Below are 57,671 nucleotides of genomic sequence, written 5' to 3'. Positions count from 1 at the left end.
TCGGAACCCCGCGCCAAGATTGCGGCGTCGGCACCGACGAGCAGGAACTGCGCGCCGTCCTCGGCGTAGGAGTCGGCACGGTCGGGATCGAAGGCGTTGACTCCGAACGGCTTTCCGGTGGATGCGATCGCCGCGAACCCATCGTTCACGGCGGCTACGACATCGGGGTGGTTCTGCTGTCCGAGTAGTCCCATCGAGGCGGACAGATCGCTGGGTCCGAGGAAGGCGCCGTCGATCCCCGGCGTTCCCGCGATAGTCGCTGCGTTGGATACCCCTTCGGCCGTCTCGATCTGGACGAACACGGACACGTGATCGGCTCCGTTCGCCAGATAACCCTCGACCCGATTCCAGCGCGCAGAACGTGCCAGCGCACTGCCGACACCGCGCCGCCCCACTGGCGGGTACTGGGCGGCGGCGGCCACCTCGCGTGCTTGCTCGGCCGTCGAGATCATCGGGACCAGGATGTTCTGAGCACCCAGGTCCAAGACTTGCTTGATGATCACCGCGTCGGCGACGGGTACTCGCACCACCGGGGTCACGGGGTAGCCAGAAATCGCGTAGAGCTGTGCGAGAACGGATTCGAGACCGTTGGGGGCGTGCTCCATGTCGATGAGCACCCAGTCCAGGCCCGAGCCGGCCATGATCTCGGCGGCCACCGGTGAACCTGTGGTGATCCAGCCGCCGTACAGCGGCCGATCCGCCTCCGCCAACGCATCCCGAAAAGTCTTGTTCAGTCGAAGCGGCATGAGATCGTCCCCATCGGTCCGTAGTCGGCGAGCACGCTGTCGCCCTTCTGCACCCACATCGGGCGGGTGAACGAGCCGGCCAACACGATTTCACCCGCTTCGAGGCGATCGTCGTGCTGAGACAACTTGTTGGCCAACCACGCCACCCCCATCGCTGGGTGATTCAACACGGCGGCGGCAACCCCGGACTCCTCGATCGTCTCGTTGCGGTAGAGCAGCGCCGATATCCACCGCATGTCCACCGCCGTTGGGTCGGTCGGGTTGCCGCCGTACACGAGCCCACCCAGTGCCGAGTTGTCGCTGATCGTGTCGACGATTGTGCGTCCGTCCATCTCGATCCGCGAACTCAGAATTTCGAGAGCGGGTACGACGTACTCCGTTGCTTTCAGAACGTCGAAGATCGTTGCGTGGGGACCCGACAGTGGGCTGCCGAGGACGAAGGCGAGCTCGACTTCGATGCGCACGTTGGAAAAGCGTCCGTGCTCGATCACCGAGCCGTTGTCGAAGACCTGATCGTCGAAGATCGCGCCGTAGTCGGGCTCGGTGATGCCGGTCGCGACCTGCATCACCTTGCTCGTCAGACCGATCTTGCGTCCGACCAGGCGTCGACCTGACTCCACCTTGCGTTTGCGCCACTCGTTCTGCACCGCGTAGGAATCCTCGAATGTCATCTCGGGATAGCGTGCGGTCAGTCGCGGGATCATCGTCCGCGTTCGTTCCGCCTCTTCGAGCTGGTCTGCGATCGCGGTAACGGTGTTCGGGTCGAGCATGGATTCTCCTGTGCCGTCGAGGAATGAGTTGTCACTACAGCTGTGCGCCGAGCTTGAACTCGCCCTTCTTCCAATCCGGCATCTCGTCCGTGTCCTCTTTGCGGGTGTACGAGAATCCGTCCGCACCGATGGTGACGGCCATTTCGGAATCGTCGGTTCGTGCGATCACGGGCTTGGGGTTGCCGTCGAGGTCCAGGACGATCGATGCGTCCGTGTACCAGCTGGGGACGACGGGAGTGCCCCACCAATCGCGCCGCTGATTGTCGTGCACGTCCCAGGTGACGACCGGGTTGTCGGGATCGCCGGTGTAGTAGTCCTGGGTGTAGATCTCTATGCGATGGCCGTCGGGGTCACGCAGGTAGAGGTAGAAGGCGTTCGAGACGCCGTGGCGTCCGGGTCCACGCTCGATGTGGTCGGACATCCGAAGTGAGCCGAGTTTGTCGCAGATGGCGATGATGTTGTGCTTCTCGTGCGTGGCGAAGGCGACGTGGTGCATCCGTGGTCCGTCGCCCCCGGTCATTGCGGTGTCGTGCACTGTGGACTTACGTCGCATCCAGGCTGCGAATGTCGTGCCGGCTTCGTCCTGAATGTCCTCGGTGACGCGAAAACCGAGGTCTTCCATGTAGGCCACGGCGCGGGGGACGTCGGGAGTCACCTGGTTGAAGTGATCCAGTCGGACGAGCGCACCGGGGGTATAGAGGTGGTAGTGCCAGGCGAGGCGCTCGACATGCTCGACGTCGTAGAAGAACTCGTACGGGAAACCGAGGGGATCTTCGACTCGCACCGAATCACCGATTCCCTTGTTGTACCCGTTGGGGTTCCGCTCTACACGACAGCCGAGTTCGGTGTAGAACGCGACGGCCTTGTCGAGATCCTGCGGGCTGCGTACACGGTAGGAGAACGCTGCTACCCCGGCGACCGGCCCCTTGCGCAGTACTAGGTTGTGATGAATGAACTCCTCGAAGGATCGTAGGTAGACGGCATTCTCGTCTTCCTTGGTCACCACGAGGTCGAGTACGTCGACGTAGAACTTGCGCGAGCGCTCGAGGTCGGTGACAACCAATTCCATGTAGGCGCAACGCAGTACGTCCGGGGGAGTGGCCTGCGGGGTGGGGACCGGGTCGGCCGAGCGGACGCGGCTGCTGCGTGTCACGACGGGCTCGGGGGCATCGGGGGTGATGGTCATGTCATGGTCCTTGTCGAAAGATGAAGGGAGTCAGTGCTTGTCGGAATCTTTTTTGCCGAAGGTCGGGTTGTGTACCTCGCCGAGCGTGATGTGCACGGCCTGCTGCTGGGTGTAGAAGTCGATGGAGCGGTAGCCGCCCTCGTGCCCGAGCCCCGAAGCCTTGACGCCACCGAACGGGGTGCGTAGGTCGCGCACGTTGTTGGAGTTGAGCCACACCATGCCGGCATCGATGGCCTGGGCGAAGTTGTGCGAGCGCTTGAGGTCGTTGGTCCAGACATAGGCTGCGAGACCGTATTTGACACCGTTCGCCAGTTCGAGAGCTTCGTCGTCGGTGTCGAACGGGGTGATCGCCACGACCGGTCCGAAGATCTCTTCCTGGAAGATGCGGGCGTCGGGTGCGACATCGGCGAACACCGTCGGGGTCACGAAGTTGCCCTGATCGAAGCCTTCGGCCCGGCCGCCGCCCGCAACCAGGCGCGCTTCGGTCTTACCGATCTCGATGTAGCTCATCACCTTGTCGTAGTGCTCCGGGTGCACCAGCGCACCGACCTCGGTCGCGGGATCGTGCGGGTAGCCAACCTTAACCCGCTTCGCTTGTGCTGCATAGCGTTCGACGAACTCGTCGTAGATGGACCGTTCGACGAGAATGCGACTTCCCGCGGTGCAGCGTTCGCCGTTGAGAGAGAACACACCGAAAATCGTGGCGTCCACAGCGGCCTCGAGATCGGCATCTGCGAACACGATGGCCGGGCTCTTGCCGCCCAGTTCCATCGACAGACCCTTGAGGAAGGGCGCGGCGTTGCCGAAAATGAGCTGACCCGTGCTGGATTCACCGGTGAACGAAATCAAGGGAACGTCGGGATGCTTGACCAAAGCGTCGCCCGCGTCCTCACCGAGACCGTTGACAAGGTTGAACACACCCTCCGGCAGGCCGGCTTCCTCGAAGATGCCCGCCCACAACGATGCCGACAGGGGAGTGAACTCGGCGGGCTTGAGAACAACGGTGTTCCCAGTGGCCAACGCGGGGCCCAGCTTCCACGATTCGAGCATGAACGGGGTGTTCCACGGGGTGATCAGCCCGGCGACCCCGATAGGCGTGCGGTTGACGTAGTTGATCTGCCGCCCTGGCACCTTGTAGGTGTCGTCGGACTGCGCCACGATGAGGTCGGCGAAGAAACGGAAGTTCTCGGCGGCGCGGCGAGCCTGACCCAGAGCCTGGGTGATGGGGAGGCCGGAGTCGAAGGATTCGAGTTCGGCCAGCCGTGCGTCGCGTGATTCGACGATGTCGGCGATGCGGTGCAGGATGCGTGAGCGTTCGCGCGGGAGCATCCTCGGCCAGGGGCCGTCCTCGAACGCGGTCTTGGCGGCCTCGACAGCTCGGTCGACATCGGCTTTCTTGCCGGCGGCGGCCTGCAGGTAGACCTCATTGGACACCGGGTCGAGAACGTCGAAAGTGTCGCCGTCGATCGAATCGACGAACGCACCGCCGATGTAGTGCTGGATCTTGCTGGGAAGGTCGGTGGGGACGTGGCGTTGTGCCTGTTCGGCGACAGTGTTCGTCATGAATGCTCCAATGTCGGGACCGGTTGTCCGATCTGATTCAGTAGGCCGGTAGGCCGATGGTTTCGTCAGGGTGCTCGTGGACCAGGTAAGCGTCGAGCGTTGCGGATCGGTGTCGTCGAGCGGCCTTTTCGATTTCGCCTAGGGGCGCACCGATTTCGATGAGCCGCACGATGTTTTCGTGTTCGTGCACCGACTCACGTGCGCGACCGGGAACGAACGCGAATGTCGATGCACGCAAGTGCCCGAGGCGGCCCCACTCGGCTTCGACGAGTGTCAGCATTCGCGGGTTTACACACTTCGAGAACAGGATCTCGTGGAATTGCTTGTTCAGCGACGTGAACAGATGGGGATCGAAGTCATCGAGAGACTCGATCATGCGTTCGTTCACCACCCGGGCACGGCGTATGTCGTCTTCGGACAGTCGACGCGCGGACATGGCCGTGGCTGCGCCCTCGAGAATGCTCAAACTCTGCATGCTGTAGCGATATTGAGTGTCGTCCACCATCGACACGTGGGCTCCGACGTTCCGCTCGAACGTCACCAGCCCTTCCGCTTCGAGCTGTCGGATCGCCTCACGAACCGGAACGACACTCATGTCGAGATCCTTCGCGATCGAGCCGAGTACGAGGCGGTAGCCGGGCGTGTATTCCTGCCGCGCTATCCGGTCCTTGATGTAGTGGTAGGCGGCCTGCGATTTGCTCTGTGTCACTGGGAAACTCCCTGATCCATACGCCACTGCTCGTACTTGCGCTTCCATTCCGCATTCGGTGGGAAGAGCCCGTCGAGTGGATGTCCGGCCGCGACCTGGTCGGCAACCCACGCGTCCTGCTCTTCCTGAGCGAGCGCCTCGTCGACCACTTCCTCGGCCAACGCCGGCGGAATCACGATCACCCCGTCGCTGTCGCCGACGATGACGTCACCGGGCTGCACCGTCGCTCCACCGCAGGCGACGGTCAGGTCGAAATCCCAGGGGACGTGTCGGCGGCCCAATACTGCGGGGTGGGCGGTCGCGGCGAACACAGGGAGACCGATCTCGGCTACGGCGTCGCGATCGCGAACTCCTCCGTCGGTCACGACGCCGACGGCGCCGCGGGATCGGGCCCGCAGGGCGAGGATGTCGCCCAGAGTGCCGGAGCCGAGTTCTCCGCGGGCCTCGATGACGATGATCTCGCCGTCGTTCACCGCGTCGAACACTCGTTTCTGTGCGTTGTATCCACCGCCGTGGCTGACGAACAGATCTTCTCGATTGGGTACGAACCGCAGAGTCCGGGCCGTTCCGACGATCTTGTCGCTGGGAGTCAATGCGCGAACACCCTCGATCGACACGTTGTTCAGTCCACGTTTGCGGAGCTGGGCCGACAGTCCCGCCACCGGCACCCGGGCGAGCTTGTCTCGCAGTTCTACGCTCAATCCTGTTCGAGGCAGGGTGATTCCGGCTGCTTCGGCCGATCCCCACGCGTCTTCGCGCTGAGTATCGTCCGCGGCCGGCAGCGAGCCGAGTGAGCCGTCGAAGGCGACGTCGCCCTGAGTGACGGTGGTGACGAGGCGACCGGATGTGGCCTTCTCGTCGATTGCGCTCACCTCGACCTCGACGACGTCGCCGGGAACAACGACCGAGGAGCCGGCGGGTGTGCCGGTGAGGATGACGTCGCCGGGTTCGAGGGTGAAATGCTGCGACAAGTCGGCTATCAGTTGGGGCAGCGTGAAGATGAGGCCGGCCGTGGTGTCGTCCTGCGCGACGGTTCCGTTGACCCACGTGCGTATTCGCAGGGCGGCTGGGTCGACCGACCGGGCGTCGATGACGTTGGGTCCGAGTGGGGTGTAGCCGTCTCCGCCCTTGGAACGGACGTTGGATCCCTTGTCGTTGGCGCGCAGATCGTAGAGGCCGAAGTCGTTGGCAGCCGTGATGCCCGAGATGTGACTCCAGGCGTTCTCTGCCGATATCCAGCGCGCTGTCGCCCCGATGATCAGGGCGATTTCGCCCTCGAAAGCGAGAAGTTCGGTGCCTGCGGGCCGCTCGACGGTCTCGCCTGTGAATCCCACGGAACTCGACGGCTTGAGGAAGTAGGACGGATGAGCCGGGCGGCGACCCCGCTGATCTGCTCGCGATGCGTAGCTCAGGTGCACCGCGATGATCTTCCCGGGCCTGGTCAGTGAGCTGCTCGACTCGATGACGGCAGCATCGCGGCTCTCGGTCTTCATGTTCCTCCTCGATAGCGACCCTTGCATCATATCTCAGATCGTATACGATAAGTGATGCAGATCGCAATGAGTCCCTGAAGTGCTCCGAAGCACTCGAGCCCGTATGAGAATCGGAGAAGGTCCCGCAATGCAATTTCACCACCATGGTTATGTCTCCGGTGACCCACGTGTCCAGCAAGCCTCGGGCATCGGTATCGACCGGCCGGACGAGCTTCCCGAGTACGTCGATGTGCTCATCGTCGGCACCGGACCGGCTGGAATGATCACGGCCGCACAGCTTTCCCAGTTTCCCGGTGTGACAACGCGAATCGTCGAGCGGCGTGCAGGACGGCTCGCTATCGGACAGGCCGACGGGATTCAGGCTCGTAGCGTCGAGACCTTCCAGGCGTTCGGGTTCGCAGATCGCATCACGGCCGAGGCCTACCGGATCACCGAAATGGCCTTCTGGAAGCCCGATCCCGAGGACGCATCGAAGATCGTGCGCACCGCGCGTACACCCGACGACGCGACCGGAATCAGTGAGTTCCCGCACTTGATCGTCAACCAGGCCCGTGTGTTGGACTACTTCGCCGAGGTCATGGCTCTGTCGCCCACTCGGATGACGCCGGATTTCGGCTACGAATTCTGCACGCTGGAGATCGGGGAGGGCGACCACCCCGTCACGGTCACGCTCGGACACACCGGCGGCAGTCGAGTGGGACAGAAGCGAACAATCCATGCCAAGTATGTCGTCGGCTCCGACGGTGCACGCAGCGCTGTACGCGACACGATCGGATGCACGCCGATCGGAGACAAAGCCTTCCATGCCTGGGGTGTGATGGACGTTCTCGCCGTCACCGACTTTCCCGACATTCGTCTCAAGTGCGCCATCCAGTCCGGCTCGGGCGGCAGCATCCTGCACATCCCACGCGAGGGTGGCCACCTGTTCCGCATGTACGTCGATCTCGGTGAAGTAGCCGAGGACGACAACGGCAAGGTACGAACGACCAGCATCGATCAGATCGTCGCGCAGGCCAACGAGATTCTGCATCCCTACACCCTGGAGGTGAAAAACGTTGCCTGGCACAGTGTCTACGAGGTCGGTCACCGCGTGACCGATCGCTTCGACGACGTGCCGGCCGATCAGGTCGGGATGCGCATCCCGCACGTCTTCATCACCGGCGATGCCTGCCACACCCACAGTGCCAAAGCGGGGCAGGGAATGAACGTGTCCATGCAGGACGGGTTCAATCTCGGCTGGAAACTCGGGCATGTGCTCGAAGGCCGCGCGCCCGAGAGCCTGCTCGCGACCTATACCGCCGAACGTCAGGTCATTGCGCAGAATCTGATCGACTTCGACAAGCAGTGGTCGGCCATGATGGCGAAGCGCCCGGAGGACTTCGACAATCCATCCGAACTCGAGGAGTTCTACGTCAAAACCGGAGAATTTCCGGCAGGCTTCATGACCGAGTATCGGCCGTCGATGATCATCGGTGACACCACCCACCAGAATGTGGCCATAGGATTCCCGGTGGGCAAGCGTTTCAAGTCGGCACCGGTGGTGCGAGTGTGCGACGCCAATCCGACACATCTCGGTCACCACCACCGTGCGGATGGGCGCTGGCGAATCTACGTTTTCGCCGACGCGGCAGCCGCCGGCCTTCATTCGAACAGCGTCGTGTTGAACGAATTGTCCTCGTGGCTCCGCGAATCGCCCGAGTCGCCGATTGTGCAGTTCACCCCGCAGGGGACCGACGTCGACAGTTCCTTCGACGTCAAAGTGATCTATCAGCAGGGCCACGTCTCGGTCGACATCGGCGCGGTGGATCCCGTTTTCCTCCCCATCAGAGGTCCGTTCGGACTCGTCGATTACGAGAAGGTCTTCGCAACCGATCCGCATATCGACATTTTCACCGAGCGCGGAATCGACCGCGACGGCGCAGTCGTGGTGGTCCGTCCCGATCAGTATGTGGCCCAGGTCCTTCCACTCAGCGCAACCGACGAGTTGGCGACGTTTTTCGCCGGCAACATGCTGTCGCGCGGCGTCGTCTGATGCGGCACCGGCAGTGACAGGGTTGTGCAAATGTCGGATTCGTCGCCCACGATGTTCTCGACCTCCGCTACAGCACAATCACAGAACGCAGGACTTCGCCGGCCTTCATCTGGTCGAAGGCGTACTCGATCCGATCCAGTGTGATCCGCTCGGTGACGAACTTGTCGAGCGGCATTCGACCTTGCTGGTATAGGTCCACCAGCATGGGAAAGTCGCGTTCGGGCAAGCAGTCTCCGTACCACGACGATGTGAGTGATCCACCGCGCGAAAAGAAGTCGATCAACGGCATCTCGAGCGTCATATCCGGCGTCGGAACCCCGACGAGAACCACCGTTCCGGCCAGATCTCGCGCATAGAAGGCTTGCTTCCATGTCTCCGGGCGTCCGACCGCGTCGATGACGACGTCGGCTCCGAAGCCGTCGGTCAGCTCCTGCACCGCCGTGACGGCGTCGACCCGAGAGGCGTCGATCGTGTGAGTCGCCCCGAGTTCGGTTGCCCAGGCCAGCTTCTTCTCGTCACGGTCCACCGCGATTATTTTGGTGGCTCCAGCGAGTCGCGCACCGACGATCGCGGCATTGCCGACGCCTCCGCACCCGATGACGGCGACGCTGTCTCCGCGGGAGACACCTCCGGTGTTGACCGCGGCACCGAGCCCCGCCATGACGCCGCACCCGAGAAGCCCGACGACGGCCGGATCGGAGTCGGGATCGACTTTGGTGCACTGTAACTCGTGCACAAGGGTCTTCTCGGCGAATGCTCCGATTCCCAAGGCCGGAGTCAGCTCGGTGCCGTCGACGAGTGTCATCTTCCGCGATGCGTTGAAGGTGTCGAAGCAGTGCCACGGCCTGCCTCGCTTGCACGCTCGGCACGCACCACAGACTGCACGCCAGTTGAGTACTACGAAGTCGCCCACTGCCACGTGGGTCACGTTCTCGCCGACGGTCTCCACGACGGCCGCGGCCTCGTGGCCGAGTAGAAAGGGGTATTCGTTGTTGATACCGCCGTCCCGATAAGCCAGGTCGGTATGGCACACACCGCACGCCAGAACCTTCACCACGACATCTCGTGGTCCCGGATCCGGTACGTCGACGATTTCGATCGAGGTGGCTTTGCCCGGAGCCGTGGCTACTACGCCACGTACCTGTTGTCCCACAGTAGATCCCTTCGTAGGTGTCGTGAGTGTCGAAATGGACTGCAGTCAGACCTGAGGGGATCGGGCTTGCTTACGCATCTGCTCGACCCGCACCGGAGCTCGGCGCGAATCGAAAATTGTTGCGCCGACCTCCTGTTCGGCCTGGTTCTCGATCCCGAGTGCGATGCCTGTTCGGTCGCGCAGCACAACCGTGGCCGCGATGGCCAGGAGGAACATGGCGATGAGATAGACCCCGACGGCGTAGATGCTTCCGGTAGCGCCGACGAGCGCGGTGGCGATGGTCGGTGCGAACGCACCGCCGATGACCGCACCCAATGCGTAGGAGATTGCGATGCCGGAAAAGCGGACCGAGGCCGGAAATATCTCCGAGTACCAGGCAGCCTGCGGCCCGTACGACATTCCGAGTCCGAAGGTGAACAGTGCAAGTCCGAGGAACAGCAGCCAGATATTTCCGGAGTTCACGAAGAAGAACATTGGAAACACCGTCACCACAAGGCCGGCGTATCCGATCAGGTAGGTGCGCTTGCGGCCGATGCGGTCCGAGGCGTATCCGGACAGATAGATGAAGATCGCCCAGAGAGCTGCCGATGCCGTGATGGCAAGTAGCACTGGAGTGCGTCCGAGGCCGACAGGTCCGTCGGGCTTGGTCGCGTAGCTGGTGATGAACCCACCCGTGGTCATGTATCCGGCGGCGTTGTTGCCCGCGAAGACCAGAGCGGCAAGGATCACCAGCAGCCAGTGCTTACGGAACAGCTCGACGAGGGGCAGTTTGGTCTGTTGCCTGCGATCCGCGATCTCGCTGAAGACCGGGCTCTCGTCGATCGACCTACGAATGAAATAGCCCACGCCGATCAGGACGAAGCTGAGGAGGAACGGAATTCGCCAGCCCCATTCGACGAACTCGTCTCCGGGAGAAATCACGCCGGTCATCAGAGCAGTCATGCCGGCGGCCAGCAGCATGCCCAGTGGGACACCGAGTTGGGGGAACGCACCTGCGCGGCCTCGTCGGTTGTCGGGGGCGTGCTCGACCGCCATGAGAACGGCACCGCCCCATTCACCACCGGCGGATATACCTTGGACGATGCGAAGTACGAGCAAGAGGATCGGCGCGAGGATGCCGGCTGTCTCGTACGTGGGCAGCAATCCGATCAGGCTGGTTGCTCCTCCCATCAGCAGAAGGGTGAGAACGAGCATCGCTCGGCGACCGATCCGATCACCGAAATGTCCGGCAAGTACCGCGCCGAACGGGCGAAACACGAAGCTGATACCGACCGTTGCGAACGACAACAGAAGGCCGAGTTCGGTTCCTGCAGGTGCGAAGAACACCTGCGAGAACACCAGTCCCGCAGCGGTACTGTAGATGAAGAAGTCGTACCATTCGATCGTCGTTCCGACGACCGTTGCCATCGCGACGCGGCGCTGAGTGGCCGCCCGCGTAGGGGAGTGTGAAGTGCTCATGTCGAGTTTCTCCGATGTTCGGTCGAGAATTCCAAGGGGCGAGTAATGCGACGAGACCGCGGCCCGAAGGCCGGGCAGAGATCCGTACAACGGCGCGGTGTCACCGACAGGAGGCAGCCACTACCTGCGGGACGGTTCGGCAACCGTGGCGCGATAGGTCGTCATGCCGAGGTCTTCCTCGAGGGGGCCGAATCCGGTTGTGCAGCAAACCTCTTCAGGTTGAAGGTGGGGTCGTCGAGAAGGATCGGATCGGGCGACCGCGCAGAAGCGAGCAGAGCCCGCGCAGCAATGTGGTCGGCAGGACGGTTGATGGACTCCACCGCAGCGAGACGGCCGTTTCGGTAGCAGCAGACGGAGAATCGTCCGGTCGTCGGGTCGCCGCAGAGAACCGCGGTGTCGTCGGGAAGACGAACTCCGGCGATCTGGAGCTTCAGCGCGCCTTGATGGCTCCAGAACCAGGGCACTTCTGCACCGCAGTTATCGTCACCGAGTATCACTGCGGCAACACGTCTGCCGTGGTCGGTTGCGTTCTGCACCGATTCGAGGCGAACACGGGTACCGGTGTGGAGGCTGGGATAGTTCGCGCAGTCACCGATCGCGTACACGGCGGGGTCGTTCGTGCGGAGGAAATCGTCGACGACAATCCCGTTGGCCACGGGGAGATCTGCTGCGGCAGCCAGTGCGGTGCGGGGTATCGCACCGATACCGACGATCACGAGATCCGCCTCGTAGTGCTCTCCGGTCTCGGTCTCTGCGCCGACCACTCGTCCCTCGCGTCCGGTGAAAAACGAGACCACCTCTTCCGTGTGCACGTGCGTGCCGGCTTGTCGGTGTACTGCTGTCACGTGATCGGACGTGTATCGCGATACCGCGCGTGACAACGGCCGGTCCGTTGCTTCGAGGACAGTGACATTCGCTCCCTGCGCCCGGGCGGCGGCCGCCACCTCGAGCCCTACGAAGCCCGCGCCGACCACGAGAACATTTCGTGCCTCGTGCAATTCGCGTCGCAATGCGTCGGCATCGGCGAGCGTACGCAGGGTATGAATTCCTGCCAGCTCGCTTCCCGTGATGTCGAGCGACCGGTTTGCCGCGCCCGTTGCCAGGATCAGAGAGTCGTAGGGCAGAACGTCACCGTCATCGAGGCGCACGGTGCGGGCGGTGCGGTCCACCGATGCGGCGCTCACACCTGTGCGCAGAACGATTCGTTGTTCGGTGAAGAACCTCTCGGCTCTCAAGGGAAGTGGGTCGATCGAGCCGCCGGACGTCAAGTGGCCCTTGGACAGCGGCGGCCGCTGATACGGCAGTACCGGCTCGTCGCCGATGACTGTCAGTGTCCCGATGTGGCCACGGGCGCGCAGGGAGTCTGCAGCCTGGATGCCGGCTTGACCGCTTCCGACGATGACTACCCGAGCGCCCTTCGCGTCGTCAGATCTGTTGTGCGGGAACATCGACTTCGATTTCTTCGAGGCCACCTGCGGTGCCACTGTCGAACGTGATTTGGCAGCCGAGTCTGCTGCGCCGTTCGTCTCGGGGTGCGGCAACGCACTCGAGCATTTCTTCCTCGTCCTCACTGATCGCACCGAGAGCATCGAGGTACGGCTCGCGTACGTACACGTGGCAGGTGGCGCACATGGCCTGTCCGCCGCATTCACCCACGATGCCCGGTACGCCGTTCTGTACTGCTGCGCGCATCACGTTCGAGTCTGCGTCCGCATCGACGGTGTCGGTCGCGTTGTCGGTGTGGTGAAAAATTACCTTGGGCATCGGTACTCCTCCGTAGTAAGGGCGGTGTTTTTCAGGACCATTGCACCGGCAGGGCGGTCACGCCTCGGAATACCCAGCCGCCCAACGTCTCCGGGCGCTGCGGATCGAGGCGCAGATCCGAGAATTCGCGGAAGAGTGCGGGCAGCGCGACCCCCACCACCGATGCTCGTGCCACCCAGGCACCGGCGCAGAAGTGCTGACCTCCGCCGAAGGCGAGGTGTGGCTTCTTGGGTCGGTCGATGTCGTAGGACTCGGGGTCGACGAATACCTCGGCGTCGCGGTTTGCGGCACCGATGACCACTCCGAGGCGTGCCCCGCTCGGTAGCGCCATGCCGGCGAGCTCCGTGTCGGTGGTGACCTCGCGTGGATACATGCTGATCGGTGCCACCCATCGAATCGATTCCTCGAAGGCGTCGGACCAACGGTCGTTCGCCACCACGTCTGCACGCTGGGCAGGGTGCGAGAGGAGGGCCCACACTGTTGTGGCGATCGCGTCCCGTGGTTCGTTCAGGCCTCCACCGATGGCCATCTTGAGGTTTGCGCGAATCGACTCGAGCGGCATCGAAGTGCCGGCCAATTGACCGAGCAGGCTGGCGTCGGGATCGGCGCGTAGAACGGCCAGCATCTCGTCGACCGCCGCGTCCACTTCGTTCGAGGATCGAGCCGCGTGTGCCCAGACAGATGGGTCGTCGGCATAATTGCCGGTCCCGTCGATCAGTGTCTGTGACCAGCGCTGCAGGTCGGCCTGAGTCGCGTTGCGGAAACCGAGAACCTCGCGAAGGTTCTCCGCCGCGAACGGTGCTGCGAATTCCTTCACCAGGTCTGCGCCGCTCCCCGCATCGCGAAGCCGATCGAGGTACGTTGCGGCGTTGCGAGCGAATGCGGCATTCCAATGTTCCTTGATTGCTTTGGGTCGCAATGTTCCACCCAGGGAACGGCGCTCGGTGTCGTGCTCGGGGTTGTCCTTGCGAAGCATGCTGTGGCCCATCGACCGCTTCATCAACGACCCCGCTTCGTCAGCGGAGAAGCGGGCAGGATCGAGTTCGATCGTGTGGCACGCGTCGTACCCGATCACCAGGTACCGGTTCACCGCCGGAACCCAGTGGATGGGCGCACTTTGTCTCAGTGTGCGGTAGATGGGATACGGGTCGGCGTACAGGTCCGGGATCGTGACCCAGTCTGCTGTTGGGATATCAAGGCTTGCAGCCACTTTCGCGGTCATTGTCGATTCGCCTTCCGTGATGAGTCGATTCGACGAGTATGACCTGCACCACATCAACAGGTAAACTTCAAAATACTTTGGAACAAGCGAAGGAAAAGTTCTTTATGTCGACCTACACGCTCAGGCAACTCGAATACTTCGTCGCGGTCGCCGATGCCGGCTCGATTTCTGGTGCAGCGTCGGCTCTGCACGTCACGCCGACCGCTGTCGCGTCCGCGATGACGGACCTCGAACGAGTGCTACGCACCCAACTCATGGTGCGCCGCAAGGCACACGGAATCACGCTGACACCCACGGGCGCATATCTGCGGGAGCGTGCTCGAACGTTGGTTCACTCCGCCGACGAGCTGGAACTGGCAGCAGCAAGTGGTGGATCCGAGCTTGCCGGTCCTCTCGTGCTCGGCTGCTACGCCACGATCGCACCGACGGCGATCCCCCCGGTGATGGAGTGGATCACCGCGACACATCCGAAAGTCGATCTCACGGTCATCACGGGTAGTCAGGGTGAACTCCCTCAGCAACTGCTGGACGGGTCGCTCGATCTGGCTATCGGGTACGACATAGCTCTCCCGCCCGGTCTGGAATCGGTCCTGCTCTACCGGACACCGGCATACGTCCTGCTCCCTGACGGGCATCCTCTGACCGCGCACCAGGTGGTGCCTCTCGAAGCGCTGGCCCGAGAACCGCAGATTCTGCTCGATCTTCCCCCGGCGGCAGAGCACACCCTCCTCTTGTTCGAGCGGGCAGGAATCACTCCGCGGATCACTCAGCGCACCTGCGACTTCGAGCTCACGCGGTCGCTCGTGGCGCGGGGATTCGGCTTCGCCATTCTCATCCAGCGTCCCGCGATCGACAACACCTACGAGGGGCTTCCTGTGGCGGTCCGCGAGATCACCCCTGCCAACCCCAGTAGCGGCGTACGGATGATGTGGCCGCGCGGAGTCCAGCTTTCGGACAGGGCGTCCGCGGTTGTCGCGTTTGCGACCGAGCACGCACATGATCTCGACCCGCGAACCAGACGACGGAGACTCGGTCTCGGCTGAACGGCCGATCTGTCGACGGTGATGATTCGGTAACGCGAAGTTCACAGCGCCGGCGATGATTCGTAATGCAGCCGGCGGATTCTTCTTTCAACGGTCGTAGAACCACGATCTATTGGACGGAGAGGAGGTGCAGTGTGAAGCCAGGACCTTGATCTCTGACCGGAGTGTCGGACCCGTCCGGCGGGCCGCTACCGTGGACTCATGCCCAAGCTGGTCGACCACGACGAACGCAGGCGAGCAATTGCCGCTGCCACGTGGCGTCTGATCGCGGCAAAAGGGATAGACGCGGCGAATATGCGTGACATCGCCACCGAGGCTGGCTATACCAACGGCGCACTCAGCCACTATTTCTCGGGCAAAGACGAGATCCTCAGAACGTCGTACGAGCTCGTGTTCGAGGCGACGAACGCTCGTATCGACGCACGGATGCGTGACGCACGAGGTCTCGCCGCGCTTCGAATCTTCTGTCGCGAAATCATGCCGACGACGCAGGAGACCCTGCTCGAAGCACGTATCGCGATCTCGTTGTTTCAGCGTGCGATGTACGACGAACACATGGATGACATCAATCGTCGGGTACTGGGTCTGTGGCGTGACCAGATGGCCGGGTATCTCGAGGACGCGCGCGCGGTGGGCGAGTTGGGCGATATCGACGTGGCGATCGTCGTCGAACAATTGCTCAGCATGATGATGGGCGTTCAAATTCTGGGTGTTCTGACGCCCTCCGTCAGTTCGGCGAAGTCACAGCTCACGATGCTGGACAACTTCCTCGCACTGCTGCGTTCCTAGCGCCCGCGCTCACTGGGCTCGATGCCGGTGACTCCCGATCATCCCTCGAATGTGATCTGTACAGCCGCTGTCTGCGGGTGTAGCGTCCGTCACATCTTTTTTCCAACGAACGTAGAACCAACCTACTTTTAGGACTGTTCATGCCGACTCTTTCTCCCACAAGAATCGATCACCCTCTGGACTTGGCCACCGCCGAGGAGATCGCAGACGTACGCGCCGTCCTCGATGACGCTGGTCTACTGGGCGAGCACACCCGCTTCGTCTACGTCGGTCTCGAGGAGCCGCTCAAGTCCGAGCTGTACCCCACTGCGACGGCTATCGACCGCCGCTTTCGAGCCTTGCTGCACGATGTGTCCACGCCCAATGCCGTCGACGTCGTCGTGTCGGTCACCGAGCGAACGGTCGTGTCGTCGGTAACGCTCGACGCAATTCGTGACGGCCAGATGCCCGTCCTCGACGAAGAGTTCGGACTCGTCGAAGAGGTATTGCGAACGGACCCCGAATGGCTGGCTGCACTCGAACGCCGTGGTCTCGATGTCGACCACGTCCGGGTCGCTCCCTTGTCTGCCGGCGTGTTCGACTATCCCGGCGAAGAGGGACGAAGAATTCTGCGGGGCTTGGCATTTCGCCAGGACTTCCCGACGGATCATGCGTGGGCGCATCCCATCGACGGCCTGGTCGGGTTCGTCGACGTCATGAACAAGACGGTCGAAAAGGTGCTCGACACCGGAGTGGTGCCGATTCCCGAGGAGTCGGGCAACTTCACCGACCCTGCAGTCACCGGTCCGATGCGCACGACACAGAAGCCGATCGAGATCACCCAGCCGGAGGGGCCGAGTTTCGAGGTCACCGGCAATCTCGTCGAATGGGAGAAGTGGAGTTTCCGCGTCGGGTTCGACGCCCGAGAAGGTCTGGTACTGCACCAAATCGGATTCGACGACAAAGGTGCGACCAGGCCGATCATCCACCGCGCGTCTATCGCGGAAATGGTTGTCCCGTACGGTGATCCATCTCCGGTGCGCTCCTGGCAGAACTACTTCGACACCGGCGAGTATCTCGTCGGCAGGTACGCCAACGCCTTGGAGCTCGGGTGTGACTGCGTCGGCGACATCACGTACTTCGACACCGTGATCGCAGACGAGCTGGGTAATCCGCAGACGTTGCGAAATGCGGTCTGCATGCACGAAGAGGATTTCGGCATCCTGTGGAAGCACACCGACCTGTGGGCCGGCTCGAGCGAGACCAGACGTCAACGCAGACTTGTTATCTCGTTCTTCACTACAATCGGCAACTACGACTACGGCTTCTTCTGGTACCTCTACCTCGACGGCACCATCGAATTCGAGGTCAAAGCAACCGGCATCGTGTTCACCTCGGGTCACCTCGGTGACGACTATCCGTACTCCTCGCAGATCGCTCCTGGTCTCGGTGCTCCGTGCCATCAGCACCTGTTCAGTGCGCGGCTGGACATGATGGTCGACGGTGCCGTGAACTCGGTCGAGGAAGTCGAGACCAGACGTGTTCCGATGGGTCCGGACAACCCGCACGGCAACGCTTTTGCACTGTCCACGACTCCTCTGACGACCGAGGCCGAGGCCGCGCGCTGCGCGAACGGATCCACGGGACGGGTATGGCACATCAGTAACCCCGAATCACTCAACCGGCTCGGTAAGCCGGTCGCATACGTCTTGCATCCGGAAGGTCAGCCATTGTTGCTGGCCGACGACAACTCGTCCATTGCCAAGCGTGCCACCTTCGCAACCAAACACCTGTGGGTCACGCAGTTCGATGCGGCCGAGCGATACGCCTCGGGAGACTTCGTGAATCAGCATTCCGGCGGGGCAGGACTGCCGAGTTATGTGGCCGGTAACCGGGATATTGAGGCACAAGACATCGTCGTGTGGCACACGTTCGGACTGACCCACTTCCCGCGACCCGAGGACTGGCCCATCATGCCGGTCGACTACACCGGCTTCAAACTCAAGCCCGTCGGCTTCTTCGACCGGAATCCGACGCTCGATGTCCCCGCCTCGACCTCGGCGCACTGTGCGCCATCGAGCACCCAGTGCCATTCGACGAACGGAAGCTCCCATGTCTGATACTCGAGAAGGAAAGCTGAAGGGCTCGATCGGCGTTGTCGGCATCGTCTTCCTGGTGATCGCAGCAGCGGCTCCGCTCACCGCGATCGGCGGCGCACTACCCATCATGATCGCAACGGGCAACGGCGCGGGTGCGCCCATGGCCTACATCGTCGCGGCAGTGGTCCTGCTGGTGTTCAGTGTGGGGTATGCGGCGATGAGCAGCCACATGACCGATACCGGCGCGTTCTATGCATACGTCGGAAAAGGCCTGGGCGAGAACGTCGGTCTCGGAGCGGCAGGGCTCGCGCTGCTGACCTACACCGCCATCCAAGCGGGAATCTATGGACTGGCGGCGTCCACGTTGCAGGGGCTCGTCGTCTCCTACGGCGGCCCGGACCTTCCGTGGTGGTTGTGGGCGCTGATGCTCATCGGCATCGTCTCTGTGCTCGGCTACCGAAGTATCGATTTGGGCGCAAAGGTTCTCGGTGTTCTGCTCGTACTGGAAATCGGTATCGTGCTGGCGTTGTCGGTCGCGGTGTTCGCTCAGGGTGGTGCCGACGGTATCGACGTCCAGTCGTTCACTCCGGACGCGTTCCTGTCCGGATCTCCTGGAATCGCCCTGATGTTCGCGATCGCGTCGTTCATCGGATTCGAGGCGACCGCAATCTATGGCGAGGAGGCCAAGGACCCCAAGCGAACGGTGCCGATCGCGACGTACGCCGCCGTCATCGTCATCGGAACCGTGTATGCGGTGTCGAGTTGGGCAGTGGTGCTCGCATTCGGTAGCAACTCCGTCGCCGCCGCGGCCGCCGCGGATCCGGCGGGTCTCACCTTCGCTGCGGCCGCACAATTCCTCGGTTCGACGTGGTCGGACGTCATCCAGATCATGCTCGTGACAAGCCTTTTCGCAGCACTACTTGCCTTCCACAACGCGATCTCACGGTACGTCTTCGCACTGGCGAGACGAGGCGCAGCACCGAAAGCGCTGGCGCGGACACATGCCCGACACGGATCCCCGCATGTGGGCTCGATCTTCCAGACCCTCTCGGCCATCCTGGTGGTCGGTGTATTCGCATTGGCGGGCGCAGACCCGATACTTCAGCTGTTCACCTGGATGTCCGGGCTGGCGACTGTCAGCATTCTGGTGCTGATGATTCTCACCGGAGCTGCGATCTATACATTTTTCGCTCGAAGCCGAGTCGACTCGCGGACGTGGCACACCAAGATCGCCCCCGTACTCGGAACCCTCGGACTCCTCATCGTTCTCGGACTCGTCCTCGACAACTTCACTCTGCTCATCGGAGGTTCGTCCACGATCGCGACGATCCTGCTGCTGATTGTCGTGGGATTCTTCGTCGCAGGTCTGCTCCGGGGTATCTCCACGCGCCGTTCACGATCGACCGAGGTCTCTCGGGCGATCGAACACGAACCCGGTGAGCTGGCCCAGTGAGCGCCGCCGACGCGTTGATGGTTGTCGGCGCTGTCGGCGCATTTTTTCCTCTGGTGACGCAGCGTGCGATGTCACGTTCGATGACGATCGCGCATTGCTCCATGGCCGGGCTGATGGCGGTAATGGTAGCAACCCACGTGCCGCAGTGGATCTACGTTGTAGCCGCCCTCGGACTGCTAGGCCAGGCATTCCACATGGCGGGGTGTAACGCCGGCAATCGAACCAACCGACTGTGCACCGTCGACCTCACCGCTATGGGCACTCTGCTGCTGTCGATGCCGAGCTCGGGCACCTCGGCGGTGTCGTCATCGGGCCACCACCACGCAGCGAGCAGTACGCACCTGCCCTGGGCACCGGCGGTGGTACTCGCATGTTGGCTTGCAGCAGCCACTCTCGTGGCCGCCTCGCATCGTCGTCCATCGAGAGGGGGAGTGGCAATCGGTTCGGTGCTGATGATTCTCGGAATGACACCGATGGCGGTGTGACCGACGGGATCCTGCCGGCAAAGACGACCCTCAGGATTTCCCCTACGTCACCGAATACGAAATCTGCTCAGCGGCAGAGCAGTCCATGGAACAGCGATCCGACCGTCTGTGGATAGCTGGACCGTCGATACCTGACCACTCATGACCGCCGAATGGCTCTCCGCAGACGGCGTGCCGCGAGGAGGCGTTGAGTCAGAGGAAAAGCAATCCAGTATCTTTGCATTTTATTCCGGTACACCCGCTGGCTTCAAAAGTAGTGTAGCCTTACCTAATATTATCCTAGGTAAGAAGCGAGTCTTTGGGGGTCCTGGTCGATGAGTGTGTTGCCGAAAGTTCAACGTCCGAAGAATCGCCGAATGACCACGTTGACAGTGGTGGACAGCGTGCAGATCAGCCCGAGCTTTCGGAGGGTCACGATGGCGGGCGCGGGTCTGGCCGAGCTGGAGTACCTCGGCTTCGATCAGGTTGTTCGTCTCTTTTTTCCCAGGGACGGCCAAGCGCAGTTGACAATGCCGACAGTGTCGAATGACGCGTGGATGGGGCAGTTCCTTCTGCAGTCGAAGTCTCGGCGTCCGTGGGTGCGCAACTACACCATCCGGCGGTTCAGGCCCGGCGACGCCGAGATCGACATCGACTTCGTGGTTCACGAGGGCGGGGGACCGGCATCGGGGTGGGCCGAGCATGCGCGGGCAGGCGATCCGGTGGGAATCTTCGACGAGGGCATCACTTATCTACCGCCGTCGGACGCTCAGTGGCATCTGTTGGCAGGTGACGAGAGTGCTGTTCCAGCAATTTTGTCGATACTCGAATGCGCTCCCGAAGACTTGCGTGCAGAAGTGTTCCTCGAAGTGCCACAGGCGTCCGACATCCCCGAGAAGGTGCTCGCCCCAGAATCTGCACAGATCCACTGGGTTGTTCGTGACGACCCGAGAGAAGTACCCGGGACCGAACTGCTGCGGGAGATGAAGGGTGAGACCTTCGCTCCCGGCAAGTTCTACACCTGGGTTGCCGGTGAACAGAAACTGCCGACAGGGTTGCGTCGACACCTCGTCAACGATTGTGGAATACCCAAGTCGAACATCACCTTCGGAGGCTATTGGCGGCACGGCAAGTCGAGTCCGGGCTGAGGTGTCCCAAGCGCAGGTGCCGATACCGACGAGGAAAGGGTGGGAAGGCTATCGTGGCGGAAGTGACTGATCGGACTGCGCGTCAACTGAAGGTTCTGGTCCCCGACGAGCTCGGGGAGGAGACGTTGTCGCACTCGCCCGGTCTCCAGGCGGTTCGCTACGTGGCTGGTGACCCCTGGCCTGCCGAGCATGCCGACAGTACCGCGGTCGTTGTGGGCCTCGAGAATTGGGCGGAAGTAGGCGCACGGTTCGCCGAGCTCCCGCACCTACGCCTCATCCAGACCCTGAACGCCGGCTACGAGCAGTGGCTGCCCTACCTACCCGACGGTGTGATGCTATCCAACGGCCGCGGTGCCCACGGTGGATCGTGCGCGGAGTGGGCGGTGGCCGCGCTCCTGGCAATCTATCGTGACCTGTCGCTCTTCCGCGAGCAGCAGGAACGCGGCGAGTGGACTCCGACGACTACCGAGACGTTGATCGGAAAACGCGTCCTGGTGCTCGGCGCGGGTGACCTCGCGCTGAGTCTTGCGTCCCGGCTGGCGCCGTTCGAGGTAGACGTCACCCTCTACGGTCGGAGCGCCCGGGCCGGCGTGCTCGCGCTCGACGACATCGACGAGCTGCTGCCGACCGCCGACGCTGTGGTCAACATGCTTCCCGAGAACTCGTCGACTCATCGCCTCGTCGACGGTGATTTTCTGGCTCGATTACGTGACGGCGCGATCGTCGTCAACGCCGGCCGCGGTGGCACCCTCGACACCGATGCATTACTGCAGGAGTTGACGGCCGGCAGGCTTCGTGCAGCGCTCGACGTCACGGACCCCGAGCCGCTGCCCGCCGGACACCCGCTGTGGTCGGCACCGGGCCTTATACTCACCCCCCACATCTCCGGCCTCACGGAAGGCGTGTGGCAGCGGTCCTGGAATATCGCCCGCCACCAACTCGATGTCTACGCACGTGGTGAGCGTCCCACGAACCTGGTCGCCGGCCCCAACTAGCGGTCGGGGACATCCTGTCGCCAGTGTCGCGTCGCGCTCTCGCCGGAGTGGCCTGGGCTGTGCACCAGGAAACGAATCGTGTTGTGTGTTCGAGGCCAGTGTGGCACCCATCACTCCGCAGCTTAACTGCTAACACGTAACACCCGGATGAAATCTTTCGATATCGACGACCACGCTTGACGTTCGCATCGGCCACAAGCCGTCGTACGGCAGCGTCGAGTTCGCCCAACCACGGAGGAATCGACCACAACGATTGATGCCGCTACAGCCACTTCGAGGCCAGATCCGTTCGCGGAGTTCGACATTGCACAGTTCCGCCATGTGTTTGCTGGATGGCTGCGTTCCCTTGGACATTGTCCACGGTCGAGAACACTGTTGAGCAGCAAAGGATCTGGTTACTCCACGCCATGAAAGTGTCGTTCGTAGTGGCCCGAATCCGATCAGATCCCCGTTCTGCATGCGGAGTGTCTTTCCCTTTCTGCATCCTTACCATCGAGACGAAGGCCCCATTTCATGTTCAGTCCAACGAGACCTCTCCGCGTCGCCATCGTCGGTGCCGGACCGGCAGGCATCTACGCCGCCGACGCGCTCATGAAGTCCGACCACAATGTCAGCGGACCGGGCGTGAGCATCGACCTCTTCGAACGGATGCCGGCCCCGTTCGGACTCATCCGCTACGGCGTCGCCCCCGACCACCCCCGCATCAAGGGCATCATCACCGCCCTGCACAAGGTCCTCGACAAGCCCCAGGTACGCCTGCTCGGCAACATCGACTACGGCACCGACATCAACCTCGACGACCTACGCCGCTTCTACGACGCCGTCATCTTCTCCACCGGCGCCAACGCAGACCGCGCCCTGAACATCCCCGGCATCGACCTCGACGGCAGCTACGGCGCCGCCGACTTCGTCTCCTGGTACGACGGCCACCCCGACGTCCCCCGCACCTGGCCCCTCGACGCCGAGAAGGTCGCCGTCCTCGGCGTCGGCAACGTCGCCCTCGACGTCGCACGCGTCCTCGCCAAAACCGGCGACGAACTGCTCCCCACCGAAATCCCCGCCAACGTCTACGAAGGCCTCAAAGCCAACAAAGCACTCGAAGTGCACGTCTTCGGCCGCCGCGGACCCGCCCAAGCCAAGTTCACCCCCCTCGAACTGCGCGAGCTCGATCATTCGCCGAACATCGAAGTCATCGTCGCCCCCGAGGACATCGACTACGACGAAGGCTCCGAGCAGGCCCGCCGCAACTCCAAGCAGGTCGACATGGTCGCCAACACCCTCCAGGACTGGGCCATCCGCGACGTCGGCAACCGCCCGCACAAACTGTTCCTGCACTTCTTCGAAAGCCCCACCGAAATCCTCGGCGAGAACGGCAAAGTCGTCGGACTGCGCACCGAACGCACCGAACTCGACGGCACCGGCAACGTCCGCGGCACCGGCACATACAACGACTGGGACGTCCAAGCGGTCTACCGCGCCGTCGGCTACCTCAGCCAAAACATCAGCGCCCTGCCCTTCGACGAACAAGCAGGCACCATCCCCAACGAAGCCGGACGAGTCGTCGGCCCTGCTGATGGTCATTCCGCAGGCTCCACTCCAGACCCGTCCTCCACCACACCGGTGCCCGCCACCTACGTCACCGGCTGGATCAAACGCGGACCCGTCGGCCTCATCGGACACACCAAAGGCGACGCCAACGAAACCGTCGCCAACCTGCTCGAAGACATGCCGAACTTCACCGGTGCAACCGAACCCGACCTCGACGCGGTGACCTCGTTCCTCGAAGGCAAGCAAGTTCCCTTCACCACCTGGGACGGCTGGTACCGCCTCGACGCACACGAACGCTCCCTCGGCGAAGAAGAAGGCCGCGAACGCGTCAAAGTCGTCGAACGCGAAGACATGCTGGCCGCATCCCGAGCCTCGGGTTACGAAATCGCTTCGCTGGGCACCGCCTGATGCCGACTACGTCTCTGGAGTGCCGACCGTCAAGGGTGCTGTGCCTGCGCCGGAGTCCGGCGCAGGCCTGGAGTCGATGAGCTGAGCGACCGCTTCGGCCGCGTTGCAATGGATCTGTGAATCTCGCTGTCCGATCCATTGCACGCTGCCGAAGCGTGGTCGTTCACCGTGACTCAGTTACCGTCCTGACCACTTCGGTGCCCGTCGACCGAGAAACGCCGCGATTCCTTCATCGAAGTCTGCGGACGCCGCCACCGTGGCTGCCGCTTGCTTCGTGACGACCCACCCGTCGGCATCCGTCGAGGCGGTGAGTGCCTCTATTGCCTCGAGGGTGGATCGGACAGCGACGGGGCCATTGGCGGCGATGACTGCAGCCAACGCGAGCGCAGCGTGTTCGGCGGTGCCGTCGTCGACCACCTCGTTGACCAGCCCGTGTGTGAGAGCACGGTCAGCATCGATGGCGACGCCGGTCAGCAGAAGTTGTCGTGCCACGTTCAGAGGCAGCACCCGAGGAGCGCGAAACAATGCGCCACAGTTGGCGACCAGGCCGTGAGTGACTTCCGGGAGTCCGAACCGGGCGGATCGGCCCGCCACGATCAGGTCGCATGCGAGCGCGATCTCGAAGCCGCCACCGAGAGCGTATCCTTCGACGGCGGCGATGAGAGGCGTGTTCCGGCGTCGGGCAGTGATCCCGTACATGCCGCCGCGTTCCGTTGGGTCACCGGGGCCTGACGCGAGATCGGTTCCAGCGCTGAATATTTCGGCCGTCCCGGTCAACACTCCGCATCGGAGTGAGGGATCGTCGTCCAGCTCGTTCAACGCTGCGTCCAGAGCGGCTGTCATCCCGGCGTCGACGGCGTTCTTTTTCGCGGGCCGATTCATCCTCATCACGAGTACGTCGCCGACCCGCTCAGAGTCGACACGGGGTTGTTCGGTCGTCGTCATCTATCGATCCAATCCACTACTTCGTCGATCTCGGCCCGATTCGTCCTGTAGCTGTTTGCCGGGTGATCGGGATCCGCATATCCGAAGGAGATGCCGCAGACGATCGTTCTGTCCGAATCGAGTTCGAGCTGTTCGCGGACGATGTTCGGGTACACCGCGAGCGCCGCTTGCGCGATGGTCGAGACACCGAAGGCGGTTGCTGCGAGAAGAAAGTTACTGACGTAGGCGCCGCAATCGACGGCCCCGTACGGTCCGAGTGCTTCATCGGTGTGAATGAATGCCACGTGTGGCGCACCGAAGAATCGAAAATTTTGGTGTGCCTGTTCACGCTTACGGTCTATGTCGCTGCGTTGAATGTCGAGAGCGTTGTACAACTGGAAGCCGCTCTCGCGGCGCCGCGACAGGTGCACACCGCGGTACTCACGAGGAAAGGGAATATCCGTTTCCTCGACGATGTCCTGGCTCGCTGCGTTCGTCAATGCTGTACGTAGGCGCTCGGTGCCTGCGCCTTTCGTGATCGCGAGGTGCCAGGACTGGCTGTTACACCACGAGGCGGTGCGCTGCGCCATCGACAGGATCGCGCAGATCGTCTCGTCGGGGACCGGCTGTGACGTGAACGCCCGACAGCTGAAACGGGTTGCGAGCAGCATGTCGAGCGTCTCGGCGTTCGCCACGCCGGTCACCGTCGTACCTGCAGCAGCATGGCGGCCGGTGTCTTCCTCGATGGTCATGGCCGTTCCTTCGTAGATCGTCAGCAGTCCGATTGAAGCGTCCCACCCGCCGAGGTCGGTCATCTGCGGGTGGGACGTGATCTGGGTGGTGCTGCCTGCGGCAGGGTCAGAAGATGGACACGCCGGGCCCCCCGCCGTCCACGGCTATTTTCTGGCCCGTCACGTAGCTCGCGCTGTCGGAGACGAGCCAGCTCACGACCCCCGCGATGTCCTCCGGCGTACACACGCGGCCGAAAGGGAAATCGCGTGAGTTCTCGCCGAGCTCGTCACCCGTGGTCGCCCTGACCAGTCGGCGACCCATGTCGGTGTCCACCAGGCCGGGGGCCACGATGTTGGCCCGAATGCCGTGCCGTCTCTCCTCGCGGGCGAGGGTCATCACGGCTGTCTCCATGGCCGCTTTGGCCATGGTGTACGGCGCGGCACCTGCGGGTGTGGTCGCAACGGTGTTGCTCGAGATCATCACGATGTCGCCGCGTCCGCCGGCACGTAGATCAGGCAGGAGTGCCTGCACCAAAGAGATCGGCCCCAACGCATGTACGGCGAGTTGCGATTCGAATTGAGACAGGGGAGTGTCGGCCACGCCGGCGCCTTTGCTGGCCGTGCCGGCGTTGGAGACCACGATCGATACCGGCCCGAAGTGACCGTGAATGGAATCGACCATCGCGTCGACTGCGGCGCGATCGTCTATCGACGCTTGGAACGCGTGTGCCCGTCCGCCACCGGCTCGAATCTGCCGGACCACCTCGTCGGCCGCATCGGAGTCCTTGCGGTAGTTCACCGCAACCGCCGCGCCCCCGGCGGCCAGAGTCACCGCGATGCCTCGGCCGACACCGCGAGACGCCCCGGTCACGACGGCAACCCGTCCGTCCACTGCGCCGGTCACAGGACCGCCGTGCTTCGAAGAAGATCGAGTACCTCGGGGCCGATTCGGTTGGGCGCTGTGCCGGCGTCGATGGTGACGGTCAGTGCTTTTCGGATCTTGGCACCTGCTTCGATCTCGCCGAGAAACTCGAGCATCATCGCGGTCGACAGCAGCTGAGAACTGGGATTCACCCGGTCGGTACCGACGATGTCGTGGGCCGACCCATGAACCGGTTCGAACATCGACGGAAACGCGCGTTCTGGATTCAGATTCGCCGTCCCGGCGAACCCGACGCCTCCGGTGACGGCTCCAGCGAGGTCGGTGAGAATGTCTCCGAAAAGGTTGTCCGTGACGATGACGTCGAAGCGCGCCGCATCCTCCACGAGATGGATGCACGCCGCATCGACGTGGTAGTACTCCGTCGACACATCTGGAAATTCAGGGCTGATCTCGTCGAAGGTGCGCTGCCACAGGTCGCCCGCATAGGTGAGCACGTTCTTCTTGTGCACCAGGGCCAGTAGGCGCCGCGGTCGAGATGCGGCCACCGCGAACGCATGACGGATGCATCGCTCCACTCCGAGTCGAGTGTTGACAGATCCCTGAGTGGCCACCTCGGCTGCTGTGCCGCGTCGAAGAAACCCGCCTTCGCCGGCATACGCGCCTTCGCTGTTCTCCCTGATGACCACGAAATCGCTCGATGCGCCCACGAAAGGACGGACGCTGACGTAGAGATCGAGTTCGGTGCGTAGACGGAGGATGATGCCACGCTCGACAGTCCCTGAAGGTATCGACCGGTCGGTGATTGCCGGTCCGATAGGGCCTTTCAGGATCGCATCGCACTCACGAAGCCTGAGGACGTCCTCGTTGTCGAGGACGTGACCGTCGCGAGAGAACCTATCGGCACCGATGTCGAAGCGCACGTCCTCGAACTCGACGCCCATGGCGTTCATGACCTCCACTGCCACGCCGACCGTTTCCGGACCAATTCCGTCGCCTGGAATGACGGCGATGCGATAGGTCATCGGACGGACCCCTTCTGCGGTCGTACCATCTCTACGGTTTTCCCTTCTGATACAGGCAATTTCGGTGTTCGGTAGCCAACTGTCGGTCGATTCCTCGAGAGCCACGTCTGCAGTCGACCCACGAGCACTCCGAGGCCGTCAGAAAGGCGCTGTGCGGTGTCGGCACTGCGTGGCAGGTCGCTGAGCGCTACGAGGCACAAGCCGTACTCGCGAGCAAATCGAGCAACTTCAGGACCCTCGGCTGCGCGTGTCGAATCAGAAATTCCTTCGAGCGTTGCCAGCACAGCTGCCGGGCTCGCACCTGCCAGGGATGCGAGAAGGAGAGAGGCCGATGCACACTTGTCGTCGGAATGCTGGCCGGCGTCGACACGCACCGGGACCACGTGACCGGGCCGCGTGAACGACTGCGGCGCAGACGAAGACGATGCGAGCAGTCTGATCGTCGCGGCACGATCTGTGGCTGAAATGCCGGTACCGATACCGGCAGACGAGTCTACCGAGACACACTGAGGTATACCTGACGGGCTCGAGCCGCACTGCGCTGACAGGCCGAGTTCGTCGCAACGATCGGCCGGCAGCGCCACCTGCAGAAATCCTGACGAGTGTCGGATCACGAATGCTGTGGTCGGGACGTCTGCGCGTTCCGCGAGATACACCAATTCGGCCCACTCGGGTCGAACGACGTTGTCGCACAAAACAATGGCATGGCCCGACGCGAGAGCCGTTATGCCGTTGGCGAGACGTTCCGCAGGGGTGGAAGAATTCGAAAGCTCGGTCGTCCGGATCGGAGCCGGACTATTCACAAGAGTCATGATTGCATCCCTCAATTCGCGCCGACGGTCGACTGGTCACGCGGCACCCCGGTCGATGGTTCGGCTAGTTCGGCCAGTTCGGCCAGTTCGGCACGGATGGCGCGCTTGTCGATCTTGCCGACACTCGTTCGCGCGATGGCGTCGACGAAGTGAATCTCGTCTGGCATCTGCCACCGGGCGAACAGTCCATCGAGCGTGGCGCGAATATCATCCTCAGTGGTCGTGGACATCGGTCTGAGTACGACCAGGGCGACCGGCCGCTCCTGCCACTTGGTGTCCGGTACACCCACCACTGCTGCCTCGCGAACGTCCGGATGAGCGACGAGAGCGTTCTCCATGTCGATCGAGGAGATCCACTCGCCACCGCTCTTGATGACGTCCTTGAGTCGGTCGGTCAACTTGAGGTAGCCGTTCGGAAGAATCTTTCCGATATCGCCGGTACGCCAGAAACCGTCCGTGAAATGCGTGTCGTCCCCGTTGTAGTCGTAATAGCTCGTGGCAACACCCGGCCCCTTGACGAGAATTTCTCCTATTGCCTTTCCGTCATGTGGCAGTGCGTGTCCATCCAGGTCGACGACACGTATTTCCATGCCGGGCAGCGGTAGCCCCTGGCACCGTTTGAGTTCCCACACTTCGTCGTCCGACAACGATTCCTGAAGAGACTTCTTCACTCGATTGATGGAGATCAATGCTGTTGTCTCCGTGGCACCGTAGCCGTGAATGACCTCGGCTCCGGTCTGCTCGAACAGGTCTCGCATGAGGGACACAGGTGGTTCGGCGGCCCCGCACAACATACGAACCCGATGAAAATCGGGTTTGGCGTCCATCTCGACGATGTGGTCGAGCATCGGCTGGTAAATAGCCGGTGCACCGTTCACCACGGTCACACCCTCGGCAACCATCGCGTCGATCAACACCGATGTATCTGACGCCATGTAGCGACCCGGAAGAACGATCTTCGAACCGGCGTAGATCGCTGCCTGAGGCAGTCCCCAGCTCAAGGCGTGGAACATGGGCGCTACCAGCAAAGTGCAGTCTGCATTGCTCATCTCCAGCAGCGACGCCATCGTCATTGCGTGTAGATACAGCGAGCGATGTGAGTAGAAGACGCCTTTGGGTCGACCGGTGGTGCCCGTGGTGTAACTGCCGCAATAGGCGGCTTGCTCCGACAGCATCGGCCACGCAGTGAGTGGTTCACTCGTGCGCATCAGGTCCTCGAAATAACTGACGTTCGGAAGGGTGGTCTTCACGTCCTTCGACGGCCTGTCGGTCATCACCACCCAGTGCCGCACGTGCGGATTGAGGGGAGCGATGGATTCCGCTACCTCGAGAAGTGACTCGTCCACCAGGACGATCGTCGCATTCGAGTGGCCGGTGACATATGCGAGATCGGCAGGTGCCAGCCGGAGGTTCATCTGCAGCAAGACTGCACCCAGCGCCGGGATCGCCCAGTAGAGCTCGAAATGGCGCTTGCTGTTCCAGTCGAGTACTCCTACGACATCGCCTGCCGTAACTCCGAGTTCAGCGAGCACCGTTGCCGCGGTGGATGCTCGAATTCCACACTCGCCCATCGTGTATCGATCCCAACCACCGTCCGCAGTGCGATACACCACGTGCTGCTCCGGGTACGTGCGCACCGCGTGGCGGAACAACGTGTTGACGTTCAGGGGGAAATCGTCCCCGCTGGTGGAGGGGTGCCCTTGAACGAGTGCTTGGTCTTCCACTGTCATGCCTCCATAGGCTGCCTGTGCGAGAGAAAAGAATTCGGGAGGTGTCCGCGTCAGCCGATGTGGTCGCGCACGAACGAGGCTGCGTGACGCAGCGCGTCTGCCCCCTCGTCGAGGATGTCGGCATACAGCTGCCAGACATGCGGCATCTGCGGCCACACCTGCAGTTGCACAGCGACATCGGCGGCTCCGAGCCGGGTTGCGAGCCGAGTCGCATCGTCGAGCAACACCTCGTGGGAACTGACCTGGATCAAAACCGGAGGAAGTCCGCTCAGATCTGCGAGGAGCGGCGACGCCCGGGGATCGTTGCGATCTCCGGCGTCGATGAACTCGTCCATCCCCCATGTCAGGACGGCGCTGCTCACCAGAGGGTCGAGGTCCGCCTTGGTGCTCATCGACTCGCCTGCCAAGGACATATCGACCCACGGAGACATGCATACCGCGGCACCCGGAAGTGGCGTCCCGGCGTCACGCAGGGCCACCAGAGTCGCGATGACCAGACCGCCACCGGCCGAGTCGCCCGCCAGGACTATCCGCTCCGCGTCGACTCCCTGTTCGAGCAGGAACCGATACGCGGCAAGGGCATCCTCGAGAGGAGAAGGAAAGCGGTTTTCCGGCGCGAGCCGGTAGTCGATCGCCAGCGTGCGGACTCCGGCCTGTGCACCGAATTGCGTCACCAGACCGCGATGCGACGTGAGCGAGCCGAAGATGAAACCACCGCCATGGAAATAAAGAATGACGCCGGCGGGATCGGCTGCAGGGGTGACCGACCATTCGGCGGGTACATTGCCGATCGTCACCGATTCCATGACGACATCCCCTGGGGGCTTGGTCACGGCGCCGCCCTGGTCGACCATCGACCGCAGGTCGGCCACCGACAGCGTCGCCGGGTTGGGTCCTGATCGAAGCAAGTCGAAGATTGCTTGCTTCTGCTGTTCGCTCACAGCGTCTCCTTTGTGGAAGTGTTCACGGATTGATGGTGGTTGTTGCAGGAATCGTTCGGCGACAGTGCATCTCGGCTAGACGGGAGCCTTGGGGGTCAGTCCGAGCATGACGTCACCGTAGGACTCGGTGGCACGCTCACTGTCGAGCGTCGCATGGCCGCGCATCATGTTGATGTCTCGGAAGTAACGCTGCATGGGGGAGCTGTTGCGGAATCCATTGGCACCGGCGGCAGCGACGAGCTGATTGACGCCGGTCGCGCAGAAATCGGTGATCATCGCCCCCTCGGCTTTCAGCCGGCCGCGTACGATCGTCTGCTGCAATTCGGAAGTGGGCGTGTTGCCGAGCATATCGAGATAGGTCTCGAGCATCGAATCAGCCAGCGCAGCAGCGGCATCACCCCTGCCGATCGCAATTCGAAGGGACTGCTTGCTGGTTGCGCCGGATCCGTCGCTGAGGTACCGGTTCTGGGTGACACGGGTGAACTCGTCCGCTGCACCCCGCAGCGTTCCGACAGCAACGGGGAGGATCTCACCGACGATGAAGGGCATGACGGGCATCGCGTAGAGCGGGTTGTCGTGCAGCGCCGCACCGGGTGATGTCCCGTTCATGACCGAGGCTGCGTCGACGGTTCGGTGTTCGGGGATGAACACCTGGTCCAGGGCCAGGTCGTGGCTGGCTGTTCCGCGCAACCCCGCGACGTCCCAGTTCTCGATCACCTCGACGTCGGATCGGGGGGCGAGGAAGAACAGCAGACTCGGCGGCTGCCCTTCCGTCTTCACCAAACCCCCGTTCATGAACCACTCGGCGGCGGCGCTTCCGGAATTCCAGGAACTCCGGCCGCTCGCCAAATAGCCGCCGTCCGTCGGAGTCAGGGTGAACGACGGGGCGAATGTCCCGGGAGTCAACGCGAAGGAACGTTCGCCGAAAACCTCGTCCTGCGACTTCTCGGGGAACAGCGCGTGCAGCCAGTTGTGGCCGATGTAGAACGCGAGCACCCAGGCGGTGGATGCGCAGCTCGGAGCAATCGCCCGCACGACGCGCGCCATCGTGTCGACGCCGAGCTCGTAGCCGCCGTAGCTCTGCGGAACCAGGATCTTGAAAAAGCCGGCGTCGGTGAAGGCTTCGATGGCCTCCGCTGAAACAGAACCACGGCGCTCGGTCTCGGCAGCCCCGTCGGCGACGAACTGTGCGAGCGCTTCTGCCCTACGGACCAATTCGGCAGACAGTTCGGCCTTCTGCGCGTCGGTCCGGACTGGCTCGGTCGTGAGTGTCATTGTCGAGCTCCTAGATAGGTGGCGATGTCCTGTGTCGTGCTCGGGCCTCGAGCAAACAGGACGCCTTTAAAGAATTACCCCGGTGTTACGCTGCTCACAATTGGCAGCCAGCCCACAGCGCGTAGCCCCGTCTGGCTCCGGAGCCAGATCGACTGAGAGTCGACGTCGCCGGCTCCGCACGGACCGAAGAGGAGGTGGCGTGAAATGCACTGGGCGAGCCAGCTTTCGAGCACTCAGGTCGGTGGCCGTGAGTACGAATGGGTCGGTGCGGACGCCGATCGAATTCGGGTCGCGTGGGGGCACGGGGCCGTGATGTGGGCCGCCGAGGTAGGAGAGGCCGCCATCGCTGAAGCGAGTCGAAAGCTTCCGCTGCTCGGCGGAAGCGTGTCGATCGTGGACGCACTGTTTCGCGCAACGACGTCGACGACACTGCGTGTGCTGGCCATCGTCTCGGGATCCGCCGATTCGGAGCTGTCGGTCGTGAGTGCAGAATCCGTCGAAGCCACGCGAGACCTCGCACGCCGCGGTCTGAAGCTCGGCGAGTTCGCCCAGGCGATCCGCTTCGGACATTCGATCCTGAACGCTGCCTTCATCGACGCGATATCTGCTACGTCGTCACCGGACAGCTTCGTCGAGATTCGTCGGGTGACGGACATCCTTTTCGGCGTCATCGACGACTTCATCGCCTCGTTGACGGCGGTGTTCCTCGATGAGCAGAGCGCGTGGGGGGAAAGCACCTCGGCCGCTCAGCTGGAACTGGTGAAGAAGATCGTCGGCGGGGCAGGCACTGACATCCCTGACGCCGAACGGCTGCTCCGCTATCCGCTCAACGGTCCACATGTGGCCATCATCGCGTGGAATCTGGCCCCCGGAGAGCGCACGGCTCATCGCCTCCGGGCGGCTATCGATCCAGTCCTGCAGTGCTGGGGACAGCCGCGGGCGTCGCTGGTGATACCCGTGGGCTCGAACACCCTGTGGGCTTGGGGCACTTTCGCTGCTGACGGTTACCGCAACCCGGTAGGTGAATTGCCGGAGTTCGCCGACGCCAACCTCGTCGTCGGCCAGGCCGGAATGGGACTCGACGGGTTTCGCCGCACACACCTCGAGGCTCGTTCGGTGGAGCGTCTGATCCGTCAGGGCAGTGGTAGACACACCACGACGGTTCCTCATCACGATGTCGACCTGGACGCGCTCCTGCTATCGGATCGGGCGGGTGCCGCGCAGTTCGTTACCCGCTATCTCGGCCCACTCGGGGCCGACGACCCGAGAATGAAGGAGTTGCGATCCACCCTGCGCTGCTACCTCGACTTGGACCGGAGCCTGGCGAAAACAGCTGCACTAGAGCATATTTCACGAAACGCGGTGACCTATCGCGTCCAGCAGGCGTTCGCGCTGTGCGCTCACGCGAGTGACACGCCGGTCATCAAATTGCGGGCAGCGCTAGCGATAGTCGACTGGCTGCTCGACACCGGAGGCGCGAAGCCTGCGGGCAGCTGACAGCCGGAACATCATCGCGCGGTACCGTGCGGACGGTGCATTTCACACGGGTGAAGTGTTGTTGCGGGAGGTGCGGTGCCGGGACCTACGGAAATACAGCAAACGCGTCGAAATGAGGGGCCTCTCACCGGGCGCGGAGCTCAGACCAAGGCTTCTCTACTCGCCGCTGCGCGACGGGTCTTCGAGCGGCAAGGGTTCGTCGACGCGTCCATTCGAGATATCGCGCGCGAGGCGAGTGTCTCGCACGGAACGTTCTACACCTATTTCGACACCAAGGAAGCCATCTTCAGCGAGGTGTCGTCGGCGGTTGTCGAGGACATGCTCGGATCGATGGCCCTACCCAATACGAACGCCGACTTCCACGACCGCGTCCACGACGCGATCATCCGTTACGTCCATGCGTACAGGCCCAATGCCAAGATCATCGGAGTCATGGAACAGGTGGGTTTCTCGGCACCCGATCTGCGCAACCTGAGACTCGACGTCCGGCGTTCATTCGTCGAGCGGACACAACGTGGCATCAAGCGTATGCAGACTGCCGGCCTCGCCGACGCTGACCTGGATGTCGAGTACACGGCCGAGGCGCTGGGTGCCATGATCGAATACACCTGCTACATGTGGTTCACGCTCGACCATGAATTCGACGAGGACCGTCTGATCGAAGCGCTCGCCGCCATCTGGGAAAAATCGCTACAACCTGCACGGACCGTGCGCCCGACGGGCTGACGGACCACAACGGCGTCCGCTCAGCGCACCGTGCAACGGTCGGATTCGACGAACCCGCGACCGACGTCCCCGGCACTCACGTCGGAACCAGGGTGCCCCGAGCTTCCTTCATCGAGTCGTGTCACATCTGCGCACCGTGCTGCGCTCGGCAACTCGGGCGAGGTTATTGACATCCGTGTCAAGTAGGTGCACTATCAGCTTGGGTGCTGCGGCGACTTTCGCAGCGACTCGTTGCGCCCCAGGTTTTTTCACACCTCGCCGCGCCGTTCTACGATGCCGATTCTGTCGGGCATTCCGGCCCGGCCCGTCCCGCCGTGATCAGCGGCTGCCTCACGAACCGAAAGAGAATCCATGGCCGACAATGTCCTGATCTACGACACACTGAGGACCCCGCGAGGCAAAGGACGCAGGGGCTCTTTGCATGGCGTCAAGCCGGTCACGTTGACAGTCGGTCTGTTGAACGCTGCCCTCGCGCGCAACCCCGGACTGGATCCGTCCGCCATCGACGATCTGGTCCTCGGCTGCGTTTCGCCCGTCAAGGATCAGGGTGCGGACATCGCGCGAACCGCGATTCTGGCTGCGGGCTTGCCCGAGTCGATTGCAGGAGTGCAGATGAACCGGTTCTGCGCATCGGGCCTCGAGGCGGTGAACACTGCCGCACAGAAGGTCGCGTCCGGTTGGGAGAAGCTGGTGCTCGCCGGAGGCGTCGAGAGCATGTCGCGGGTACCGATGGGCTCCGACGGTGGTGCCTGGGCGAACGATCCGGAGACCGCTCTCGGCACAGACTTCGTCCCGCAGGGAATTGGAGCCGATCTCATTGCGACACTGGAGGGTTGGAACCGCCACGATGTGGATTCCTTCGCCGCCGAGTCACAGGTCCGCGCGTCCAAGGCCATAGCCGATGGGCGCTTCGAGCGCAGTGTTGTTCCGGTGAGCGATCGCAACGGCGTCACCGTGTTGGACACCGACGAGTACCCGCGTCCGGAATCCACGGTCGAGTCCCTCGGTCGCCTCCCATCGGCCTTCGTCAAGCTCGGCGCGGCAGGCTTCGACGCCATCGCCTTGGAGAAGTACCACTGGGTCGAGAAGATCGACCACGTTCACACCGCCGGTAATTCGTCGGGGATCGTCGACGGTGCCGCACTCGTCGTGCTCGGTAACGAGCAGGTGGGCATCGACATGGGACTGACGCCGCGTGCTCGGATCGTCGCTACGGCAGTCGCCGGATCCGAGCCCACGATCATGCTGACCGGCCCGGCGCCGGCCAGCCGAAAGGCCCTAGCCATCGCAGGATTGACTCCGGACGACATCGATCTGTGGGAGATCAACGAAGCATTCGCCTCGGTCGCACTGCGGTTCATGCGCGACATGGACATTCCGCACGAGAAGGTCAACGTCAACGGAGGCGCGATCGCGCTCGGACATCCGCTCGGTGCCACCGGAGCGATGATCCTCGGAACAGTGCTGGACGAACTCGAACGCAGGGACCAGCGACGTGGACTGGTCACGCTCTGTGTCGGCGGCGGCATGGGCATCGCAACCATCATCGAACGGATCTGAAGCCATGAACGATCACGACAACACGATCACTCTGACCGAGGTCGACGGCCTGGTCACGCTCACGTTCGACGACCCGGCCCAGAGTGTCAACACGATGCGTGCGGCGTACCTGTCCTCCATGGATGCGGTCTTGGACGCGCTCCGTAAGACAGACGGACTGACCGGCGTTGTGCTCGCGTCCGCAAAGAAAACGTTCTTTGCCGGTGGCGATCTGAACGAACTGCTGGCGGCGCGCCCGGAGGACGCTGCCGACCTCACCGCATTCGCGAACCGCGTGAAGGCTCAGCTACGCGCACTCGAGACCCTCGGTGTGCCCGTGGTGGCTGCCTTGGAAGGCTCGGCTCTGGGAGGTGGCCTCGAGCTCGCGATGGCCGCGCATCACCGCATCGTGGCAGACAACCCGCGGATCAAGATCGGGCTACCGGAAGTGACGCTCGGACTACTGCCCGGCGGCGGCGGCGTGGTTCGGACAGTCCGGCTGCTCGGACTCGACACTGCGCTCGACAAGGTGTTGCTCGGTGGACACAGTTACGGTCCCGCCGCGGCCCGCGATCTCGGCCTCGTGGACGACGTCGTGCCCGTCGGTACGGCTGTAGCTGCTGCCCGACAATGGATCTCGGAGAATCCGACCGCGCGTCAGCCGTGGGACGCCGGCTCGGCAATCCCCGGTGGCACCGCCTACGACCCGGCTGTGGAGGCGACCCTCGCAGTCCGCACCGCCGCGCTACGCGCTCAATACAAGGGAGCGCCAATGCCCGCTCCCGCCGCGATACTCGCCAGCGCGGTCGAGAGCACCCAGGTCGACTTGACCACGGCGTTCGACGTCGAGACACGCTACTTCGTCGAACTCGCTACGTCGCCGATCGCCAAGAACATCATTCAGGGTGTGTTCTTCGACCGTCAGGCCATCGCGTCGGGCGCTAGCCGACCGAACGGGTTCCCGACACACCACGCCGAACGGCTCGGGGTCATCGGTGCAGGCATGATGGGTGCCGGCATCGCGCTCGCTGCGGCCACGGTCGGCATCGAGGTCCTGCTGAAGGACGTCGATGTCGCGGCTGCCGAGCGGGGACGCGCCTACGCGGAAAAGGCCTTGGGCAAACAGGTTTCCCGAGGGTCGCGAACAGAACAAAGCGCCGCGGACATCCTGTCGCGTATCACCGCCGTCGCCGATCCCGCAGATTTTTCCGGGGTGGACCTCGTCATCGAAGCAGTGTTCGAGGATCCCACCCTCAAGGCCACGGTCATCCGAGAAATACTCGGCGTCGTGGCACCCGACGCTGTGATCGCGAGCAACACCTCGACGCTGCCCATCAGTGGATTGGCCGGGACTGTCGACCGACCTGCCGACTTCGTCGGGCTGCACTTCTTCTCTCCCGCAGAACGTATGGAGCTCGTCGAGATCGTCGTCGGCGAGCAGACCAGCGACGCCACGTTGGCGAAGGCTTACGACATCGTCCGGCAGTTGCGCAAGACTCCGATCGTGGTCGGCGACGGCCGCGGATTCTTCACCAGCAGAGTCATTTTGACCAGGCTGCTCGAGGCCGCCGCGATGGTGGGGGAAGGCATCTCACCGTCGTCGATCGAGCAGGCCTCCCGGCAGGCGGGATATCCGCTCGGCACCTTGGCATTGTCGGACGAATTGACCTTGGCGTTGCCGCACAAGATCTACGGGCAGTTCCGGGCCGAGGCTCAGCGAACCGCGAGTGAATTCCACGAGCACCCCGGCGACACTGTGCTGACACGCTTGGTCGATGCTCTCGGGCGCTCCGGTCGCGCGGCAGGTGCCGGATACTACGAGTACGAGAATGGACAGCGCACCGGATTGTGGTCGGGACTGGAAGATGAATTCGGACCCAGTCGACCGAGCGACGATCTCGAGGAGCTGAAGGATCGGCTTCTCTTCGCCGAGGCACTCGACACCGCCCGGTGCCTCGAGAGCGGATTGCTGCGCAGCACAGCCGATGCAAACGTAGGATCGATGTTGGGTATCGGATTCCCCACCTGGACCGGCGGAGCGGCACAATTCGTCAGCGGCTATCCCGGTGGCGTCAGCGCGTTCGTCGCGCGGGCGCAGGACCTGGCGGAGCGCCATGGACCACGATTCACTCCGCCTGATTCGCTTGTGCGCCAGGCGGAGTCCACCGATCGGGAGGTGACGCATGCATAGGACGCTGTACGACTCCGAACACGAGTCTTTCAGGAAAGCGTTCCGCACATTCTTGGATCGCAGAGCCGTGCCCTTCATCGAGAAGTGGGAGGAGGCAGGCACCCCGGATCGTGAGTTCATCCGCGAAGCGGGCGAGTCGGGGTTCCTGGGCTTCGAGCTCGACCCCGAGCTCGGTGGACTGGGAATCGACGATTTCCGATACAACGCCATCATGACCGAGGAGGTGGTGGCAGCCAACATCGCCGCCGATCTCTTCTCCATGCAGAACGACATCATCCTGCCCTACTTGCGCGACCTCACCACCGACGAACAGCGGCAGCGATGGCACCCGCCCTTCGCTGCCGGCAACCTGGTGGTCTCGCTCGGAATGACCGAACCCGAAGCGGGTTCGGATCTCGCCGCCATCAAGACCACGGCACGGCGGGACGGCGACATGCTCGTGCTCAACGGGTCGAAGACGTTCATCACCAGCGGTGCCACTTGCGATCTCGCGATCGTGCTGACCAGAACGGGCGAGAGAGACGGCCGAGGTACAACGTTCGTCGCGGTCGAGGCCGGCACACCCGGATTCGAGCGGGGCCGACCGATGCACAAGATCGGCCGTAAAGGGCAGGACACGGCCGAACTGTTCTTCGATGACTGTCGAGTTCCGGTCTCGAACATCATCGGAGAACCAGGGCGCGGATTCGCCGCTGCCGTAGGCAATCTCCCCCGCGAGCGACTGTCGATCGCGGTGTCCGGCGTGGCGTCGGCGCGTCACGCGCTCACGCTCGGTCTGGAGCACCTCACCCAGCGGATCGCATTCGGCAAACCGCTCGCGGACATGCAGTCGATTCGAATGATGTTGGCACATCTACACATCGAGACCGACATCCTCGAGACCTACATCGATCGCTGTGTCCTTGCGCTGAACGATGGACAGCTCACCGCAGAAGAGGCGGCCGGCGTCAAGGCAAAGGCAACAGATCTCCAATGGGAAGTGGTCGATCAGGTGCTCCAGTACTTCGGTGGCTATGGCTACATGGAGGAGACGCCGATCGCTAGAATCTGGCGCGACGCGCGAATTCAGCGAATCTACGGCGGTGCCAACGAGGTCATGCTCGATCTGGTCGGTCGCAGATTGGTTGCACGGCGCTGATTCTCCGCCCATCGCACGTTGATCGAAGGGCCGACATGGCTCAGTTTCCGATCAACGTGCGATCGGCGTCGAGCGCCCCCATCCGCGTTCCTGGCCCAGATGTTCGAGCAGCGGTTGGATCCGGTACCGCAGCGGAGTCGTCAGTGTGAGGGTTGTGCTCGAGTGCGACACCCCCTCGATGGACACCACGCGTTGAATGAGGTCCTGCAGGTCGGCGTGCGTGGCCGTCGCGACTCGAACGAGCAAGTCTTCTCGACCCGTCGTGGCATGAATCTCGAGAACCTCGGGCACTGATGCCAGCGCATCCACAACAGAATTCAGTCGCCCCTGTTGCAACTCCAGAGCCATGAACGCCTGGACGTCGATGCCCACTTCCGCCAGATCGAGTTCGGGCCGGAATCCGGCCAAGAAATTCCCGTCGACCATCCGAGTCAACCTGGCCTGCACGGTATTACGCGCGACGCCGAGTGTGGCGGCAAGTTCGGCGATCCCGGTCCGAGCATTGCGGGACAGCGCGCCCAGTAGGTCGATGTCCAAGCGGTCGATGTTGAGCATTGGGATCAGCTCCATTCGCAATTACAGCCTCCGATTGACTGTATTGCATAGTTGCAGTCGTTTGTATTGATCAGATTAACGCAGATATGGAAGATGAACACATCACTAACCATCGTGGGCGTGCCTGCTGATGCATGGATTGGATTCTTGTGACTATCGAAATGAACGACGTGCGAAAGCCGGCCGCCTCAGTTGACCTTGCTGATCGCTACCGGTCGAAGTCCGGGCCTGTGCTGATGACAGGAGTCCAGGCAATCGCGCGCCAATTGGTCGAGCAGCACGAACGCGATCAGCGGGCCGGCCGACGCGTCGCCACCTTCGTCTCGGGGTATCAGGGCAGTCCGCTCGCCGGACTGGATCGGCTTCTGGCCGGAATCCCCGAGTTGAAGAGCGATCACGACGTTCATCTGGTCCCGGGGATGAACGAGGAACTGGCAGCCACCTCGGTCTGGGGCAGTCAGATGGATCTGCCGTCGGGCACCCGCACTCATGACGGAGTCGTGGGCGTCTGGTACGGCAAGGGCCCCGGCCTGGACCGCGCCAGCGATTCACTTCGTCACGGCACGATGTACGGGGCCAATCCCACCGGCGGGGTGCTGGTTCTCGTGGGCGACGATCCCGCCGCGAAGTCGTCCAGCGTTCCGGCAGCGAGCGAGAAATCCCTTGCGGCGCTGGGTATGCCGATCTTCTTTCCCCGTAATGCCGAAGAGGTGATCGCCTTCGGGCTGCTGGGCGTCGAGCTGTCTCGACTGTCCGGGTGCTGGTCGTCGATGAAGCTGGTCGCCGATGTCGCGGACGGCATCTGGACGTTGGACCGGGACTTCTCCGATTTCACCATCGAACGCCCCGAGATCGAGTGGAACGGTCGACCGTGGACCTACCGCCAGCGAATGCTGCTATCTCCCCCAGAAAGTGTGCTCGCCGAGGCCGACATGTACGGCCCTCGGTGGGAGATGGTTCGACGGTTCACCGAGGCCAATCCTGTCGACTCCATCGACGTCGACCCGCCGACGGCGACGATGGGAATCGTCGCTGTCGGAACGGCGTACGACAGCGTCCGGCAGGCGCTCGATGAACTGGGTCTCGATGCGGCACGTCTGGAAGAGACCGGCATCCGCGTCATGCGCATCGGTATGCCGTTCCCGTTGGGCGAGAGCAAGATCAAACAGTTCGCCGCAGGCCTCGAGACGGTGCTTGTGGTCGAGGACAAGACGTCCTTCGTCGAAACTCAGCTCAAGGAGATCCTGTACGGGACTCTCGATGCACCTCGCGTCGTCGGAAAGGTGCACCACGATCGAACGCCGCTGGTGCCCTCGGACGGCGAACTCACCGCGGCACGCTTGTCACGACCTCTGCGCCGGGTTCTCGGCGGGCACGTCGAACTGCCCAAGCCTCCGCCCCCGGTGCTGGAGTTGACCGTGTTGCCGGCCAAACGAGCACCGTACTTCTGCTCGGGTTGCCCCCACAACCGATCCACTGCCGTCCCGGAAGGATCGCTCGCCGGCGGCGGAATCGGTTGTCACACACTGGTCACCATGTCCTCGCGTGCCGATTCGCAGGTCACCGGCCTCACACAGATGGGCGGAGAGGGAGCTCAGTGGATCGGGCAGACCCAATTCACCGATGTCGGTCACATCTTTCAGAACGTCGGCGACGGAACGTACTTCCACTCCGGCCAACTCGCGGTACAGGCGTGCATCGCCGCCGGAGTCAACATCACGTACAAGATCCTGTTCAACTCTGCCGTCGCCATGACCGGCGCGCAGGACGCGGAAGCGGGCCTGACCGTCCCGGAACTGACCCACAAGCTCGCCTCCGAAGGCGTCCGCAAGATCATCATCTGCGCCGACGAACCCGAACGGCACCGCAAGGCATCCCTCGCATCCGGTTCGACACTGTGGCCGCGAGAACGGCTCGACGAAGCGCAGCTGATCCTCCGTGACACACCAGGGGTCACTGTTCTGATCTACGACCAGCAGTGCGCAGCAGAGGCTCGCCGTAAACGCAAGCGCGGCAACCTCCCTCCCCGCCGCACCCGCGTGATCATCAACGAAGCAGTCTGCGAGGGCTGCGGTGACTGCGGGGTCAAGAGCAACTGCCTGTCGGTGCAGCCGATCGACACCGAGTTCGGACGCAAGACCACCATCGACCAGTCCTCCTGCAACACCGACTACTCCTGCCTCGAAGGTGACTGCCCCTCGTTCGTGACCGTCGAGGTGCCGGACGACGCCAAGGTGGTTCGCCCGGAGGCTCCGAAGCCACCGTTGGTATCCGATCCCGAGCACGCCCCGCTGACGGGAACCCACAACATCTTCCTGGCTGGAATCGGCGGAACCGGAATCGTCACCGTCAACCAGGTTCTCGGTATGGCCGCGCTGCGCTCGAATCTGCACGTGGAGGGCCTCGATCAGACCGGCTTGAGTCAGAAAGCCGGCCCGGTCACCTCACACCTGCGACTCTCGACCGAACCGAGCGCATCGTCCAACCGCATCAGCCCATCCTCGGCCGACTGCATCCTCGCGTTCGACCTCTTGACGGCCGCCGACGTCAAGAACGCCGACTACGGCAACACCGACCGAACCATCACTGTCGCCTCCACCAGCAAGACCCCCACAGGCGACATGGTGTACGACCCGTCGGTGCAATACCCGGCCGACGACGACCTCGTGAACAGACTCACCGCACGAAGCTCCCGCATGTTCACCTTCGATGCGCTCGCCGCGGCAGAAACCTTGTTCGGCAACACCGCCGCCGCCAATTTCCTCCTCGTCGGCGCCGCCTATCAAGCCGGTGGCCTGCCGATCCCGGCCACGGCCATCGAAGAGGCGATCACCATCAACGGCGTCGCGGTGGCCACAAATATTGCCGCATTCCGTTGGGGCAGAACCCACGTCGCCGAACCGACCGTTTTCGCCGCCGCGGTTGCGCCACGTGGCGCGGCGACCCGCAGCGACATTGCGGTGCCGGCGCACCTGCTCAGCCGACTTACCGTACAGGGGAACGTACTCGAGCTGGTAGAGCGTCGCGCAGCACAGCTGATGTCCTACCAGGGCCCGGCGATCACGCGCCGTTACCTGTCCACGGTCCAGCGAGTATGGGACGCCGACCAGGCGCTCGGCACCGGAACCCAGCTGACCGAGGCCGTTGCGCAAGGCCTGCACAAGTTGATGGCCTACAAGGACGAATACGAGGTCGCTCGGATGCTCACCGATCAGGCTTTCGTCGAATCGGTCGCCGCCGAGGTCCCCGGTGGTCAGAAGCTGACCTACAAGCTCCACCCGCCCATGCTCAAGGCTCTCGGTCGGAAGAAGAAGATCGGTTTGGGCCCACGCAGTCACCTCGCACTCAAAGTCCTGGCTCACGGCAAGGTTCTCCGAGGTACTCCGTTCGATCCATTCGGTTATGCCAAGGTCCGACGAATCGAACGCACCCTGCTGTCTCACTACGAAGCAACGATCACCGGCCTGGCTTCCAATCTCACCACCGAGAACTACGCCCTGGCAGTGCAATTCGCTCAAGCGCCCGAGCTCGTTCGGGGGTACGAGGACGTGAAACTCCGCAACGTCGCCACTTACGTGCGCACGGTCCGAGAGCTGGGCATCGATGGTCCTGCAATCGAGGGACTGCCTGAATAACGGTAGATCCGGTCCTTGGTTCGACACGCCGAGCCGAGCTCGGCGGGAAGTACCGATGATGACCGAAACACTGGATCCCATGGCGGTTGAGGTGGACCAGAAGCAGTCGACCGAGCACCTCCTGGCTCAGGCAAAAGAGCGACGACGTGGGGTCAGCCTTATCCGGCGATCATCACGACGACGAACAACGCGCGGAGCGAGAACGCGGCCCTTCCTGGACTACGACGTGGAGATCAGCCGGGTGGTCTGCGAGGGCGTGTGCGATCGAGTCGGTCAACGCCCGCCACAGGCGTGCTGTGCACGCCTGTGGGCACTTCCCGACAGAGCGGGCGGCTCTCGAGTGTCTGTATCTCGCCACGCGGGCACTGGACCCCACCGGGAAAGGTAAGGCGCGATGGGCGATGAGAAGCCGGCGCTGAATGCGTTCGCGATCACCTTCTAAGGACGGATCACCCCGAACGGTAATCAGCCGACACCGAGGTCGGATCCACCATTGATCGGACGCACCCGAAATCCGACTGAAAATCGTCGTGCCAGGACGCCGCGGGGGAGATGGATCGAAGTGCTGTCCGGCGGGTGGAGTGTCAGCTCGAGAACCTAGCTCGATGACAGTGGAGTTGCGGTCGCGAGCGGCAGAGCTCTTACACGTCCTCGAACATCGAGTGAGTTCCGAACCGACGCCCGTGATAGGTCAGCGGTTCGCCGCCCTGGTGATGTGCGTGAACGACGTTTCCCAGCGCAACGACATGATCGCCGCCATCGATGAGTTCGCGTACGGTGCAGGCGATCCAGGAGGCGGTTCCGCCCAGTCTCGGCACGTCGTGGTCGAGCGTCCACGGCGTTCCGTCGAATTTCGCTGCTCCTCCCTTGCCCGCAAATTTCATCGCCGTGGTGTGCTGATCGCGACCCAGGACATTGAGGCCGAAAAGTGCTGATGCAGTGACGAGTTCAAGGGTTTCCGAGCCGCGATCCAGGGCGACGAGGATGATCGCCGGTGACATCGATACCGAGGCGAAAGCGCTGACGGTGGCTCCGGCTGGGCGACCAGCGATGTGCGAGGTTACGACCGCGACCGGAGTGGCGACGTGGGCCATTACCTGCTTGAAATCATCCTGTAGCGAGTTCATTTGGCGTCCTGACCGTGGGGGAGTGTGACGCACGCGGGCTGACGTGCGCTCGAGACCGGATCGATCTGACGGGGCTGCGTCCTGCCACCGATTGTGTCCTGAGACACAAGTAGATCGTGAAAGCTGGGATGGTCGCACTGTCGCGCGAGACAGAATCGATCCCGGCCTCAGGGCTGTAGGCCAATCGCCTATGCAGACGGGGGTCGAGGCTGCGGTGCCACGTTGCTCCACTTTCGGCCGGCCACCCGTGGATGCGTCTCCGGTTCCCTGCGTTACAACAGCTTTCGCGACAACGACGAGTACTCGACCGCGTCTGGGCCGGCGAGCGCCTTCCCCTCGACCGACAACACCGTCGTGCTGCGCACCTGGCTTCGGAGCCAGTCGAAACCTCCATGTGTGTGCTCGAAGCCATGAGTGGCAGCCGTCACACCGCGCTATAAATGAGCCCAGACAAATGGTGTGCCATGTCATAGACCGGCCGCATTCTCCTACGTTCCCGTTCGCCCGACCACCGAGGAAACGACTATGACGATCAACGAGATTGCTACTACTTCGACGCCTGATCCGCTCGAGGAGTTCAACACCTGGACCAGCTCGGTAGAGGCTGCAGACAACATGATCGCGGAGTCGGCATCGCGGTGTCCTGTCGGTCACAGCGACCAGGTGGACGGCTTCCATGTTCTGCTCAAATACGACGACGTGAAGAAGGCGTCGAAGGACTACCACACGTACTCGATCGCACCCGGTTGCTTTCGTCCGGCCGCGCCTCCCGGGGCGCTGACGCCGTTGGATGTCGATCCTCCCGCACACGTTCCGTGGCGCAAGATCTATTCGGAGCTGACCAATGCGATGACGCCGGCACGCTTGGAAGAGTCGATCATCGGCGAAGTCAACGATGTGATCGATGGTTTCGAGCGCAGTGGTGAAGTCGATCTCGTCAGTGAGTTCGCTACCGAGATTCCATTGCGGGCGATTTGCATTGCGATGGGCGTCGACAAGAAGTACAGCGGAGAATTTCGCACTCGTTCGGAGGCTCTGTTCAAGGGTGTCGGCGACCCGGTGGAGCTCCTGCGTTTGCAATCGAACTTTCTCGACCTGATGCTCGAGATCATCGAGGAACGGCGCGGGCTCGGAGGCGATGAATACATCGACAAAGTCGCGGATTTCACGATCGACGGCCAGCCGCTGAATCGGCAGCAGTTGTCGATCGCGTTGGTGACTCCGATTCCTCCTGGATTCGAGACCACGATTTCCGGTCTGTCTTCGCTGCTGTATCAGGTGTTGTCTCGACCGGATGTGCGTCAGCGTCTGACCGACGATCCTGAACTGATCCCGCTTGCGGTGGAGGAGTCCCTTCGTTTGCGGCCTCCGGTATTCGGTTTCTACCGGCGGGCGACCAAAGATCTCGAGCTCCATGGTGTTCCGATTCAGAAGGATGAGGACGTCTACCTGTGTTACACCGCGGCGAACCGTGATCCGGAGGTGTTTCCCAATCCGTTGGACTTCGATATCGATCGTGATCACAGCGGGCGGCAGCGCCATCTGGCGTTCGGTCACGGTCCGCATCTGTGTCCCGGGGCGCCGCTCGCGAGAATGGAAATGCGCGTAGCACTCGAGGTTCTGCTGCGCCGCCTACCCGATATCGAGCTGGTCGATCCGACCCGGCCGGCGAAGTACCATTTCACCGGTTCCGAGTCTTTGCAGATGGTCGATCTGCCGGCGCGGTTCTCCCCGGGCAGCACACGGACAGACTGAGCCGGCACGTCCCGGAGAGAAGGATCCATGAAAGCTCGGGAACTCCGCTGAGCATCATTCGAGTCGAGAGCTGAGACATGGCACGCACTTTCAGCCCTACCCGCGTCGACACGGTCACCTACGGCGACGATGCATTCGGTGGCATCGCCGACATCCTGCGCGCACACGGGGGTCGGCGACCTCTGGCCATCATGTCGGGCTCGCTGGCCGGAACGGATGTCGAAGAGTCGTTGCGTGAGCAGTTCGGCGGGGCGCTCGTGGGGGTGTATTCCGATACCCCGCAGCACGTTCCGCGGATGGCGGTGTTGCGGGCGGCAGCTCTGGCGCGTGATGTCGGTGCCGACAGCGTGGTCAGCGTCGGCGGCGGTACCCCCATCGACTGCGCCAAGGCCGTCGCCATGTGTCTGGCCGCGGAGATCACCGAGCCGGCGGACTTCGACCGATATCGGGTTCGCTTCACCTATCCCGACGTGCACGAGATCCCGGACATACCTGGACGGCTCATCCCACATCTCGCGGTCCCGACCACCTTGTCTGCTGGAGAACACACCGGCGTGGCCGGTGTGACCGACGAGGTCACCCATGAGAAGTGTGTGTATTCGGCACCAGGTCTGACACCCGTGGCTGTGGTCCTCGACCCTGATGTGGCCGCCCGCACACCAGCATGGTTGTGGGCGGCCTCGGGGATCCGGGCCATCGATCATGCCATCGAGGGCATCCTGTCGACCAGGAGCATGCCGATCGGCGACGCTCTGGGTGCCGAGGCGCTACGGCTGCTTTCGGCCAATCTCGTTCACAGCAAGGACAATCCCCTCGACCGACGGGCGCGAACCGACTGTCTGCTCGGGAGCTGGATGTCCATCTTCGCGGCGGCCGAAGTCGGGACCGGCCTTTCCCATGGGATCGGACACCAGCTGGCTGCCGAGTTCGACATGACCCATGGGGTGACATCGGCCGTCGTGCTGCCGCACGTCATGGCCTTCACCGAGGAACTGACCCGACCCCAGTTGCGGCGCATCGCCGAGGCCATGGGGTGCGACACGCGCGATCAGGGCGACGCCGACGCCGCACGCCGGGCAATCGCTGCCGTTCGCTCCCTGGTCACCCGTCTCGGCGTGACCGACACCATTTCGGCGGCCGGAGGTCGTCGCGACGCGCTGCCGACCGTGGCCGAGCGCATCATGGGCGATCCTGCGGTAGCGGTGAGCAGGCGCCCCGTCTCGCGGGACGACATCCTCTCGATCCTCGAGGCCGCGTGGTAGCCATTGGCGATGAGCCGGGCGGCCAGTCGTCCTCACCCGGTCACGCCCGGGTGAGGACGACTGGCTTACTTCCTCAGACGATGCGCGCGCCGCCGTCGAGATCGATGGTCGTTGCGTTCAGGTACGGATTGCGAACGATGTGCAGCGCCAAGTCGGCGAACTCCTCTGGCCGACCCATCCTCTTCGGGTGGAGGGGGATCTCGTTCATCGTTTTACGCGTCGTCTCGGAGAACCCGGCAGCCATCGCGGTGTCGAAGGGCCCCGGTGCCACCGAGGTGACACGGATGCCGTACCCGGCGAGGTCCTTGGCCATCGGCAGCATCATGCCGATCACCGCAGCCTTGCTGCCGGAGTACGCAGCCTGTCCACGCTGGCCCTGCCAGGCAGCGCCCGACGAGACGTTGATGATGACTCCGCGCTCGCCGTTCTCGTCCGGCTCGTTGTGTTGCATGACATCAGCGGTCCGTCGACACACGTCGAAGAGACCGATGACGTTGACGTCGAATGTCTTTCGAAACTGGTCGAGATCGTGCATTCCGCGTCGTCCCAGCGTCAGAACGCCGGGTGCCACGCCGGCGGCGTTGACGGTCACGTGCAGTGCACCGAAACGCTCCTTCGCCCTTTCTACAGCCTCCTGCACCGAATCAGGCTGGCTCACATCCAATTCGGCGACCAGGATCCGATCGCCGAACTCGGCTGCGAGCACACCCGGGCCGTCGCGATCGGCGAGGACCACGGACGCACCCGCCTCGAGAAGGGCTCGCGCGGTGGCCAGACCCAGGCCGGATGCCGCTCCTGTCACGAAAGCTACTGTGCTGCCTGTAATTTGCATCTTGTCTCCCTATTGTCCTGAGCGGACTGTACACGTCATGCTGTTAGATGTGACCAAATGTATTCTCCCTCAGTCTTTTCTGTCTACCGAACAGCATGAGCAGTTCGAACAGATTCTCGGACAACTGGTTCGGAAGCTCGTGATCGCACGTCAACTGATAGGTCGTGAATATGTCGGATGAAGTACACCGTCCCGTCGTTCGAACCAGCACACGCGGCCGCGTGCTCGTGGTGACGATCGACCGCCCCGAGGCACGCAACGCCATCAACCATGCTGTCGCGGTCGGCCTCGAGCGAGCGATCGATCAGCTCGAGGCCGACGACGACTTGTGGGTCGGCGTGCTGGCGGCGACGCCACCCATCTTCTGCGCGGGTGCCGATCTCAAGGAGGTCGCCGCCCATGGCATGGCACCACTGGTCACCGAGCGCGGTGGATTCGGCGGATTCGTCCGTCGACAACGAAACAAGTCGGTGATCGCTGCGCTCGACGGCAATGCACTCGGCGGCGGATTGGAACTGGCTCTCGCAGCGGATCTCATCGTCGCCCGATCCGGTGTGTCGGTGTTGCTGCCCGAGGTGACGCGGTCGTTGCTCGCCGTCGGCGGAGCACTGGCCGAACTCCCGCGGCTCGTCGGCGAGAAGGTGGCACTGGAAATCGCGTTGACGGGAACACCCATTTCCGTAGAGCGCCTGTTCGACCTCGGGTTGGTCAATCGCATCGCGACAACGGGGAGCGCGGTCGATGGTGCCGTCGAACTGGCCGAAATCATCTGCGCGAACGCGCCGCTGGCCGTCCGCGCCAGCCGACGGGCCATCGTTGCCGGCCGCGAACTCGATGAAGGGCAACGCTGGGCGTACGCGGAGGCACAACTCGGGCCGCTCGAAGTCACCGCCGACTACGCAGAGGGTCTGCGAGCCTTCGCGGAGAAGCGGCCGCCGGAGTGGACCGCACGGTGACTGTCGACGATCGACCCGTTGCCGCTCTCTTCTGACCTTCATCCGGAATGCCTGTCCACCAGCACGTCTGGTTCAGGAGCCAGTCACCGCGAGACGGTGTGTGCTCACAGCCACTAGTGACGGAGGTAACAGTGGCGATAAATTTTGGTGGAGCTGCTCACTCGCACAGGCGCACATCCGATGGGCCTGACACTCACAGTCCTGTGGTGCCGGTGAGCGGCCTATCCCCGAGGAGATTTTGATGACCGACATCGCCGAGCGGACCGACACCGCATCGCACTTCGACACCACGGCCCCCACCACACTGACCTACCAGACCGGTCTCGGCAACGAGCTCGAGACCGAGGCACTGCCGGGCGCGCTGCCACTGGGACAGAACAGTCCGCAGAAGGTTGCTCACGGACTGGTGAGCGAGCTGATCTCCGGCACCACCTTCACCGCTCCGCGTGCGTCGAACCGGCGTTCCTACAGCTTCCGCATCCGCCCCTCGGCCTCACACGGGACCTTCGAGCGCATGGACAACGGCAATCTGCTCACGCCGCCGTTCGACCTGCCGCCCTCACCCAACAGCACCGCCTGGGGCCCCGTCAGCTCCATGACCCCGAACGGCGATTTCGTCGACAGCCTCGCCACGCTCTGCGGCAACGGATCGCCGGAGTCGCAGTCGGGCATGGCTGTTCACGTCTATTCGGCCAACCAGTCGATGCGCGACAGGGTGTTCTCCAACGCCGACGGGGAAATGATGATCGTCCCCCAGACCGGGCGTATCCGGGTGTTCACCGAGATGGGCAAGCTCGATGTGGGCATGGGCGAGATCGCGGTGGTGCCCAGGGGGATCAAGTTCCGGGTCGAACTGCACGAGGACAGAGCGCAGGGGTTCGTCTTCGAGAACTTCGGGCTGTCGTTGCGTCTGCCCGAGCTCGGACTGCTGGGCACGAATGCGCTGGCCAACGTCAGCGACTTCGAGATCCCGGTGGCGGCCTTCGAGGACGAGGAGCGTCCGGTGCAGATGGTCCACAAGTACGCCGGCAACCTGTGGTCGGCGGCGCTTGACCACTCGCCGCTCGATGTCGTCGCCTGGAGAGGCAACCTCTACCCCTACAAGTACGACCTGGATCGCTTCGTCTCGATGGGGCCGACTGCCGTGGACCACCCGGATCCGTCCATCTTCGCGCTGTTGAGCTCTCCTTCCGATCCGATCCTCGGACCCAACTTCGACGTGATGGCGTTGACCCCCCGTTGGTTGGTTGCCGAGGGGACCTTCCGGCCGCCGGGATACCACCGCAACTGCGTCGTCGAGTTCAGCGTCTTCATCGACGGCGATTTCGCGGGTAAGGAACTCGGAGCCGGCAGTAGCATCTTGAACAACAACTGGACGCCTCACGGCCCGGGAACCCAGCTCTGGGAAATGGGGCGAGAAGCACCGGCATTGCCGATGAAGATCGACACCCAGAAGATCCTGCTGATCGAGTCTCGATTCCCCATGCAGACAACTCAATTCGCGGAGACAGGGCTGGCGAAGGTGGCGCACGCCAAGCAGTGGGACGGGTTCACCAAGCGGTTCGAGCCCGGAGCCCCCGTTGTCGGCCGCTTCGATGACGGGGTCTGACAGGTGCCTGTAGTGGAGAAATACGAGGTCGACATCGACTTCGTGAACGTGTCGCACACCGAGGTGACCGTTCTGCGCGAGGTCTACGGATTCTCGGCACCGGACAGTGTTGTGCTCGACGGCGTACGGATGCGTCCGAAAGGAAAGCCGTCGACGACACTGCTGGTCTTCATGCATCCGACGGGTTCGATCAGACGCATCCCGCTGCCCCGCGTGATGGCTGCGACAGGGATTCACGTCCTGTGCGCAGAGAGTCGCTACGCACGCAACGACACTCCGCTGATCATGGAGAAGGTGATCGTGGACTACGGCGCCTTCGTACGCCACGCCAAGGAGGTCTGGGAGTACGACAAAGTCGTACTCGTCGGGTGGTCGGGTGGTGGCTCGTTGACCGCGCTGTACCAGTCGCAAGCCGAGAACCACACCATCACGACCACGCCGGCAGGAGATCCGGTGGACCTCGCGGGTCTGATCCCTGGCGATGCGTTCATCTTCCAGGCAGCGCATTTGGGACGCGCCGACATGTTGCGCGATTTCATCGACCCGTCTGTCCTCGACGAGTCGAACCCCGAGATCCGTGACACCGAACTCGACCTCTACGACCCTCGCAACCCCAACCAGCCGCCCTACTCGCAGGACTTTCTGGAGCACTTCCGGTCTCAGCAAGTGGCGCGCATCGATCGCCGCACCACCTACGTCAAGGAACTCCTGGAACATCTACGCAACCACGGTGACGGCGAGTCCGAACGCGTGATCCTCACCCATCGCACGCTGGCCGACCCCCGTTTCCTCGACATCACCATCGATCCCAACGATCGCGAGCCCGGGATGTCGTTCATGGGCAAGCCCGAACTCGCCAACATCAGTCCTGCCGGCCTCGCTCGCTGCTCGACCCTGCGAGGGTGGTTGTCCCAGTGGTCGCCCGAGGACACCAATGCCCGTGCCCATGTGGCTGCGCGCAACATCCACGTCCCGCTCCTCGCGATCGAGAACAGCGCCGACAATGCCGTGCCACAGCCACACACCCAGCAACTGTTCGACGCGTGCGCCAGCAGCGACAAGACCGCGCACGTCATCTCGGGTGCCAACCACTACTACATGGGCCAGGACGATCACATGCGCGATGCGGTCGGCGTGATCAGTGAGTGGCTGCAGGAACGCGACCTACTGCAGCTCTGAGAGGCCGCAGCTTCACGAGCTCGACAACCAACCCGACACCAGAAAGTGATCACATGAACCTGAACCCCACCGAGACAGCGGTAGTGGTCCTGCATCTCCAGAACGACATCATCGTCAACCAGCAGGCCCTGGGCGCAATGATGGGCGGCGAGGCAACCCGACGGAACGTCGTCGGCGAGGCGAGCAAATTGCTCCAGGCGGCCGATGCGGCCTCCGTCCTTCCGATCCTGGTCCGCGTCGCCTCCCGTCCCGACCGCTCCAACATGTTGCTCAACCTCCCTCTCACCCAGGGCACCCTGGACATGAACGCGTTGATCGACGGCGAGCCCGGCGCGGAGTTCGTCGACGGCCTGGCCCGCGTCGCCAGCGAGGTGGTGGTGACACACCAGAATCCCAACCCGTTCGTCGGAAGTGACCTGCACGACGTCCTTCAGCGGCGCGGGACGAAGACGCTCGTGATGTGTGGGGTGGCCACGAACATGGCCGTCCTGTCGACAGCGTTTGCCGCAGCATCCCTCGGTTACCGGATGATCGTCGTGCCGGAGGCCTGCTCGGCGCTCAACGAGGAGACGCATCAGTTCGCTCTGCAGACGCTGGGCATGCTCGCGGAGATCGTCGCAATCGACGACGTCGTGACAGCTTTGAGCGAACCCGCTGCCGCATGATCCGCCACGATTCCTCCTTTCCGCTCCCGTCGAGGGGAAGGTGTTCATCGCAATGACGACCCTCGCCCCGGCCGAGACGACCGTCTACCCGTCGCGGGTCACCGCTGCCGACCTGATCCAGAGAGCCCTGGTCAATCATCGCCACAAGACGGCGCTGATTCAGGGTGATCGACGTGTGACGTACGCCGAGTTCGGCGACCGTATCCACCGTGCCGTCAACGCTCTCGACGCGCTCGGGGTCCGTCCCGGTGAGCCGGTCGGGCTGGTCGCCGGCAACATCATCGAATTCCTCGAGGTCGACTTCGCCTGTCTGATGGGGGGATACGTGCGCTGCGCCGAGACGCCGCGGCTACATCCCAACGAGCTCATCGGAATCTTCGCCAGCGCCTCCATACGGGTGGTGATCGTCGAGGAGAGCTACCTCGAACGCTTCGAGACCGTTGCCGCAAAGATCCCCACGCTCGAGAAGATCGTCGTCATCGGGAACAGCACAGACCACACCAGCTGGGACGACCTTCTGCAGGCCGCGTCGGCGACACCGCCGGAGGCCACGCCGACTGCCGGCACCGACGGGTGGCTCATCTACAGCTCGGGGACGACCGGGGAACCGAAGGGATCGACCCTGACCCAGGGCTCGATCGTGGGCTTCACGCGCAACGTCCTGGCCGAGATCTGCAGTCTGGACGAGACCGATGTGCTTCTGCACTCGGCGCCGCTCGGTCACTTCAGTGGTTGTCTGGCGTTCGCATCGCTCTACCGCGGTGGCACACAGGTGTTGTTACCGAACTTCGACGCCGAACAGCTCCTACGCACCGTGGCCGAGCATCACGTCACCCACACGGTCCTGGTGCCGACGATGCTGGCCACACTCACCAACACCGCTCGAACCCTCGGCATCGACGTGTCGTCGCTGGAATACATGATCTACGGCGCGTCCAGCATCGCTCTGAGCCAGCTCACAGCGGCGATCGAGACCTTCGGAAACGTCCTCGTACAGGTGTACGGCCTCACCGAGAACCCGATGCCTGTGACGGTGTTGCCCAGAAGGGCGCACATCTTCGACCCCGATGGTCCTGCGCCGCAACGACTCCGTTCAGCGGGTCGTCCAGTGGCAGCAGTGGAGGTCCGACTGGTGGACGACGATCGACATGACGTCCCCACGGGGTCGCGCGGCGAGATCGCGCTGCGCGCCGACGTGCGGATGCATGGCTACTGGGGTCGCCCCGACCTGACCGCCGCGGTCTTCGACGACGACGGCTGGTTCTACACCGGCGACGTAGGTCAGTTCGACGAGGACGGCTACCTCTACATGGTCGACCGCAAGAAGGACATGATCGTCACCGGTGGGTTCAACGTCTACCCCACCGAGGTCGAGAACGTCATCGACACTGTCCCCGGGGTGTCGGAGGTAGCGGTCGTCGGACTCCCCGACGAGCAGTGGGGCGAGGCGGTGACCGCCGTGGTGGTCGCCGACAGGACGGCCGAGAATCTCACGGCCGCAGACGTCATCGCGGCTGTTCGCGCGCAGCTCGCGGGATACAAATGCCCCAAACGGGTCGAGTTCGTCGACGAACTACCCAAGAGTTCTCGGGGCAAGGTGCTCCGGCGCCGACTACGGGAACAGTTCAGCGAACATCCCGGCCCGAACGGTGCCGAGAGCTGACCCAAGTTCCACGCGAGAGCCTTCAGGGCCGGCTCCTACATAGGAGCCGGCCCTGAAGGCTCTCGCGTCGTCGTTGTCAGTGAGCCGGCGCGGGCGTGCCGAGCAGCGACTGGGCGATCGTGAGTGCCGCCCGGATCTTGGTGGTGGGCGTGTCGTTGTCGTGGGCACACAAGGCGAATGCCTGCTGGACGCGGTAGGTGACCGTGTTGCGTGAGATATGTTCGGCCGCAGACACCTTCGCAAGACTCCGGTCCATGTCCAGGTATAGGCGCAGCGTGGCTCGCAGCTCGGCCATGCGCGGGTCGTCGGCCCCGAGCGGCCCGAGGTGACGAGCGACGAAGCACCGCGCCGCTTCTGGATCTGCCAGCAAGAGTACGTCCAGATCGACGTCGTGGTGAGCCATGGTCGGGGGCGGCTGACGGGAACCGTGGCGGATCAGACGTTCCACGGCACGAGCTTCGAGATGGGTTCGGCGAAACCCGTCGAGCCCCACGCCGATCTGTCCCACCGCGAGGTGGGTGCCATCGAACTGCGGCAAGGTGGTGACTCGCTCGTTGTAGCCCTTCGGGGCGAATGTCCCCCACGCCCACAACGCATTCGATCCCACCGGGACCACCAGCGACGAACGGGGGGTTCCCCAGCTCTCCAGCACCGGACCGATCGTGGCGCGCAGGCCGTGCGCAGTGTGATCTCCGGGGTTCGCGCTCCACGCGATGACCGCCAGGTGCGCTCCGGACAACGGATAGTTGAACACTCGCTCGGCATGGGTGGTGTCGACCGGATCACCCTGGAGGATCTTCTTCACCAGCTCCACTTGGGCGGCGGACTTACTTGCACCCCAGGCGCTCCGCTCCTCGAGAAAGATCGGGGTCGTCTCCACGAGGAACTCGTCGATCAACTTGAAGACGAGCGCCGAGACGCGACGGAGTTCGCCGTTTTCATCCGGCTGTGGCCCTGCGTCGGTCACCGCGTCGAAGAACGCGCTGGCCAAGACCGAATGTCCGAATCGGATGCATCGGGTGAAGTCGCTGACCTCCATCCCACGACGCGCCAAGTCTCGCGTCGCCTCGGCGGCTTCGGGGCTCACCACGGGCATGTCCGGCTCTCCGCAGCCCGAGACGATGGCCAACACACGCATGGTCGTCGACGTCGTCGCGCGACGCAACGCGTCGACGATCGACCCACTGCCGTTGAAGAGCGTGAGTTCGAGACTGGCCGACTCCGCGATGAGCGACTCACCCACCTCCGCGGCCCACATGACCGCGCCCGACCCCCATGCCGCCCGAATCCGCTCGGCATCAGAACCCAACCACACGGGCTCGTTGCCGTCGGAGCGACTACTGGAAAGCTTGTTCGCCCAATGCACTCGATCATCCTCCGCTTCAAATCGATCCCCGTAACGGCTTCTCGCCGTCTTCTGGGCTGTGAGCCAATCCACACGGGGCGGTGTGTGCTCGCGGCCAGTCGTGACCTAGGTAACACCGCGATAGACATAAAGGCAACAGTCCGCCATCACAGAGGACTTCACCCGAGTGGCCCACCGAGGCCCTGAGTTCCGCACACACGACCAGAATCAGCAGTCCTACCCGACCAAGGAAGAAGCACTGACCCATGACTCTCCAGACACTCAGCGACGCAGACGTCAAGGCCGAACTCATCGGGAGGGCACATGACCTCACCGAACTGGTGGCCGGCGAGGCTGCCGAGACAGACCGGCGTGGCTCCGTCTCGCCGACCGTCATCGAGGCGTTCACCGATGCCGGATTCATGAAGATGTTGGTACCCAAGCGCTACGGCGGCTACGAGCTCGACATCGACACCATGTCCAAGGTGGTTCGGACCATCGCCCCGAGCTGCACCTCGACCGCCTGGGTGTTGGCGTTCTTCATCGGGCACAACTGGCTGCACGCGCTCTTCCCGGAGCGCTCGCAGGACGAGGTGTTCGCAAAGCGTTCCTTCGCGCTGTCCCCTGGCACATTCGCCCCGTCGTTCTCCCTCACGCCCACCAAGGGCGGTTACATAGCCAAGGGCCGTAGCTCCTGGAACTCCGGGACGCAGTGGGCCGAGTACTTCCTGAGCGGCGGGTTGGTCATGGAGGACGGGAAGCCGCCGTCACTGAAGTTCTTCCTCACGCCCAGGTCCGACGTGACCGTCATCGACAACTGGGACATCGCCGGGTTGCGCGGGACGACAAGCCACGACATCGCGATCGATGACGTATTCGTCCCGGACTATCACACGGTGGACGCCGCCCAGGTCATGGAGGGAACCACCCCCGGTTCAGCTCTGCACTCCAACCCGCTGTACTCGATGCCCGTGTTCCCGTTCATCGTCGGCGAGATCCTCCCCGTGGCAGTCGGCACCTACGCCAGTGCCGCCGAAGAGTTCAAGCGAGTCACCAAGAACCGCGTCATGAATACCGGTGCGCGCGCCGACAGCAAGCAGACGACACGGATCGTGGTGGGCAAGGGCGACGCCGGGGTGGCGCTGGCGGATTCGATGCTGGACGGCTTCATCGACTTCCTCGACACGGCCGATCTCGAGACGCTGCGCGATCCCCTGACCCGCGGACGGATGAAGGCACAGGGCGGGATGATCACCGACTTCTGCCGCGCCGGGGTCAACGAGCTGGTTGCGACGGCGGGCGCCAACGCCTACCGGTTCGAGTCGCCCCTGCAGCGGAACTTGCGCGACATCAACCTGATGAGTACGCACGCCACGCTCGACATGGGTCGCGCGGCGGAGACATACGGCGAGATCCTCCTCGGCTTGCCGCCCCAGGCGCCGGTCTGAGCCCGGCACGTCCGGCTCCGGCGGGAAACCGCCGGGGTCACCCCTAGCCGGGAACCATTGCGGCTGAGAGAGATCGGCGCATCGTCGACGATCTCTCTCAGCCGTTCCGCTGCCCCGGCATCGCCACTGCTCTTACATTCCACACACCACAACGCCAGGAGCAACTGATGTCTCGCCGAGACATGATTCGGATGAGCGACAACGAGGTA

The 57,671-nt window shown here is 63.1% G+C and carries 47 protein-coding genes and 1 pseudogene (2 of these 48 only partly in view); 25 read left to right on the top strand and 23 right to left on the bottom strand.

Annotation, left to right across the window (positions count from 1 at the left end; translation table 11 throughout):
* The 6 genes in view from ACFI9K_RS04280 to ACFI9K_RS04255 are tightly spaced (at most 37 nt apart) and all read right to left on the bottom strand, a layout consistent with a single transcriptional unit that may run on beyond the window.
* Positions 1–746, bottom strand: the 5' portion of a protein-coding gene (locus ACFI9K_RS04280; RefSeq protein WP_462662383.1) for an HpcH/HpaI aldolase family protein. 58 nt of this gene lie to the left of the window's left edge; 746 of the gene's 804 nt are visible here — the first part of the coding sequence; it begins with the start codon at positions 744–746; its stop codon lies off the left edge, out of view.
* Positions 731–1,516 (bottom strand): 2-oxo-hept-4-ene-1,7-dioate hydratase, encoded by a 786-nt coding sequence (gene hpaH / locus ACFI9K_RS04275; RefSeq protein ID WP_462662382.1) that lies wholly within the window; start codon positions 1,514–1,516, stop codon positions 731–733. Before hpaH ends, ACFI9K_RS04280 begins: the two co-directional genes overlap by 16 nt.
* Before the next feature lie 34 nt (positions 1,517–1,550).
* The gene (gene hpaD / locus ACFI9K_RS04270) at positions 1,551–2,702 is read right to left on the bottom strand and encodes a 3,4-dihydroxyphenylacetate 2,3-dioxygenase (RefSeq protein ID WP_462662381.1); all 1,152 of its coding nucleotides are present in this window, start codon (positions 2,700–2,702) and stop codon (positions 1,551–1,553) included.
* 30 nt (positions 2,703–2,732) lie between these two features.
* The gene (gene hpaE, locus ACFI9K_RS04265) at positions 2,733–4,265 is read right to left on the bottom strand and encodes a 5-carboxymethyl-2-hydroxymuconate semialdehyde dehydrogenase (RefSeq protein ID WP_462662380.1); all 1,533 of its coding nucleotides are present in this window, start codon (positions 4,263–4,265) and stop codon (positions 2,733–2,735) included.
* A gap of 37 nt (positions 4,266–4,302) precedes the next feature.
* Positions 4,303–5,022 (bottom strand): GntR family transcriptional regulator, encoded by a 720-nt coding sequence (locus ACFI9K_RS04260; protein ID WP_462662379.1) that lies wholly within the window; start codon positions 5,020–5,022, stop codon positions 4,303–4,305.
* Positions 4,971–6,467, bottom strand: a complete 1,497-nt coding sequence (locus ACFI9K_RS04255) for a fumarylacetoacetate hydrolase family protein (protein WP_462662378.1) — start codon at positions 6,465–6,467, stop codon at positions 4,971–4,973. Before ACFI9K_RS04255 ends, ACFI9K_RS04260 begins: the two co-directional genes overlap by 52 nt.
* A gap of 127 nt (positions 6,468–6,594) precedes the next feature.
* Here ACFI9K_RS04255 and ACFI9K_RS04250 point away from each other — a divergent pair, with 127 nt between their 5' ends.
* On the top strand, positions 6,595–8,499 hold the full coding sequence (locus tag ACFI9K_RS04250; protein WP_462662377.1) for an FAD-binding monooxygenase: 1,905 nt from the start codon (positions 6,595–6,597) through the stop codon (positions 8,497–8,499).
* A gap of 67 nt (positions 8,500–8,566) precedes the next feature.
* On the opposite strand, the gene ACFI9K_RS04245 is transcribed toward ACFI9K_RS04250, so the two are convergent.
* The 5 genes from ACFI9K_RS04245 to ACFI9K_RS04225 form a co-directional block, all read right to left on the bottom strand.
* Positions 8,567–9,652 (bottom strand): S-(hydroxymethyl)mycothiol dehydrogenase, encoded by a 1,086-nt coding sequence (locus ACFI9K_RS04245; RefSeq protein ID WP_462662376.1) that lies wholly within the window; start codon positions 9,650–9,652, stop codon positions 8,567–8,569.
* Between the two features lie 45 nt (positions 9,653–9,697).
* The gene (locus tag ACFI9K_RS04240) at positions 9,698–11,110 is read right to left on the bottom strand and encodes an MFS transporter (RefSeq protein ID WP_462662375.1); all 1,413 of its coding nucleotides are present in this window, start codon (positions 11,108–11,110) and stop codon (positions 9,698–9,700) included.
* A 161-nt stretch (positions 11,111–11,271) separates the two neighbouring features.
* Positions 11,272–12,594, bottom strand: a complete 1,323-nt coding sequence (locus ACFI9K_RS04235) for an NAD(P)/FAD-dependent oxidoreductase (RefSeq protein ID WP_462662374.1) — start codon at positions 12,592–12,594, stop codon at positions 11,272–11,274.
* Positions 12,536–12,874, bottom strand: a complete 339-nt coding sequence (locus ACFI9K_RS04230) for a 2Fe-2S iron-sulfur cluster-binding protein (protein WP_283316705.1) — start codon at positions 12,872–12,874, stop codon at positions 12,536–12,538. Before ACFI9K_RS04230 ends, ACFI9K_RS04235 begins: the two co-directional genes overlap by 59 nt.
* Before the next feature lie 31 nt (positions 12,875–12,905).
* Positions 12,906–14,096 (bottom strand): cytochrome P450, encoded by a 1,191-nt coding sequence (locus tag ACFI9K_RS04225; protein WP_283316706.1) that lies wholly within the window; start codon positions 14,094–14,096, stop codon positions 12,906–12,908.
* A gap of 104 nt (positions 14,097–14,200) precedes the next feature.
* On the opposite strand from ACFI9K_RS04225, the gene ACFI9K_RS04220 reads away from it, so the two are divergent.
* The 8 genes from ACFI9K_RS04220 to ACFI9K_RS04185 all read left to right on the top strand — a co-directional run bounded on the left by ACFI9K_RS04220 (position 14,201) and on the right by ACFI9K_RS04185 (position 24,022).
* On the top strand, positions 14,201–15,139 hold the full coding sequence (locus tag ACFI9K_RS04220; protein WP_462662373.1) for a LysR family transcriptional regulator: 939 nt from the start codon (positions 14,201–14,203) through the stop codon (positions 15,137–15,139).
* A gap of 201 nt (positions 15,140–15,340) precedes the next feature.
* Complete coding sequence (locus ACFI9K_RS04215) at positions 15,341–15,928, top strand: TetR/AcrR family transcriptional regulator (RefSeq protein WP_283316710.1); 588 nt, start codon at positions 15,341–15,343, stop codon at positions 15,926–15,928.
* Between the two features lie 140 nt (positions 15,929–16,068).
* On the top strand, positions 16,069–18,027 hold the full coding sequence (locus ACFI9K_RS04210) for a primary-amine oxidase (protein ID WP_462662372.1): 1,959 nt from the start codon (positions 16,069–16,071) through the stop codon (positions 18,025–18,027).
* Positions 18,020–19,459 (top strand): APC family permease, encoded by a 1,440-nt coding sequence (locus tag ACFI9K_RS04205; protein WP_283316714.1) that lies wholly within the window; start codon positions 18,020–18,022, stop codon positions 19,457–19,459. Before ACFI9K_RS04210 ends, ACFI9K_RS04205 begins: the two co-directional genes overlap by 8 nt.
* Positions 19,456–19,944 (top strand): hypothetical protein, encoded by a 489-nt coding sequence (locus ACFI9K_RS04200; RefSeq protein ID WP_283316716.1) that lies wholly within the window; start codon positions 19,456–19,458, stop codon positions 19,942–19,944. Before ACFI9K_RS04205 ends, ACFI9K_RS04200 begins: the two co-directional genes overlap by 4 nt.
* A gap of 356 nt (positions 19,945–20,300) precedes the next feature.
* The gene (locus ACFI9K_RS04195) at positions 20,301–21,071 is read left to right on the top strand and encodes a siderophore-interacting protein (RefSeq protein ID WP_283316717.1); all 771 of its coding nucleotides are present in this window, start codon (positions 20,301–20,303) and stop codon (positions 21,069–21,071) included.
* 62 nt (positions 21,072–21,133) lie between these two features.
* Positions 21,134–22,066: a 2-hydroxyacid dehydrogenase gene (locus tag ACFI9K_RS04190; RefSeq protein ID WP_283316719.1), complete on the top strand. Its 933-nt coding sequence runs from the start codon at positions 21,134–21,136 to the stop codon at positions 22,064–22,066.
* A 513-nt stretch (positions 22,067–22,579) separates the two neighbouring features.
* On the top strand, positions 22,580–24,022 hold the full coding sequence (locus ACFI9K_RS04185; protein WP_462662371.1) for an FAD-dependent oxidoreductase: 1,443 nt from the start codon (positions 22,580–22,582) through the stop codon (positions 24,020–24,022).
* A gap of 177 nt (positions 24,023–24,199) precedes the next feature.
* Here ACFI9K_RS04185 and ACFI9K_RS04180 read toward each other — a convergent pair whose 3' ends face one another.
* The 8 genes from ACFI9K_RS04180 to ACFI9K_RS04145 all read right to left on the bottom strand — a co-directional run bounded on the left by ACFI9K_RS04180 (position 24,200) and on the right by ACFI9K_RS04145 (position 32,340).
* Entirely contained in the window at positions 24,200–24,967 is a 768-nt protein-coding gene (locus ACFI9K_RS04180) for an enoyl-CoA hydratase-related protein (RefSeq protein WP_462662370.1), read from the bottom strand.
* Positions 24,964–25,698, bottom strand: coding sequence for a nitroreductase (locus tag ACFI9K_RS04175; protein WP_462662369.1), 735 nt, complete (start codon positions 25,696–25,698; stop codon positions 24,964–24,966). Before ACFI9K_RS04175 ends, ACFI9K_RS04180 begins: the two co-directional genes overlap by 4 nt.
* Positions 25,699–25,804: 106 nt before the next feature.
* Positions 25,805–26,581, bottom strand: coding sequence for an SDR family NAD(P)-dependent oxidoreductase (locus ACFI9K_RS04170; RefSeq protein WP_283316729.1), 777 nt, complete (start codon positions 26,579–26,581; stop codon positions 25,805–25,807).
* A complete protein-coding gene (locus tag ACFI9K_RS04165) occupies positions 26,578–27,582 on the bottom strand; it encodes a 3-isopropylmalate dehydrogenase (protein ID WP_462662368.1) in 1,005 nt (334 codons plus the stop codon). Before ACFI9K_RS04165 ends, ACFI9K_RS04170 begins: the two co-directional genes overlap by 4 nt.
* The gene (locus ACFI9K_RS04160) at positions 27,579–28,394 is read right to left on the bottom strand and encodes a 3,4-dihydroxy-2-butanone-4-phosphate synthase (protein ID WP_462662367.1); all 816 of its coding nucleotides are present in this window, start codon (positions 28,392–28,394) and stop codon (positions 27,579–27,581) included. Before ACFI9K_RS04160 ends, ACFI9K_RS04165 begins: the two co-directional genes overlap by 4 nt.
* Positions 28,395–28,405: 11 nt before the next feature.
* On the bottom strand, positions 28,406–30,124 hold the full coding sequence (locus ACFI9K_RS04155) for a long-chain-fatty-acid--CoA ligase (RefSeq protein WP_462662366.1): 1,719 nt from the start codon (positions 30,122–30,124) through the stop codon (positions 28,406–28,408).
* 50 nt (positions 30,125–30,174) lie between these two features.
* The gene (locus ACFI9K_RS04150; protein ID WP_462662365.1) at positions 30,175–31,065 is read right to left on the bottom strand and encodes an alpha/beta hydrolase; all 891 of its coding nucleotides are present in this window, start codon (positions 31,063–31,065) and stop codon (positions 30,175–30,177) included.
* A gap of 75 nt (positions 31,066–31,140) precedes the next feature.
* Positions 31,141–32,340 (bottom strand): acyl-CoA dehydrogenase family protein, encoded by a 1,200-nt coding sequence (locus ACFI9K_RS04145; RefSeq protein ID WP_462662364.1) that lies wholly within the window; start codon positions 32,338–32,340, stop codon positions 31,141–31,143.
* A gap of 204 nt (positions 32,341–32,544) precedes the next feature.
* Between ACFI9K_RS04145 and ACFI9K_RS04140 the strand changes: the two genes are divergently transcribed.
* The 5 genes from ACFI9K_RS04140 (at position 32,545) to ACFI9K_RS04120 (ending at position 39,431) form a co-directional block, all read left to right on the top strand.
* On the top strand, positions 32,545–33,837 hold the full coding sequence (locus ACFI9K_RS04140; protein ID WP_283316740.1) for a PucR family transcriptional regulator: 1,293 nt from the start codon (positions 32,545–32,547) through the stop codon (positions 33,835–33,837).
* A 75-nt stretch (positions 33,838–33,912) separates the two neighbouring features.
* Entirely contained in the window at positions 33,913–34,563 is a 651-nt protein-coding gene (locus tag ACFI9K_RS04135; protein ID WP_283316741.1) for a TetR/AcrR family transcriptional regulator, read from the top strand.
* Positions 34,564–34,914: 351 nt separating this feature from the next.
* Entirely contained in the window at positions 34,915–36,123 is a 1,209-nt protein-coding gene (locus ACFI9K_RS04130; RefSeq protein ID WP_283316742.1) for an acetyl-CoA C-acetyltransferase, read from the top strand.
* A 4-nt stretch (positions 36,124–36,127) separates the two neighbouring features.
* Positions 36,128–38,293, top strand: a complete 2,166-nt coding sequence (locus ACFI9K_RS04125; protein WP_462662363.1) for a 3-hydroxyacyl-CoA dehydrogenase NAD-binding domain-containing protein — start codon at positions 36,128–36,130, stop codon at positions 38,291–38,293.
* Positions 38,286–39,431, top strand: a complete 1,146-nt coding sequence (locus ACFI9K_RS04120) for an acyl-CoA dehydrogenase family protein (protein ID WP_462662362.1) — start codon at positions 38,286–38,288, stop codon at positions 39,429–39,431. The genes ACFI9K_RS04125 and ACFI9K_RS04120 overlap by 8 nt, the downstream gene beginning before the upstream one ends.
* A 51-nt stretch (positions 39,432–39,482) precedes the next feature.
* Here the strand turns inward: ACFI9K_RS04120 and ACFI9K_RS04115 are convergent, their stop codons facing one another.
* Positions 39,483–39,986: an Lrp/AsnC family transcriptional regulator gene (locus ACFI9K_RS04115; protein WP_462662361.1), complete on the bottom strand. Its 504-nt coding sequence runs from the start codon at positions 39,984–39,986 to the stop codon at positions 39,483–39,485.
* Between the two features lie 134 nt (positions 39,987–40,120).
* Here ACFI9K_RS04115 and ACFI9K_RS04110 point away from each other — a divergent pair, with 134 nt between their 5' ends.
* A complete protein-coding gene (locus tag ACFI9K_RS04110) occupies positions 40,121–43,621 on the top strand; it encodes an indolepyruvate ferredoxin oxidoreductase family protein (protein ID WP_462662360.1) in 3,501 nt (1,166 codons plus the stop codon).
* A 138-nt stretch (positions 43,622–43,759) separates the two neighbouring features.
* Positions 43,760–44,063: pseudogene (locus ACFI9K_RS04105) on the top strand (transposase); the annotation flags it as partial.
* A gap of 199 nt (positions 44,064–44,262) precedes the next feature.
* Here ACFI9K_RS04105 and ACFI9K_RS04100 read toward each other — a convergent pair.
* A complete protein-coding gene (locus ACFI9K_RS04100; protein WP_283316754.1) occupies positions 44,263–44,748 on the bottom strand; it encodes a flavin reductase family protein in 486 nt (161 codons plus the stop codon).
* Positions 44,749–45,273: 525 nt separating this feature from the next.
* Here ACFI9K_RS04100 and ACFI9K_RS04095 point away from each other — a divergent pair.
* Both ACFI9K_RS04095 and ACFI9K_RS04090 read left to right on the top strand, forming a co-directional pair.
* Entirely contained in the window at positions 45,274–46,503 is a 1,230-nt protein-coding gene (locus ACFI9K_RS04095; RefSeq protein WP_462662359.1) for a cytochrome P450, read from the top strand.
* A gap of 77 nt (positions 46,504–46,580) precedes the next feature.
* Positions 46,581–47,765 (top strand): iron-containing alcohol dehydrogenase, encoded by a 1,185-nt coding sequence (locus ACFI9K_RS04090; RefSeq protein WP_462662358.1) that lies wholly within the window; start codon positions 46,581–46,583, stop codon positions 47,763–47,765.
* Between the two features lie 73 nt (positions 47,766–47,838).
* Here the strand turns inward: ACFI9K_RS04090 and ACFI9K_RS04085 are convergent, their stop codons facing one another.
* Positions 47,839–48,567, bottom strand: a complete 729-nt coding sequence (locus ACFI9K_RS04085; protein WP_462662357.1) for an SDR family oxidoreductase — start codon at positions 48,565–48,567, stop codon at positions 47,839–47,841.
* Between the two features lie 200 nt (positions 48,568–48,767).
* On the opposite strand from ACFI9K_RS04085, the gene ACFI9K_RS04080 reads away from it, so the two are divergent.
* The 5 genes from ACFI9K_RS04080 (at position 48,768) to ACFI9K_RS04060 (ending at position 54,669) form a co-directional block, all read left to right on the top strand.
* Positions 48,768–49,553: an enoyl-CoA hydratase-related protein gene (locus ACFI9K_RS04080; RefSeq protein ID WP_462662356.1), complete on the top strand. Its 786-nt coding sequence runs from the start codon at positions 48,768–48,770 to the stop codon at positions 49,551–49,553.
* A 241-nt stretch (positions 49,554–49,794) separates the two neighbouring features.
* Positions 49,795–51,162 carry a homogentisate 1,2-dioxygenase gene (locus tag ACFI9K_RS04075; RefSeq protein WP_462662355.1) on the top strand — a complete coding sequence of 456 codons (1,368 nt, stop codon included), beginning with the start codon at positions 49,795–49,797 and terminating at the stop codon, positions 51,160–51,162.
* A 3-nt stretch (positions 51,163–51,165) separates the two neighbouring features.
* Positions 51,166–52,341, top strand: a complete 1,176-nt coding sequence (locus ACFI9K_RS04070) for an alpha/beta hydrolase family protein (protein WP_462662354.1) — start codon at positions 51,166–51,168, stop codon at positions 52,339–52,341.
* A gap of 53 nt (positions 52,342–52,394) precedes the next feature.
* A complete protein-coding gene (locus tag ACFI9K_RS04065; RefSeq protein ID WP_283316767.1) occupies positions 52,395–53,006 on the top strand; it encodes a cysteine hydrolase family protein in 612 nt (203 codons plus the stop codon).
* A gap of 52 nt (positions 53,007–53,058) precedes the next feature.
* Complete coding sequence (locus ACFI9K_RS04060) at positions 53,059–54,669, top strand: class I adenylate-forming enzyme family protein (RefSeq protein ID WP_283316769.1); 1,611 nt, start codon at positions 53,059–53,061, stop codon at positions 54,667–54,669.
* 76 nt (positions 54,670–54,745) lie between these two features.
* On the opposite strand, the gene ACFI9K_RS04055 is transcribed toward ACFI9K_RS04060, so the two are convergent.
* Positions 54,746–56,035: a PucR family transcriptional regulator gene (locus tag ACFI9K_RS04055; protein ID WP_283316770.1), complete on the bottom strand. Its 1,290-nt coding sequence runs from the start codon at positions 56,033–56,035 to the stop codon at positions 54,746–54,748.
* A gap of 245 nt (positions 56,036–56,280) precedes the next feature.
* Here ACFI9K_RS04055 and ACFI9K_RS04050 point away from each other — a divergent pair, with 245 nt between their 5' ends.
* Positions 56,281–57,462, top strand: a complete 1,182-nt coding sequence (locus ACFI9K_RS04050) for an acyl-CoA dehydrogenase family protein (protein ID WP_283316771.1) — start codon at positions 56,281–56,283, stop codon at positions 57,460–57,462.
* A 167-nt stretch (positions 57,463–57,629) separates the two neighbouring features.
* Positions 57,630–57,671, top strand: the 5' portion of a protein-coding gene (locus tag ACFI9K_RS04045) for a pyridoxamine 5'-phosphate oxidase family protein (RefSeq protein ID WP_462662353.1). 435 nt of this gene lie beyond the right edge of the window; the window shows 42 of its 477 coding nt (coding positions 1–42); the start codon lies at positions 57,630–57,632; the stop codon falls past the right edge of the window.

This window comes from Rhodococcus sp. PSi06, from assembly GCF_054960675.1.
This window is presented reverse-complemented; position numbering and strand designations above follow the sequence as displayed.

What these genes read in the sequence shown, in the direction of transcription:
- hpaH (WP_462662382.1), bottom strand. Translation starts at nt 1,516, where the DNA reads ATGCTCGACCCGAACACCGTTACCGCGATCGCAGACCAGCTCGAAGAG.
- hpaD (WP_462662381.1), bottom strand. Translation starts at nt 2,702, where the DNA reads ATGACCATCACCCCCGATGCCCCCGAGCCCGTCGTGACACGCAGCAGC.
- hpaE (WP_462662380.1), bottom strand. Translation starts at nt 4,265, where the DNA reads ATGACGAACACTGTCGCCGAACAGGCACAACGCCACGTCCCCACCGAC.
- ACFI9K_RS04260 (WP_462662379.1), bottom strand. Translation starts at nt 5,022, where the DNA reads ATGGAAGCGCAAGTACGAGCAGTGGCGTATGGATCAGGGAGTTTCCCA.
- ACFI9K_RS04255 (WP_462662378.1), bottom strand. Translation starts at nt 6,467, where the DNA reads ATGAAGACCGAGAGCCGCGATGCTGCCGTCATCGAGTCGAGCAGCTCA.
- ACFI9K_RS04250 (WP_462662377.1), top strand. Translation starts at nt 6,595, where the DNA reads ATGCAATTTCACCACCATGGTTATGTCTCCGGTGACCCACGTGTCCAG.
- ACFI9K_RS04240 (WP_462662375.1), bottom strand. Translation starts at nt 11,110, where the DNA reads ATGAGCACTTCACACTCCCCTACGCGGGCGGCCACTCAGCGCCGCGTC.
- ACFI9K_RS04230 (WP_283316705.1), bottom strand. Translation starts at nt 12,874, where the DNA reads ATGCCCAAGGTAATTTTTCACCACACCGACAACGCGACCGACACCGTC.
- ACFI9K_RS04225 (WP_283316706.1), bottom strand. Translation starts at nt 14,096, where the DNA reads ATGACCGCGAAAGTGGCTGCAAGCCTTGATATCCCAACAGCAGACTGG.
- ACFI9K_RS04220 (WP_462662373.1), top strand. Translation starts at nt 14,201, where the DNA reads ATGTCGACCTACACGCTCAGGCAACTCGAATACTTCGTCGCGGTCGCC.
- ACFI9K_RS04215 (WP_283316710.1), top strand. Translation starts at nt 15,341, where the DNA reads ATGCCCAAGCTGGTCGACCACGACGAACGCAGGCGAGCAATTGCCGCT.
- ACFI9K_RS04210 (WP_462662372.1), top strand. Translation starts at nt 16,069, where the DNA reads ATGCCGACTCTTTCTCCCACAAGAATCGATCACCCTCTGGACTTGGCC.
- ACFI9K_RS04205 (WP_283316714.1), top strand. Translation starts at nt 18,020, where the DNA reads ATGTCTGATACTCGAGAAGGAAAGCTGAAGGGCTCGATCGGCGTTGTC.
- ACFI9K_RS04195 (WP_283316717.1), top strand. Translation starts at nt 20,301, where the DNA reads ATGACCACGTTGACAGTGGTGGACAGCGTGCAGATCAGCCCGAGCTTT.
- ACFI9K_RS04185 (WP_462662371.1), top strand. Translation starts at nt 22,580, where the DNA reads ATGTTCAGTCCAACGAGACCTCTCCGCGTCGCCATCGTCGGTGCCGGA.
- ACFI9K_RS04180 (WP_462662370.1), bottom strand. Translation starts at nt 24,967, where the DNA reads ATGACGACGACCGAACAACCCCGTGTCGACTCTGAGCGGGTCGGCGAC.
- ACFI9K_RS04175 (WP_462662369.1), bottom strand. Translation starts at nt 25,698, where the DNA reads ATGACCATCGAGGAAGACACCGGCCGCCATGCTGCTGCAGGTACGACG.
- ACFI9K_RS04165 (WP_462662368.1), bottom strand. Translation starts at nt 27,582, where the DNA reads ATGACCTATCGCATCGCCGTCATTCCAGGCGACGGAATTGGTCCGGAA.
- ACFI9K_RS04160 (WP_462662367.1), bottom strand. Translation starts at nt 28,394, where the DNA reads ATGACTCTTGTGAATAGTCCGGCTCCGATCCGGACGACCGAGCTTTCG.
- ACFI9K_RS04155 (WP_462662366.1), bottom strand. Translation starts at nt 30,124, where the DNA reads ATGACAGTGGAAGACCAAGCACTCGTTCAAGGGCACCCCTCCACCAGC.
- ACFI9K_RS04145 (WP_462662364.1), bottom strand. Translation starts at nt 32,340, where the DNA reads ATGACACTCACGACCGAGCCAGTCCGGACCGACGCGCAGAAGGCCGAA.
- ACFI9K_RS04140 (WP_283316740.1), top strand. Translation starts at nt 32,545, where the DNA reads ATGCACTGGGCGAGCCAGCTTTCGAGCACTCAGGTCGGTGGCCGTGAG.
- ACFI9K_RS04130 (WP_283316742.1), top strand. Translation starts at nt 34,915, where the DNA reads ATGGCCGACAATGTCCTGATCTACGACACACTGAGGACCCCGCGAGGC.
- ACFI9K_RS04125 (WP_462662363.1), top strand. Translation starts at nt 36,128, where the DNA reads ATGAACGATCACGACAACACGATCACTCTGACCGAGGTCGACGGCCTG.
- ACFI9K_RS04120 (WP_462662362.1), top strand. Translation starts at nt 38,286, where the DNA reads ATGCATAGGACGCTGTACGACTCCGAACACGAGTCTTTCAGGAAAGCG.
- ACFI9K_RS04115 (WP_462662361.1), bottom strand. Translation starts at nt 39,986, where the DNA reads ATGCTCAACATCGACCGCTTGGACATCGACCTACTGGGCGCGCTGTCC.
- ACFI9K_RS04110 (WP_462662360.1), top strand. Translation starts at nt 40,121, where the DNA reads ATGGATTGGATTCTTGTGACTATCGAAATGAACGACGTGCGAAAGCCG.
- ACFI9K_RS04100 (WP_283316754.1), bottom strand. Translation starts at nt 44,748, where the DNA reads ATGAACTCGCTACAGGATGATTTCAAGCAGGTAATGGCCCACGTCGCC.
- ACFI9K_RS04095 (WP_462662359.1), top strand. Translation starts at nt 45,274, where the DNA reads ATGACGATCAACGAGATTGCTACTACTTCGACGCCTGATCCGCTCGAG.
- ACFI9K_RS04090 (WP_462662358.1), top strand. Translation starts at nt 46,581, where the DNA reads ATGGCACGCACTTTCAGCCCTACCCGCGTCGACACGGTCACCTACGGC.
- ACFI9K_RS04080 (WP_462662356.1), top strand. Translation starts at nt 48,768, where the DNA reads ATGTCGGATGAAGTACACCGTCCCGTCGTTCGAACCAGCACACGCGGC.
- ACFI9K_RS04075 (WP_462662355.1), top strand. Translation starts at nt 49,795, where the DNA reads ATGACCGACATCGCCGAGCGGACCGACACCGCATCGCACTTCGACACC.
- ACFI9K_RS04065 (WP_283316767.1), top strand. Translation starts at nt 52,395, where the DNA reads ATGAACCTGAACCCCACCGAGACAGCGGTAGTGGTCCTGCATCTCCAG.
- ACFI9K_RS04060 (WP_283316769.1), top strand. Translation starts at nt 53,059, where the DNA reads ATGACGACCCTCGCCCCGGCCGAGACGACCGTCTACCCGTCGCGGGTC.
- ACFI9K_RS04050 (WP_283316771.1), top strand. Translation starts at nt 56,281, where the DNA reads ATGACTCTCCAGACACTCAGCGACGCAGACGTCAAGGCCGAACTCATC.